General features: G+C 59.2%; 57 protein-coding genes and 1 pseudogene (2 of these 58 cut by a window edge). 33 read left to right on the top strand and 25 right to left on the bottom strand.

What is annotated here, in order from left to right:
* The 3 genes in view from K3178_RS12810 to K3178_RS12800 are tightly spaced (at most 25 nt apart) and all read right to left on the bottom strand, a layout consistent with a single transcriptional unit that may run on beyond the window.
* On the bottom strand, positions 1–501 hold the 5' portion of the coding sequence (locus K3178_RS12810) for a type IV conjugative transfer system protein TraE (RefSeq protein ID WP_221571803.1). The gene continues 69 nt to the left of window position 1, outside the view; only the first 501 of its 570 coding nucleotides appear in the window; its start codon is at positions 499–501; the stop codon falls past the left edge of the window.
* 12 nt (positions 502–513) lie between these two features.
* Positions 514–801, bottom strand: a complete 288-nt coding sequence (gene traL / locus K3178_RS12805; RefSeq protein ID WP_221571802.1) for a type IV conjugative transfer system protein TraL — start codon at positions 799–801, stop codon at positions 514–516.
* Positions 802–826: 25 nt separating this feature from the next.
* Positions 827–1,153: a hypothetical protein gene (locus K3178_RS12800; protein ID WP_221571801.1), complete on the bottom strand. Its 327-nt coding sequence runs from the start codon at positions 1,151–1,153 to the stop codon at positions 827–829.
* A 413-nt stretch (positions 1,154–1,566) separates the two neighbouring features.
* Here K3178_RS12800 and K3178_RS12795 point away from each other — a divergent pair, with 413 nt between their 5' ends.
* Both K3178_RS12795 and K3178_RS14225 read left to right on the top strand, forming a co-directional pair.
* Positions 1,567–1,995, top strand: coding sequence for a hypothetical protein (locus K3178_RS12795; RefSeq protein WP_247713783.1), 429 nt, complete (start codon positions 1,567–1,569; stop codon positions 1,993–1,995).
* Positions 1,988–2,230, top strand: a complete 243-nt coding sequence (locus K3178_RS14225; RefSeq protein WP_221571799.1) for a helix-turn-helix transcriptional regulator — start codon at positions 1,988–1,990, stop codon at positions 2,228–2,230. Before K3178_RS12795 ends, K3178_RS14225 begins: the two co-directional genes overlap by 8 nt.
* 261 nt (positions 2,231–2,491) lie before the next feature.
* Here the strand turns inward: K3178_RS14225 and K3178_RS12785 are convergent, their stop codons facing one another.
* From K3178_RS12785 to K3178_RS12735, 11 genes are all read right to left on the bottom strand, one after another.
* The gene (locus tag K3178_RS12785) at positions 2,492–2,869 is read right to left on the bottom strand and encodes a copper-binding protein (RefSeq protein ID WP_247713782.1); all 378 of its coding nucleotides are present in this window, start codon (positions 2,867–2,869) and stop codon (positions 2,492–2,494) included.
* Positions 2,851–6,015, bottom strand: coding sequence for an efflux RND transporter permease subunit (locus K3178_RS12780; protein ID WP_221571798.1), 3,165 nt, complete (start codon positions 6,013–6,015; stop codon positions 2,851–2,853). The genes K3178_RS12785 and K3178_RS12780 overlap by 19 nt, the downstream gene beginning before the upstream one ends.
* Positions 6,012–7,505, bottom strand: a complete 1,494-nt coding sequence (locus K3178_RS12775; protein ID WP_034953519.1) for an efflux RND transporter periplasmic adaptor subunit — start codon at positions 7,503–7,505, stop codon at positions 6,012–6,014. Before K3178_RS12775 ends, K3178_RS12780 begins: the two co-directional genes overlap by 4 nt.
* Positions 7,502–8,737: a TolC family protein gene (locus K3178_RS12770; protein ID WP_034953521.1), complete on the bottom strand. Its 1,236-nt coding sequence runs from the start codon at positions 8,735–8,737 to the stop codon at positions 7,502–7,504. Before K3178_RS12770 ends, K3178_RS12775 begins: the two co-directional genes overlap by 4 nt.
* 632 nt (positions 8,738–9,369) lie before the next feature.
* A complete protein-coding gene (locus K3178_RS12765) occupies positions 9,370–9,858 on the bottom strand; it encodes a DUF6692 family protein (protein WP_034953522.1) in 489 nt (162 codons plus the stop codon).
* A complete protein-coding gene (locus K3178_RS12760; RefSeq protein ID WP_370632317.1) occupies positions 9,855–10,319 on the bottom strand; it encodes a DUF305 domain-containing protein in 465 nt (154 codons plus the stop codon). The genes K3178_RS12765 and K3178_RS12760 overlap by 4 nt, the downstream gene beginning before the upstream one ends.
* Positions 10,320–10,378: 59 nt before the next feature.
* Entirely contained in the window at positions 10,379–10,792 is a 414-nt protein-coding gene (locus tag K3178_RS12755; RefSeq protein ID WP_034953527.1) for a potassium channel family protein, read from the bottom strand.
* Complete coding sequence (locus K3178_RS12750; protein ID WP_034953530.1) at positions 10,789–11,538, bottom strand: glutaredoxin family protein; 750 nt, start codon at positions 11,536–11,538, stop codon at positions 10,789–10,791. Before K3178_RS12750 ends, K3178_RS12755 begins: the two co-directional genes overlap by 4 nt.
* Before the next feature lie 138 nt (positions 11,539–11,676).
* Positions 11,677–13,002 (bottom strand): APC family permease, encoded by a 1,326-nt coding sequence (locus tag K3178_RS12745; protein ID WP_034953532.1) that lies wholly within the window; start codon positions 13,000–13,002, stop codon positions 11,677–11,679.
* Between the two features lie 182 nt (positions 13,003–13,184).
* Positions 13,185–15,443 (bottom strand): copper-transporting P-type ATPase, encoded by a 2,259-nt coding sequence (locus K3178_RS12740; protein ID WP_425594620.1) that lies wholly within the window; start codon positions 15,441–15,443, stop codon positions 13,185–13,187.
* A 10-nt stretch (positions 15,444–15,453) separates the two neighbouring features.
* Positions 15,454–15,726 (bottom strand): hypothetical protein, encoded by a 273-nt coding sequence (locus K3178_RS12735; RefSeq protein WP_221571796.1) that lies wholly within the window; start codon positions 15,724–15,726, stop codon positions 15,454–15,456.
* A gap of 46 nt (positions 15,727–15,772) precedes the next feature.
* Between K3178_RS12735 and K3178_RS12730 the strand changes: the two genes are divergently transcribed.
* Positions 15,773–16,117, top strand: coding sequence for a metal-sensitive transcriptional regulator (locus K3178_RS12730; RefSeq protein WP_247713781.1), 345 nt, complete (start codon positions 15,773–15,775; stop codon positions 16,115–16,117).
* 173 nt (positions 16,118–16,290) lie between these two features.
* Here K3178_RS12730 and K3178_RS12725 read toward each other — a convergent pair whose 3' ends face one another.
* From K3178_RS12725 to K3178_RS12715, 3 genes are read right to left on the bottom strand one after another with little or no spacing between them, the layout of a single operon-like run.
* Positions 16,291–16,755 (bottom strand): DUF411 domain-containing protein, encoded by a 465-nt coding sequence (locus K3178_RS12725; RefSeq protein ID WP_034953541.1) that lies wholly within the window; start codon positions 16,753–16,755, stop codon positions 16,291–16,293.
* Positions 16,752–17,441, bottom strand: a complete 690-nt coding sequence (locus K3178_RS12720) for a class I SAM-dependent methyltransferase (protein WP_221571795.1) — start codon at positions 17,439–17,441, stop codon at positions 16,752–16,754. The genes K3178_RS12725 and K3178_RS12720 overlap by 4 nt, the downstream gene beginning before the upstream one ends.
* Positions 17,441–18,016, bottom strand: coding sequence for a DUF2231 domain-containing protein (locus K3178_RS12715; RefSeq protein WP_221571794.1), 576 nt, complete (start codon positions 18,014–18,016; stop codon positions 17,441–17,443). The genes K3178_RS12720 and K3178_RS12715 overlap by 1 nt, the downstream gene beginning before the upstream one ends.
* Before the next feature lie 192 nt (positions 18,017–18,208).
* Between K3178_RS12715 and K3178_RS12710 the strand changes: the two genes are divergently transcribed.
* From K3178_RS12710 to K3178_RS12680, 7 genes are read left to right on the top strand one after another with little or no spacing between them, the layout of a single operon-like run.
* On the top strand, positions 18,209–18,505 hold the full coding sequence (locus tag K3178_RS12710) for a hypothetical protein (RefSeq protein WP_034953544.1): 297 nt from the start codon (positions 18,209–18,211) through the stop codon (positions 18,503–18,505).
* Between the two features lie 2 nt (positions 18,506–18,507).
* Positions 18,508–18,942 (top strand): periplasmic heavy metal sensor, encoded by a 435-nt coding sequence (locus K3178_RS12705; RefSeq protein ID WP_034953545.1) that lies wholly within the window; start codon positions 18,508–18,510, stop codon positions 18,940–18,942.
* 6 nt (positions 18,943–18,948) lie between these two features.
* Complete coding sequence (locus K3178_RS12700; RefSeq protein ID WP_034953546.1) at positions 18,949–19,509, top strand: RNA polymerase sigma factor; 561 nt, start codon at positions 18,949–18,951, stop codon at positions 19,507–19,509.
* A gap of 55 nt (positions 19,510–19,564) precedes the next feature.
* Positions 19,565–21,373 (top strand): copper resistance system multicopper oxidase, encoded by a 1,809-nt coding sequence (locus K3178_RS12695; protein WP_221571793.1) that lies wholly within the window; start codon positions 19,565–19,567, stop codon positions 21,371–21,373.
* Positions 21,370–22,626 carry a copper resistance protein B gene (locus K3178_RS12690; RefSeq protein ID WP_221571792.1) on the top strand — a complete coding sequence of 419 codons (1,257 nt, stop codon included), beginning with the start codon at positions 21,370–21,372 and terminating at the stop codon, positions 22,624–22,626. Before K3178_RS12695 ends, K3178_RS12690 begins: the two co-directional genes overlap by 4 nt.
* Positions 22,627–22,652: 26 nt before the next feature.
* Positions 22,653–23,171, top strand: coding sequence for a YybH family protein (locus tag K3178_RS12685; protein WP_221571791.1), 519 nt, complete (start codon positions 22,653–22,655; stop codon positions 23,169–23,171).
* 30 nt (positions 23,172–23,201) lie between these two features.
* Complete coding sequence (locus tag K3178_RS12680) at positions 23,202–23,915, top strand: PepSY domain-containing protein (RefSeq protein WP_247271579.1); 714 nt, start codon at positions 23,202–23,204, stop codon at positions 23,913–23,915.
* Between the two features lie 30 nt (positions 23,916–23,945).
* On the opposite strand, the gene K3178_RS12675 is transcribed toward K3178_RS12680, so the two are convergent.
* Both K3178_RS12675 and K3178_RS12670 read right to left on the bottom strand, forming a co-directional pair.
* Positions 23,946–24,386, bottom strand: a complete 441-nt coding sequence (locus K3178_RS12675) for a hypothetical protein (RefSeq protein ID WP_034953550.1) — start codon at positions 24,384–24,386, stop codon at positions 23,946–23,948.
* Between the two features lie 157 nt (positions 24,387–24,543).
* Positions 24,544–24,984 (bottom strand): MerR family transcriptional regulator, encoded by a 441-nt coding sequence (locus tag K3178_RS12670; protein WP_034953551.1) that lies wholly within the window; start codon positions 24,982–24,984, stop codon positions 24,544–24,546.
* Between the two features lie 83 nt (positions 24,985–25,067).
* Here K3178_RS12670 and K3178_RS12665 point away from each other — a divergent pair, with 83 nt between their 5' ends.
* Both K3178_RS12665 and K3178_RS12660 read left to right on the top strand, forming a co-directional pair.
* Positions 25,068–25,706: a cation efflux transmembrane domain-containing protein gene (locus tag K3178_RS12665; protein ID WP_034953552.1), complete on the top strand. Its 639-nt coding sequence runs from the start codon at positions 25,068–25,070 to the stop codon at positions 25,704–25,706.
* Positions 25,703–26,077, top strand: coding sequence for a DUF3703 domain-containing protein (locus tag K3178_RS12660; protein WP_234715557.1), 375 nt, complete (start codon positions 25,703–25,705; stop codon positions 26,075–26,077). Before K3178_RS12665 ends, K3178_RS12660 begins: the two co-directional genes overlap by 4 nt.
* Here the strand turns inward: K3178_RS12660 and K3178_RS12655 are convergent.
* Positions 26,051–26,359 (bottom strand): hypothetical protein, encoded by a 309-nt coding sequence (locus K3178_RS12655; RefSeq protein WP_034953554.1) that lies wholly within the window; start codon positions 26,357–26,359, stop codon positions 26,051–26,053. The genes K3178_RS12660 and K3178_RS12655 overlap by 27 nt on opposite strands.
* Before the next feature lie 205 nt (positions 26,360–26,564).
* On the opposite strand from K3178_RS12655, the gene K3178_RS12650 reads away from it, so the two are divergent.
* From K3178_RS12650 to K3178_RS12620, 7 genes and pseudogenes are all read left to right on the top strand, one after another.
* A complete protein-coding gene (locus tag K3178_RS12650; protein WP_034953555.1) occupies positions 26,565–27,803 on the top strand; it encodes a TolC family protein in 1,239 nt (412 codons plus the stop codon).
* An 11-nt stretch (positions 27,804–27,814) separates the two neighbouring features.
* Positions 27,815–28,960, top strand: coding sequence for an efflux RND transporter periplasmic adaptor subunit (locus tag K3178_RS12645; RefSeq protein ID WP_034953556.1), 1,146 nt, complete (start codon positions 27,815–27,817; stop codon positions 28,958–28,960).
* A gap of 43 nt (positions 28,961–29,003) precedes the next feature.
* Positions 29,004–32,246: an efflux RND transporter permease subunit gene (locus tag K3178_RS12640; protein WP_051699723.1), complete on the top strand. Its 3,243-nt coding sequence runs from the start codon at positions 29,004–29,006 to the stop codon at positions 32,244–32,246.
* 35 nt (positions 32,247–32,281) lie between these two features.
* Positions 32,282–32,704 carry a hypothetical protein gene (locus tag K3178_RS14220; RefSeq protein ID WP_247271578.1) on the top strand — a complete coding sequence of 141 codons (423 nt, stop codon included), beginning with the start codon at positions 32,282–32,284 and terminating at the stop codon, positions 32,702–32,704.
* Positions 32,705–32,777: 73 nt separating this feature from the next.
* Positions 32,778–33,419, top strand: a complete 642-nt coding sequence (locus K3178_RS12630) for a cation diffusion facilitator family transporter (protein WP_051699725.1) — start codon at positions 32,778–32,780, stop codon at positions 33,417–33,419.
* 938 nt (positions 33,420–34,357) lie between these two features.
* Positions 34,358–34,840 (top strand): helix-turn-helix domain-containing protein, encoded by a 483-nt coding sequence (locus K3178_RS12625; protein WP_221571790.1) that lies wholly within the window; start codon positions 34,358–34,360, stop codon positions 34,838–34,840.
* A gap of 16 nt (positions 34,841–34,856) precedes the next feature.
* A pseudogene (locus K3178_RS12620) lies at positions 34,857–35,066 on the top strand (helix-turn-helix transcriptional regulator); the annotation flags it as partial.
* 484 nt (positions 35,067–35,550) lie between these two features.
* Here the strand turns inward: K3178_RS12620 and K3178_RS12615 are convergent.
* The gene (locus K3178_RS12615; RefSeq protein WP_221571789.1) at positions 35,551–36,024 is read right to left on the bottom strand and encodes a MarR family winged helix-turn-helix transcriptional regulator; all 474 of its coding nucleotides are present in this window, start codon (positions 36,022–36,024) and stop codon (positions 35,551–35,553) included.
* A gap of 131 nt (positions 36,025–36,155) precedes the next feature.
* Between K3178_RS12615 and K3178_RS12610 the strand changes: the two genes are divergently transcribed.
* The 6 genes from K3178_RS12610 (at position 36,156) to K3178_RS12585 (ending at position 44,049) form a co-directional block, all read left to right on the top strand.
* Positions 36,156–36,986 carry an alpha/beta fold hydrolase gene (locus K3178_RS12610; protein ID WP_247713780.1) on the top strand — a complete coding sequence of 277 codons (831 nt, stop codon included), beginning with the start codon at positions 36,156–36,158 and terminating at the stop codon, positions 36,984–36,986.
* On the top strand, positions 36,983–37,396 hold the full coding sequence (locus K3178_RS12605) for a PaaI family thioesterase (protein ID WP_221571787.1): 414 nt from the start codon (positions 36,983–36,985) through the stop codon (positions 37,394–37,396). Before K3178_RS12610 ends, K3178_RS12605 begins: the two co-directional genes overlap by 4 nt.
* Complete coding sequence (locus K3178_RS12600) at positions 37,390–38,502, top strand: efflux RND transporter periplasmic adaptor subunit (protein WP_221571786.1); 1,113 nt, start codon at positions 37,390–37,392, stop codon at positions 38,500–38,502. The genes K3178_RS12605 and K3178_RS12600 overlap by 7 nt, the downstream gene beginning before the upstream one ends.
* 1 nt (position 38,503) lies before the next feature.
* Positions 38,504–41,629 (top strand): efflux RND transporter permease subunit, encoded by a 3,126-nt coding sequence (locus tag K3178_RS12595; RefSeq protein ID WP_221571785.1) that lies wholly within the window; start codon positions 38,504–38,506, stop codon positions 41,627–41,629.
* A complete protein-coding gene (locus K3178_RS12590) occupies positions 41,619–43,205 on the top strand; it encodes an ABC1 kinase family protein (RefSeq protein ID WP_221571784.1) in 1,587 nt (528 codons plus the stop codon). The genes K3178_RS12595 and K3178_RS12590 overlap by 11 nt, the downstream gene beginning before the upstream one ends.
* Before the next feature lie 73 nt (positions 43,206–43,278).
* On the top strand, positions 43,279–44,049 hold the full coding sequence (locus tag K3178_RS12585; RefSeq protein ID WP_221571783.1) for an NUDIX hydrolase: 771 nt from the start codon (positions 43,279–43,281) through the stop codon (positions 44,047–44,049).
* Positions 44,050–44,142: 93 nt separating this feature from the next.
* Here K3178_RS12585 and K3178_RS12580 read toward each other — a convergent pair whose 3' ends face one another.
* The 4 genes from K3178_RS12580 to K3178_RS12565 all read right to left on the bottom strand — a co-directional run bounded on the left by K3178_RS12580 (position 44,143) and on the right by K3178_RS12565 (position 48,129).
* Positions 44,143–45,213, bottom strand: coding sequence for an acyl-CoA dehydrogenase family protein (locus K3178_RS12580; RefSeq protein ID WP_221571782.1), 1,071 nt, complete (start codon positions 45,211–45,213; stop codon positions 44,143–44,145).
* A 19-nt stretch (positions 45,214–45,232) separates the two neighbouring features.
* On the bottom strand, positions 45,233–46,444 hold the full coding sequence (locus tag K3178_RS12575; RefSeq protein WP_221571781.1) for an acyl-CoA dehydrogenase family protein: 1,212 nt from the start codon (positions 46,442–46,444) through the stop codon (positions 45,233–45,235).
* Positions 46,445–46,511: 67 nt separating this feature from the next.
* A complete protein-coding gene (locus K3178_RS12570) occupies positions 46,512–46,838 on the bottom strand; it encodes a 2Fe-2S iron-sulfur cluster-binding protein (RefSeq protein ID WP_221571780.1) in 327 nt (108 codons plus the stop codon).
* Positions 46,839–46,866: 28 nt separating this feature from the next.
* Complete coding sequence (locus tag K3178_RS12565) at positions 46,867–48,129, bottom strand: cytochrome P450 (protein ID WP_221571779.1); 1,263 nt, start codon at positions 48,127–48,129, stop codon at positions 46,867–46,869.
* Positions 48,130–48,339: 210 nt separating this feature from the next.
* Here K3178_RS12565 and K3178_RS12560 point away from each other — a divergent pair, with 210 nt between their 5' ends.
* From K3178_RS12560 to K3178_RS12525, 8 genes are all read left to right on the top strand, one after another.
* A complete protein-coding gene (locus tag K3178_RS12560; RefSeq protein WP_247713779.1) occupies positions 48,340–49,062 on the top strand; it encodes a FadR/GntR family transcriptional regulator in 723 nt (240 codons plus the stop codon).
* A gap of 53 nt (positions 49,063–49,115) precedes the next feature.
* A complete protein-coding gene (locus K3178_RS12555; protein WP_221571777.1) occupies positions 49,116–50,258 on the top strand; it encodes an NAD(P)H-dependent flavin oxidoreductase in 1,143 nt (380 codons plus the stop codon).
* 121 nt (positions 50,259–50,379) lie between these two features.
* Positions 50,380–51,552, top strand: a complete 1,173-nt coding sequence (locus K3178_RS12550) for a thiolase C-terminal domain-containing protein (protein WP_221571776.1) — start codon at positions 50,380–50,382, stop codon at positions 51,550–51,552.
* The gene (locus K3178_RS12545; protein ID WP_221571775.1) at positions 51,549–52,025 is read left to right on the top strand and encodes a Zn-ribbon domain-containing OB-fold protein; all 477 of its coding nucleotides are present in this window, start codon (positions 51,549–51,551) and stop codon (positions 52,023–52,025) included. The genes K3178_RS12550 and K3178_RS12545 overlap by 4 nt, the downstream gene beginning before the upstream one ends.
* A 6-nt stretch (positions 52,026–52,031) precedes the next feature.
* Positions 52,032–53,282, top strand: a complete 1,251-nt coding sequence (locus K3178_RS12540; protein ID WP_221571774.1) for an acyl-CoA dehydrogenase family protein — start codon at positions 52,032–52,034, stop codon at positions 53,280–53,282.
* Positions 53,282–54,373, top strand: a complete 1,092-nt coding sequence (locus K3178_RS12535) for an acyl-CoA dehydrogenase family protein (protein ID WP_221571773.1) — start codon at positions 53,282–53,284, stop codon at positions 54,371–54,373. The genes K3178_RS12540 and K3178_RS12535 overlap by 1 nt, the downstream gene beginning before the upstream one ends.
* Positions 54,374–54,438: 65 nt before the next feature.
* Positions 54,439–56,049 (top strand): acyl-CoA synthetase, encoded by a 1,611-nt coding sequence (locus K3178_RS12530; RefSeq protein ID WP_221571772.1) that lies wholly within the window; start codon positions 54,439–54,441, stop codon positions 56,047–56,049.
* A protein-coding gene (locus K3178_RS12525; RefSeq protein ID WP_221571771.1) for a flavin-containing monooxygenase crosses the window boundary here: on the top strand, positions 56,046–56,746 show its start. It continues 937 nt past the right edge of the window; the window shows 701 of its 1,638 coding nt (coding positions 1–701); its start codon is at positions 56,046–56,048; the stop codon falls past the right edge of the window. Before K3178_RS12530 ends, K3178_RS12525 begins: the two co-directional genes overlap by 4 nt.

The following is a 56,746-nucleotide window of genomic DNA, read 5'->3' as shown; positions in this document are numbered from 1 at the left end:
GCGGTTCCAGGTGAATTCGAAGCTACGCTCCTGGCTCGCGATGACCTGCGCTCCGACGAAGGTCTTGAGCGTGCCGGTGACAGTGGAGGTCAGCGCCTCGGTATCGACGTGCATCGACGCGATGACGAAAGCCTGACTGATATCCGAGCCGCGTTGCTCGTCGACGATCTTGACCAGTTCGGCCTTGAGGTGTCCGCGCGCGGCCGGATCGGCCACCTTCAGGATCTGCTCCATCCAGTAGTCGAGGGTTTCGGGCGCGCGGTTGAGCAGCATCAGCGCGGTGTCGCGGGTAACAAGCTCGAGATAGTGTGCTTCGATCCCGCCACTGCTGAGCGCGATCCGTTCCGACGTGACCGGCACGAGCACGAGTGTCTCTTCGCGCGTCGCTGCCGCGCCGACCGCAAGTACGGTGGTGAGACCGAGTACACCGGCAAGCGCCGCAAAGCGGTTGCGCTGCTTCAGATGCCGCTGCGCTTCCTCGTAGGCAAATTCGTGTTTCATGGATGTCCTCCCTCAGCCTGCGAGCAGGCGGCAATGGGAGGGCGGCGTGGCTTTCAGCCCGAGGAAACTTCCCGGCAGATACCAGTAGGCAGCGTGCACCAGTTTCGACCCTGCACCTGACGCCTTCGCCTTTCGAAGGGCGAACCAGATAATTCCGGAAAGGAATGTGCCGATGATGATGTGCTGCGCGAGAATGCCCCAGGCAAACGGAACGAGAAGTCCCGCAAACTCGTCGATGGTCCAGAAGCCGATCAGTTCTGGATCGTCGAGCCGCCGTGGAACGAGGTATGTGTTGGCCATGCCGCCCTCCTGTCGAGACCTGCGATCAGATGGTCGCGGTCACGACCGAGGTGACGATCGGTACGCCGGTGCCGACACCGATCCCGACACCAACCGGCACGGCTACCTGTCCGAGCGCGAAACGACCCGACGCAAGTGCGATAAGACCGCCGGCAAGGCTGAGGACGGTGATGATCTTGCCGCCCGATCCTTCGAGGAAGTCGGTGAACTTCTGCAGCGCAGGGTCGAAGGTCGTATCAGCGCCGGCATAGGCTGCGCTGGCGCAGGCAAGAGCGATGGCAGCGGGAAGAAGGTAGTCGCGGGCGCGAACTCCGTTCTTCGCTTGTCGGGGAAGGGCGATTGCTTTGGTCATCGAGGTACTCCGTATCGAACATTGGCAGCGATGTGTTCGCTGTATGTTCTGTCCTCGATCGGAAGGCTGGGTGTAGGAAAACGGAAAGCGGAACGAGCTGGCAATCGACCAAGCAAAAAGCGACATTTTGCTGCCAATCACCGTAAGTTGCGCTTCCGGTCTGCTGTCTCGCGCTCTGCTGACCGCAATCCGCGCAAGAGCGGACGGCAATTGCGCGCCCACGACCGGATTATGCGCGAATCAATGATCGGCAGAGATTCTCATCATCCTACATGTTCTTTGTCTGTTCTTTTTTCTTTCCTACAGTCTTCCTGCTCGCCTAGCGCGAGTCTTTGTTGAGTAACCCTTAGGAAGATCCATTGGTCAGTCCCGACACATCCCGAGGCGAAGAGTCGCACGCAGGCCTTTCCAGCTTGCTGGCGGCCAATGTCTCGAACAGCGGCAAGACTCGCACCGAGATTTCCCGGCAAACATCGATTCACAAGGATGCATTGCGCCGGATCCTGACCGGCGAACGGCCTGCGACACTTGCCGAAGCATCAAGCATTCTGAGCGCCTGCGAGGTTGATCCGAAGTTGGCTCTGGCGCTTTTCATACTGACCGACGCCGACCTGGCGAGCGAGTGGATCGATACCGAGGTCGGCACCTTCCTTGGCGCATTCCTCACTGCACTGCCGGTCGCATTGACCTGCGAGCTCGGCTCAAGGTTGCAGGAGGTGCGTCCACGTTGGGCGAGGGGGACGGCGCAAAGGCTTGCGCGCCTCCTCTCCGAACACATTGACGATCTTGAACGAAGAGACGCGCTCTATATCGACGGCCAATACGAAAGCGCCGATGGCTGAAACGCAAACTCCAGCCTCGGGTGGTCCCGCAAGCACCGTTGACGATCTCACCGGGTCAGCAGAGCGACTTCTGCGGCTTCCCGAGGTCATGGAACGCGTTGGGCTCAGGCGGACAGCAATCTACCAAAGAATGAGGGAGGGGCGTTTTCCGCAATCGAGGTCGCTTGGACCTCGTTGCACAGTGTGGGTGGAGTCAGAAGTCAACGACTGGATTTCCTCCGTAACAAGGACTTGAACTGTCTGGGCCAGGCTTGCTTCTAACCCGAGCGAATGTTGTCAGAGATGGTTACTATTCGCATCCCCAAACACGCAGCAACTTCGGGTTATCGCGAGAGGCATGAAACAAGGCCATACGACGTATTGCCACAACGCACCGAGAGCTGGTCCTTCTGGCAATCGCGATTGCGAGATCCTTGTCCCAAACAGACACCCTTGGCCGAACTGACGATACTTCGGCCAAGGGTGACAATTTCCTCGCGGACGGGGCTTTTCAATTCTATTGCTTGGTCAGCGCGGTGATCGTGTTGCTTTCATCGGTCGCCTCGACCGTAAACTCGACTTTATCGCCAACGACCACATCGCCGCGCACCTCTTCGCTGGCGTCGAAAGCCATCACCATCTGAGGCCAACCCAGTTCGGCGACGGGTTCGTGATCGACGGTGAGCGTGCCTGCCTCGGCATCAATGGCGGTGACGGTGCCGACAGCGCTGGCCGTTCTTGTTCCCGCGCTCTCTTCCATCGCTGACATGTCGTGTCCTTCCATCGACATCTCGTCCGTCCCCATTTCGTCCATGGACTCCATTTCCTGCCCGCTGTCGCAAGCGGCGAGGGCCAAGGGCGCGGCCAGCAAGATGATTAGGTTTGAGGTACGCATTCGATTTCTCCTTTGGATTGTGTTGGCCGCTTGGGCTGTGGGCGCCGCATCAAGAGATATGCGGCGGGGATGACGAACATGGAAAGCAGTGGCGCAGTGATCATGCCGCCCACCATGGGTGCGGCGATGCGGCTCATGACTTCCGAACCTGCGCCGGTTCCAATCAGGATCGGGAAGAGACCGGCCAGAATAACGGCCACAGTCATCGCCTTGGGGCGGACGCGCAGGAGTGCGCCCTCCCTGATGGCTTCGCCCACGCCGTCCGCATCGAGTGCGCCTTTGCGCCGGGCGAGCGCGGACTTGAGGTAGATCAGCATGATGACGCCGAACTCGGCTGATACGCCGGCTAGGGCAATGAAACCCACCGATGTCGCGACAGACTGATTGTAGCCCATCAGGTAGAGGAGCCAGAAGCCGCCTGTGAGCGCGAAGGGCAGCGTACCCATGACGAGAAAAGCTTCGTCGAAGCGGCGGAAGATCAGGTAGAGAAGAACGAAGATGATGCCGAGCGTTGCTGGAATGACGACCTGCAGTCGCTCATTGGCGCGGGTGAGATATTCAAACTGGCCTGCGTAAGAAATGCTCACGCCCGCGGGCAGATCGACGCCCTCTGATACTGCTGCCTGAAGATCGCTTACGACCGAAGTCAGATCGCGCCCGCGCGTGTCGACATAAACCACGCTAATAAGACGTCCTTGCTCATTCTTGAGCATGGGCGGGCCATCGCTGACGCTCACCTGCGCGACGGTTCCGAGCGTGATTTGCTGCCCTGATGGGGTTAGCATAGGAAGCGCGCGCAGTTCTTCGACGCTGTCGCGGATTTCGCGCGGATAGCGCACGTTGATTGGATAACGGGCCAGCCCTTCGACGGTCCGTCCGATATTCGCACCGCCGATCGCGCCTGACACGATCTGCTGCACATCAGTGATGTTCAGACCAAAGCGCGCCGCAGCGACCCGGTCGATGTCCACGTCGACATAGCGGCCTCCGGACAGCCGCTCCGCCAAAGCGGAGCTGACGCCGGGAACCTGTTTAGCGACGTTTTCGACCTGCAACGCCACGCGCTCGATCTCGGCCAGGTCCTCGCCAGACACTTTTACGCCGATCGGGCTCTTGATACCGGTTGCAAGCATGTCGATGCGGTTGCGGATTGGCGGCACCCAGACATTGGCAAGCCCCGGCACCTGCACCGCACGGTCAAGCTCCTCGACGAGCTTTTCTGGCGTCATCCCGGGCCGCCACTCTTCGCGCGGCTTGAAGCGGATCGTGGTCTCAAACATCGTGAGGGGTGCTGTGTCGGTGGCCGTATCCGCACGGCCGGCCTTTCCGAATACCGTATCCACTTCCGGCACGGTTTTGATCAGCCGATCCGTACGCTGAAGCAATGCCGACGCTTCCCCAGGAGACAACCCGGGCAACGCGCTCGGCATGTACAAGAGGTCTCCTTCGTCGAGCGGCGGCAGGAACTCACCACCAAGACGGGTGAATGGGACCAGTGTTGTTAAAAATACGAGGCCTGCCACGACCAGAGTGGTCTTGGGGCGGCTGAGTACCCAATCGAGACCGGGCCGGTAGGCCTTGGTCAGGACACGATTGAGGAGGTTGGTATCCTCCTTGGGTATCTCGCCGCGGATCAGCCAGCCCATCAGTACAGGAACCAGTGTCACCGACAGGATCGCTGCCGCCGCCATCGCATAGGTCTTGGTAAAGGCCAGCGGCGAAAAGAGGCGCCCCTCCTGGGCCTGCAAAGTAAAGACCGGGAGGAACGAAAGCGTGATGATGAGAAGGCTGAAGAAAAGCGCTGGCCCCACCTCTTTCGACGCCTCCGCAATCAGCTTCCAGCGCTCATTGTTGGTCAGTTCCTCATCGGGATGTTCCTCTTCCCAATGCTCGATATGCTTGTGCGCATTCTCGATCATGACGATGGCGGCGTCGACCATCGCGCCAATGGCGATGGCGATCCCGCCCAAGGACATGATGTTGGCATCGACGCCCTGAAAACGCATCACGATGAAGGCGGCCAGAACCCCTAGCGGGAGCGTGACGATGGCGACGAACGCGGATCTGACGTGCCACAGGAACAGCGCGCATACGATCGCGACGATGATGAATTCGGCAATGAGTTTGCCGGTCAGATTATCGATCGAAGCGTCGATCAGCTTCGAACGATCATAGGTCGTGACAATCTCGACCCCTTCGGGAAGGCTTGCCTCGAGCACTTCCAGCCTCTCTTCGACAGCCGCGATGGTTGCGCGTGCATCCTCGCCTTGCCTCAGCACGACAATGCCGCCTGCGACCTCGCCTTCGCCATTGAGCTCGGCGATTCCTCGTCGCATTTCGGGGCCCAGCTGGATCGTGGCGACATCGGATAAGGTGACAGGGATACCGTTCCCAACGGATTTGAGCGGAATCTGCCTGAAGTCTTCCAAAGACGTTAGATAGCCTGAAGCGCGGACCATGAATTCCGCCTCACCCATCTCGACCACCGATCCGCCGGCCTCCTGATTGGACGCCTGGATTGCGCGCACGACATCGCTATGGGTGACGCCGAGCGAAGCCATCCGATAAGGTTCCAGTACGACCTGGTATTGCTTGACCATGCCGCCGACGCTGGCGACCTCGGCGATGCCCGGAATGGTCTGGAGCTCATAGCGCAGGAACCAGTCCTGAAGGCTGCGAAGGTCAGCCAGATCGCTGTTTCCTGTTCGGTCGACCAGAGCATACTCGTATATCCAGCCGACGCCCGTCGCGTCCGGCCCCAGCGAACTGGTTACTCCTTCGGGCAGCTCATTTTGCACCTGGTTGAGATATTCGAGTACGCGCGAACGTGCCCAGTAGAGGTCCGTCCCATCCTCGAATATCACATAGACGAAGCTGTCGCCGAACATCGAATAGCCGCGCACTGTTTCCGCGCCCGGCACCGACAGCATCGTGGTCGCAAGCGGGTACGTGACCTGATCCTCGACGATGCGCGGAGCTTGCCCCGGATAATTCGAGCGCACCACGACCTGCACGTCGGACAGGTCCGGGATTGCATCGACTGGCGTTGCCCGCACCGCCCAGAAGCCGGCCAGCGTGACTGCGATAGCTGCCAGAACGATGAAGAACCGATTGGCAATCGACGCGTCGATAATCCGCGCAATCATCGTTCGACCTTCCGAATGGACTCGATGCGCGGACCGGTGTCGGCTTGCGAGAATGTGAACTCGACATCATCGCCCGGCTCGAGACCCTCGACCAGAGAGGCGTCGGCTAGGGCGAAGGGCATGACCATGCTCGGCCACTCGAGTGCCGGCACCGGCGCGTGATTGAGAGTGATCGAAGCTCCGGCAATCTTCGTGATGCTTCCCGTGGCAGTGTAGGTTTTCATCTTTGCCGGGCCGTCGGATGCCATATCCATGCTTCCGTCGATCGACCTGACATCGATCCCGGCCAAACTCGCTTCGGAATCGATCAGGAACTGCCCGGATGTGACGACCTCTTCGCCTTCGGCAAGGCCTGCCAGGATCTCGGTCCTGCCATTCGCCTCGCGTCCGATTTCGACCTCTGCAGGCAGGAAGGCGCCTTCATCCTGTTTGAGCATCACAAGATTGCGGCGTCCGGTTCGAATGACCGCCTCCGACGGCACCAGCAGCGCACGACGCGTGTCGGGCGAAAGCGACACCTGCGCGAACATGCCCGGCTTCAGTCTGCCGCGGGGGTTCGGTAGTTCAGCCCGTACGGTGATCGTCCGGCTAGCTGCATCGGCGCTGGGCAAAATGGCGGTAATGCGCCCCGCAAATCGTTCATCGGGAAATGCTGCCAGAGTGGCGCTGACAGTCTGACCCTGCCGTACATTTGCTGCCTGTGTCTCGGGCACAGAGGCTTCCAGCCATATCGGGGAGAAGCCGGTAATCTCGGCCAGTGTCTGACCTTCCATCACCGTCATGCCTGGTCGCACGCCGAGCATGGTAACAGCGCCGCCCACAGGCGCCGCAACGGTGATTGTGGTTTGGGCACGGCGTGTTCGCTCGACAGACGCGATCATTGCATTGGTCATGCCGAGCAGGCGCATGCGTTGCCGCATGGCATCTGCGAGCGCTGCATCACCGGTATCCAGCACGGCGAGGTACTCGCGCTGCGCGCCGCCCCAGTCAGGGACCAGAATGTCGACGATGGGAGCGCCTCGACCCACCACGTCGTCCTTGGCAAGGCCGTAGGTTCGTTGGACATAACCGCCTGCTCTTGGCTGGACGATGGCCACGTCTCGGCTGTTGTAGGCCAGGACGCCCGTCACGGTGATTTCCGGCTCGAGAACTCCGAACTCGGCCGCTGCAGTGCGGATGCCGAAATTCTGGACCAGGCCGGGATCAATCCGCACGCCCGCTTCGGCCGCTTCTCCCGCGCACTTTGGAACCAGCATCATGTCCATGAAGGGCGACTTGCCGGGCTCGTCAAAGCGCTGTCCCGGCACCATCGGATCGTACCAGTAGAGCACCTCTTCGCACTCCGTCTCCGAGGAGCCCGACATCCCACCCTCGCTCTCACCTCCTAGGAGCGAGAGCGCGTATCCGACACCGAGGCTGACAAGCGCGACGGCTGTAATGATTGCATAGGTCCGTTTTGAAAGACCCGAGCTCTTGATCGCATCGCTCATGGCTGTTGCTCCCCATAGGTCAAGCGAAGCATTTCGGCCCATTCCACGGTCGCAGCTTCGCGTTCAAAGATTTCAAGATCGAGCAAAGCTAGATCCGCCTTTGCTGCAATCACGTCGATCAGGTCCGCGTTTCCGGCGGCGAAGCTCGCCGTCTCCAGTTCGACTCTCTGCCGGGCCAGAGGCAGCAATTCATCGCGCGCGCGTTCCCATTGGCGCTTCGCGCTGCGCCATGAGGCAAGATCGGACTCGAATTGGACTCGCAGCGCCCGCAATCGATCGTCGCGCTCCGCCTGTGCGGCGGCGGCCTCAGCTTCGGCGGCACGAATGCGCGGCTTTTGACGCCGATCGGTGAAGATGGGCAGGGTGACCGATCCCATGACGGAGAATGCATCACCGAAGGCAGGATCGCGCCGGCCATAATTCACACTGACTCCGAAATCGGGGCGCAAGTCAGCGCGCGCCAGGTCAGCGCTAGCCTCTGCTCGTCCGGTCGCTGCGTCGGCAAGACGGATGACGGGGTTGAAGTCCAGAGCTTGCTCAAGGCTGTCGCTGTCGACATTGGCCGCTGGCGCATTACCTGCGACCGCAGGGCTGTCCGTTCGAATGTAGCTCGAGAGCATGGCGCGTGCGGCATCTCTTTCGGCTTCAATTCTTGTGATCGCATCTTCGATGACCAGAAGCTCGCGGCGAATGGCGAGGCTTTCGGCCGGACGAGCCGATCCCGAAGCGACGGCGCTGTTCGCCACCGGCTGAAGCCTGCGCAGATCGCTGAGAGCCGTATGCGCGAAGGCGAGTTTTTCCTCCGCATAATACAGGTCGATCCAGGCAGTTGACGTGGCGATATCGATCCGCTGCTGCGCAACCCCAAATCGCATTTGCGCGAGCGCTACATCTGACTCCGCTACGTCTCGACGGGCTCTGCGCCGGGCCAGGTTCGGGATTGGTTGCTCAATGCCAACAGCAATCTGCGTTGGAAGCTGGCGATCAAACTCGAACGCTACTGGCCCTGTAATTGGCAAGTTTGCAATCCCGCCACGCAGCACAGGATCGGGCAGTTCATCTGCGGCTTCCGAGGCATCTCGCGTGCCGTCGATACGCAATTGCGCGGCCTGGAGCAGCGGCTGATCTTCGCGCGCTGCTCGCAAGGCTTCTTCATAGCCAATTGGCTGCGCAAGCACCACCTGCGCTGGCATCAGGGCGGCGGCAAGGATACCGCCTATGGACCGTTTCATGGAAAAATCTCACTTGATGTGCGTGCCGAGGTCCGGCGGCAATGACGGTGCATTGCAGCGCTGAGACCGCGCAATCAGAAGGGGCAATTCGCCTTCAGGTTATTCAATCAAGTCAGATTCGTGGAGGGGGGTAATCGGGCGCAGAAGCGCGACTGAGCAGAGGTGAGGTAATGTTCGACAAATACACAGGGCCGTCGGAAAATGGCTTAACAACATGCGAAGGCGCATCGCTCCCCACCCAAACAGCAGAAACCGCATTCATTGCCAGCAAGCAATCAACCGACATGTTCTCACACGGGGCGTCAGTATCATCGCCATGGTGATGAGCGGCCTCACCTTTTTCCGAGTGGTGCATCATCTGAGCGCAATCAGAAGCCAGCATCGGCTCTGTCTGAGGCATCGCAGCTGCTGTCGCTGACCCTTGGAAGATCAAGCCAAAACAGAGGAACAACGTCAGAAAGGTTCGATACAAAGCCATGCTTGGTCTTTACGCTAAATGCTAAGGTCTGGTTTCACAAGCCGCCCTGTCTCTTCTCTGCAAGAAAGGAGGCAGGGACCGCCTGCAGCGATCTCATGAGAGCCTGTCGCTAACGCGACATCAGGCCGCGCGATCATGATCAGCGCTCGCGGTTTCATGCACCTTCCGTCCCGCAAGTAGTATAGCCCCAGAAACCAAACTCATCAGAAGCACGAGGCGCGACGACGATCATTTCCTGCATACGGAGCCCAGCTGTGCCTTCATCATCCAGCAAGCGGGTGGTCACCCGAAGCTCGCCATTCGAATAGTTCCCTTGTTCATCTCTGGAGACCGGGATGAGCCGACCGTTGATCTTGATCGCTCCTTGCCCTTCGCTGTCATACACGAATGAGGGATAGGCGACCTCGGTGAGCCGGAATTGGCAATCGCCTTCTGCATCGAGGGCTGCCAGATCGGCATCAGTCATGGTTTCAGGAAGCATCAGCCCAGGGCTGAGATTGGCAAGCGCGGTGCTTGCATCTTCAATGGGAGCTGCTTGCACGGGCGGATCGAGATGTGCCTCGCGGTCGTTGCCGGGGGCGGTGTTTGTGTTGCACGCAGCGAGGCCAAGGGTCGCCAGGGTTAGGATAGCGGCGCTTCTCATTGCTGGATCTCCTCAGGCAAACGTTCTTCGGTCCGCGGACCGTTTTGTTCGATGTCGTCGATAAGGTATTTCATCTCAGCGATCTCCCGGCGCTGCGCGACGATGATCGCTTTCGCGAGTTCGCGCACACGGGGATCTTTGAGGCTTGCTCGCTCGCTGGTCATGATCGCGATGGAGTGGTGCGGGATCATGGCCGCCATGTATTCCGTGTCGTCGACCGTCGTCTGACTGCGAACAAGCCAGAGAGCGAGTGCCATGGTGAGCGCGCCGACGCCAACGATGATGAAGTTCTTGGTGCGATCCTTGTACATGCCCCACATGAAGAGGAGCATGACGATCATCATCATGCCGCCCATCACGAACGTCATCCAAAAGCGCGTTTCGCTCCAGAACAGATCGTCGGCGTCAAAGGTGTTCGAATACATCAGGAAAAACATGATCGCGGTCGATGTCGCGACCATGGCCATGAAACGCCAGTAATTGCCTCCTCCACCCTCGTGAGAGGAGTGCGATTTATCGGTCATTGTGTTTCTCCTTGTGTCATCATCTTCCAGAACAATTGGGCCGAGCAGCTAATCAAGGCGAAGCCTGTCAGGGCCTCGATTCCAGCGATCACCCTCAGGTGATCGGTGGGATAAATGTCTCCCAATCCGAGCGTGGTCACGTTGATGAGGGAGAAATAGAAGTAGTCCATCCAGGTCATGGCGTCCGGTGTGTCGAAGCTACCCAGCCCCCACGCGGTGCCGAACCAGAACCCAAAACCGAACAAGGCCGCAACCAGGAGGTGCGAGAACAGCACCATGAGCGAAACCGCCATCTTCGCAGAGAGATCGGTTCGCCTATCGACAAGTCTGTGCGCGGCACCAAGCGTCGTTAAGTGTGAGGCAATCGCCAACAAGAAGAGGGCAACCGAGAGAAGCAGGGCGCCAATCATGCAAAGGCCTTGAAGCCCATCCAAAGGCCCATACCAATCATGAACAGGTTCTCGGTCAGCGAGACGAAACCGAGCGGCACGTTGCTCCCGCCACCAACACAGGCACATTTCAATTCACGTTTATCGATATAGACAGCCTTGAAGACACTCACTGCGCCGACCGTCCCGATGAAGAGCGCGAGCGGTGCCGAAAGCCACGTCAAGGCGCCCGCAGTCATCAAAATTCCGGCGGCTGCCTCGCCGAAGGGATAGATAAAGGAATAGGGCACCCACCTTTGGGCGAGCAGGTCGTAGTTCAGGAACATCGTGGAGAAGCTGCGAACATCCTGCAGCTTTTGAAGCGCGAGCAGCGTCATAGAAAGGCTGACGAACCACTCGGCTGCACGGACAGTGAAAGGCGTTTCGAAGAACGACCAGCTTAGGCCAAGCCCCAGCAGCAGTGCGACCGCAAAAATCGCCACTACAGGCTGATAACTTGTCTCGCCTTCTTCGGGCTGCGAGCGGCTTTTCCCGAAGTGTTCGCGCACGTCGTCATAGCCGCCGATCCGATCTCCGTTGATGAAGGTTTGCGGTGTGGTTTCGACCTGATGCTTTTCCTTGAAAGCATCGGTCTCGTCCCTGCTCGTCAAGTGATGGTCTTCGACTTCGAAGCCCTGGCGCTTGAGAAGATCGACCGTCTTGATTCCATAGGGACAGGTGTGATCGTCCATCACCATCCGGTAAACTTTTGCAGTTTTCGTGGTCATTTAGGCCTCGTTTCATTCATTCCGACGTTGTGGATTCTTACCCAAACCGTCCGAAGAAGTTTCAAAATTGATGAAACTTTCCTCATGGTCTCGGCCGCGGTTGAGTGGCCGCCACCTTTCCTCAACAGAGATCTTGGGTTAGGAATCTTGCGCCTGCGACGATCTACGCGCGAGGTAGAACCACTCGGCGATGAACACAGCGCCAATTCCAAGAACGGCATAGAGGACGATCGCCGGATCGCTTTTCAGTTTGACCCATGTGAATGCGCTTAAAACCACCGCGTCTGCTGCGAGCGCGGCCAACAGAATGGATGCGCGCGCGCCGATTTCCTCACGCAGGTTTCGAAACACCCCCCAGTGCACGAGCATGTCCATTACAAGGTAGAAGAAGGCGCCCAAGGCGGCGATGCGAGAGAGGTCGAAGAGCACCGCAAGAGCGCCTGCAACGACCACCGTATAGACAAGCATATGGCTGCGTATGCCGCCACTCATTCCGAAATGGCTATGCGGGATCATCTCCATCTCGGTCAACATGGTCAGCATTCGTGACACGGCGAAAACGCTGGCGATGACACCAGAAGCCGTAGCGGTGATCGCGATTGCGACGGTGAAGTAAAAGCCGAGGTCTCCCAACGCGGGTTCTGCAGCAGCAGCGAGCGAATAGTCACGCGCCTCCACGATCTGGGCGATCGAGAGACTTGAGCCTACAGCAACCGCGACCAGCAAATAGACAACGACGCAAACCGCGATCGAAATCATTATCGTGCGGCCGACATTGCGGTGGGGATCGACAATCTCGCCCCCGCTATTGGTTATCGTGGTGAACCCCTTAAACGCCAGGATCGAGAACGCTACCGAAGCTAACAGAGCCTCGCCGCTAGACGTCGTGGCAGGTTCGCTGAACGCGCCCGAGGCAAAGCCGCTGACCCAGATTGCAGCTATAGCAAACACGGCGATCCCGCCGATCTTGATAGCTGACATGACCAAGGAGAACCCGCTGACGGATCGATTTCCAGCGGCGTTCACAAGGTAGGCGAAGACGATCAGCCCCAGCGCCAGGACTGAAACCAGCAAACCGTTTTGTTCCAACTCGAACGGCCGCAGAGCATAAGTGGCGAAAGTGCGAGCGACGAGGCTTTCGTTGATAACCATCGACAGCGCCATCAGGAGCGAGGCCGATGCGGCAACAACGCCGGGGCCGTACGCCTTTTGGAGGATCATCGCGATGCCGCCGGATGAAGGCCAGCGGTTCGACATCTTGATGTAGCTGTATGCGGCAAGCGACGTGACAAGCGCGCCGGCGATGAATGATAGAGGGAAGAGCGGCCCGGCCAGTTCCGCGATCTGGCCCGTCAGGGCAAAGATACCGGCGCCAATCATCACGCCCGTGCCCATCGCGACACCGCCAAGAAGGCTTATTGAGCCAGTGCCGCTCGTCTGGTCGTCGTGCTCGTGCGTTTGCAAAACAGTCCCCGTGATTCGCCTCAAGGCGGGCGAAGGTTTCAAGACCCGGTACGAATATTTCGATCGCATCCCTCAAGAAATTTTCGAGCAATCAATATCTTCTGGATAAAGACTCGCTTATCAGGGCTGGATATTCACCACATTGGCCACAGGTGTGACTGCGCAATGCTGCCCCATGCTGGTCAGAGCTTTGCGCCGCGCAGGCGAAGCGAATTGACCACCACTGAGATCGAGGATGCGCTCATCGCAAAGGCCGCGAACATCGGGCTGATCAGGATGCCAAAGAAAGGATAGAGCAAACCTGCGGCGATCGGCACGCCTAAAGCATTATAAATCAATGCAAAGAACAGGTTTTGGCGAATGTTCCGCATCGTAACCTGCGCGAGCCTGCGCGCGCGCACAATGCCGTCGAGATTGCCCCTCACCAGGGTAATACCCGCACTCTCGATCGCAACATCGGCTCCGGTGCCCATCGCGATGCCGACATCGGCTTGCGCAAGCGCCGGCGCGTCGTTGACCCCGTCTCCTGCCATCGCAACCTTGGTGCCTTTCATTTGCAAATCGCGGATGAGCTTGGCCTTATCCTCGGGCAATACGCCTGCTCTTACCTCATCGATACCGAGACGGGCCGCGACCGCTTGTGCGGTGCGTTCATTGTCGCCTGTAGCCATGATGATCGTGAGACCGAGTTCATGAAGCGAACGGATCGCATCCGGGGTTGATTCCTTGATCGGATCGGCAACGGCAACGAGCCCTGCGATCTGGCCGCCAACGACCACGAACATCACGGTTTCACCGTCATCGCGCCGGACATTGGCTTGTTCGCTCAGCGATCTGCCATCAAGGCCCATATCGGTGATGAGTGCGAGGTTGCCGAGCGCAACCGATTTGTCGGCCACGCGGCCAATCACGCCCTTGCCGGTAATCGCTTCGAAATCCTCCGCGCTTGCAAGCTCGAGACCGCGCTCTTCGGCTCCGCGGACGATCGCTTCTGCAAGCGGATGCTCGGACCCGCGTTCGAGCGAGGCCGCCAAGCGCAACAGCTCCGTTTGTTCAAACCCTGGCTCGGCGGTGACAGCAACCAGTCTGGGCTTTCCTTCGGTGAGCGTACCGGTCTTGTCGACAATCAGCGTGTCGATGGTTTCGAAGCGCTCGAGCGCTTCGGCGTTCTTGATGAGCACTCCGACCTGAGCGCCTCGGCCGGTTGCAGTCATGATCGACATCGGTGTTGCAAGACCAAGAGCGCACGGGCAGGCAATGATCAGAACGGCAACAGCTGCTACCAGCGCGTAGGCCAAGGCAGGCTGCGGTCCCCAGACAGCCCAAGCGATGAAAGCGAGGATGGCAATCGCAATGACTGCCGGAACGAACAGTCCAGCGACCTTATCGGCGTATTTCTGAATTGGTGCGCGCGAGCGCTGAGCGGCGGCGACCATATCGACGATCTGTGCAAGCATCGTATCGGAGCCGACGCGCTTAGCCTCGATCACGAGACTGCCCGTACCATTGATTGTTGCACCTGTGACGCCGTCCCCTTCGACTTTCTCCACCGGAACGGGCTCGCCGGTAATCATGCTTTCATCGATTGATGAGCGCCCCTTGAGAACCACGCCATCGACCGGGACTTTGTCGCCCGGTCTCACTCTGATCCTGTCGCCGACAACGACCTCTTCGAGCGGGATTTCATCCTCGGTGCCATTGTCCCTGATCACACGGGCTGTCTTAGCAGCGAGATCGAGCAGCGCACGAATGGCTTTGCCGGTGCCTTCACGGGCACGCAGCTCCATCACCTGGCCTAGCAGGACCAGAGTTACGATGACCGCTGCCGCTTCGAAATAGACACCCACGTGGCCTTCGGCATCGCGAAAGCCGTCGGGAAAAATATCGGGGGCAACAATCGCTGCAACACTGAATATCCAAGCCGCGCTGACGCCCATCGCGATGAGCGAGAACATGTTGAGGTTCCAAGTCCTGAACGAGTTCCAACCCCGTTCAAGAAACGGCCATCCGCACCACAGAACAACAGGGGTTCCCAAGACGAATTCGGTCCACAAGGTGGCGCGCTCGCCCAGAATGTCGCGCACTCCTGGCCAGCCCAGAAATGGCCCCATTGTGAGCACCAGCAGTGGGAGTGTGAGCACCGCGCCGATCCAGAACCTTCTGGTAAAGTCGACGAGTTCGGGGTTGGGGCCCTCTTCGACCATAGCGGCCGATTCAAGTTCGAGCCCCATGCCGCAAAGCGGACACGAACCCATTTTGGGTTGGCGAACCTGGGGGTGCATCGGGCAGGTGTAAACCGGGCCTTCATAGTCCGCTGGAACGGCGTCGTATCGTCCGTCGTCAGCTGCCGCGGTGTCACCATGTTGATGCGCGCAATGAGCGTGGTCCATTATCGGCTCCGTTCGTTCATATGATGCTACCGAGCTTGCGGATAGCGAGATGCAATCAGTGCTATCGGTTGCGAGCTCGGAAGAAGCGGTAGAGCGGCACGGCCAGCCCCGCGATGTACCAACCGTAAAGAAAGCTGCCGATCGCCCCGGCGATGAAACCGGTCAGCGTGAGCCATTCAAACCCAGGGAGCCACGGCGCCCAGGCCTCGTGCATGCGGAATTGCGCAGGGGCGAGCAACCCAAAACCAATGCAGATGAGGTAGCTGGCGAGAAGGAAGGCGCTCAGCGTCCATCCCCAAGTCATGATCGAGGCTCTCAAAGGCGTATCAGACATTATAAGCTCCAATTGAAATATACTATAGGGGGGTATAGTATTTGCGATGCAGGATTGCAAGCGTCTAGGATTTGGGGGATTGGTCTCGGCCAACGGAGAAACGACCATGAGCGACAAAAAAAGCAGCAAATTTGCGAACACCATAACCCGCATGCGACGTGTCGAAGGGCAGGCTCGCGGTATTGTCAAAATGATGGAGGAAGACCGCTATTGTGTGGATATTCTCCAGCAGATCATCGCGCTCGAAGCGGCGGCGCGGCAAGCGCGTATCAAGGTCCTCGACATTCACGCCCGACATTGCATCGAAGAAGCGATCGCTTCGGACGATAAGGCCGATCAGTCGGAGAAAGTCGCCGAACTTGTCGCATTGGTCGAAAAGATGGCCAAATAGATATCGGTTACGCCGCCAAGGCATGGGGATTTGGAGGGGAAGGACCCTGGCGGCGTTTCGCATCAGTGATGATCGTGACCCGCTCGCGGCTTGTCCTCCTCCGCCGTCTCTCGTGCTCGTCATTTTTATCGCCGTAAGATATCTCGTCGTGTTTCTCCGATAGGGTTTGAGTTTCAGGGGTAGGATGCGAACACGCTTTGGCCGCTAGGTCCAAAGGCGATCACATCGAATGGCTGAATCCGGTTTTCGAATTCCATGCCGGGCGAGCCGACGGGCATGCCGGGAACGGCCAGCCCGGTGACGCCCTCCGGCCGTTCGCGCAGCAATCGTTCGATCGCATCTGCCGGTACATGGCCCTCGATCATGTAGCCCTCGATTTCCATCGTGTGGCACGACCAGAGCTCTTGCGGCACGCCGCGCTCGGTTTTGATCCGTGCCATTTCGGTCGTATCGACCGAGGTCACCTCGGCATCCGTTTTGTGCTCGACGTGATCAGCCCATTTCAGGCAACAACCGCAATTGGGATCGCGGAACATCGTGTAGGTCGCAGCCTGGGCAGCGTTTGAGCAGGCTGCCAGCAACAACAATGCGGATGCCACAAGCGACCTTTTAGGTAGGACCAAAAACCGGATTTTCATGAGTCGGGGACCTTCTTGGTGTATCCGCGCCAAAGCAAAATCGCCCCGGTTGCGGTGGGAAAAACTCGCAGGCGTTCAGCATCCTCGAAGATTTCTTGCAGATGTTCTTCGATGAGCCCGTCCGCATTGGGCTGGGTATCCTCGATCCCGTCGAGCTGTTGGACGGTCATTCTGAAAAGCCGACGCATCAGCGGCGGTTCCTGACGCATATAGTCGGCGATCAACACCATGCCGCCAGGCGTTAGCAACGCCGAGATTTGTTCGAGGATTGCGCGCTTCTGCTCAGGGGAGACTTGGTGAAGAACGAGGCTGCTTATGATCTTGTTCGGTTGCCAACCCCGACCGAGGTCGAGGGTGTCAAGAAAGCCATTGTGCCACTGGATCATGTGAGAGACGCTGCCGCATTTGCGCTCGGCGATTGCTAAGACGTCAGGGTCTGGTTCGACACCGAGGTATTCAGCAGGCGGGCAGCTCGACATCATCTGACGCAGAAGGGTGCCGGTTCCGCTGCCGACATCGATCACCTTGTCGAAGGGCTTGAGGTCGGCGGCGCGGACCGCGGCGTCGCGCCAGACATGCTCGCGGGTCAACAGCGCGATCGCTGCATCGTATACCGGCGTGAGCCAAACCTTGCCCAGGGCCGGAGTGAAACTGCGATCTCCCCTTGGCAGGCTCGTATCACGCATCACATGACCCCCATATGGTTGGGGCCATGAACCATTTCGCCGCCGTAATAGCCTTGGACGATGAGCGCCCCGGCGATGATGGCCAGCACCAGTCTGAGCCACCAACGGTTTTTGCCCGGTGAACTCAGCCACCAGGCTAACAGACCGGCGGCCGCAATCGCAGTGCCATTCCAACGATGGATGGCCAACGTCTCGGATCGGTCAGAAAGTCGCCAGCCCGCTGCGAACCAGCCAAAAGCGGCGGTGCCAAGTCCGCCAATTGCACCTGCGGCCACCAGAAAACGAACCGTGGTTTGAAGGCCCAGGCTGGGCCTGAGGATCAGGCCGAACTCCGTGAGCGCAGCGACCAGAAAGAGCGCGATCGGGAAATGGGCTGCAATCGGATGCAGTCTGGCCAATAGATCACTGAACGAGGTAAGGCGGTTCTCCTCGATCTTTTGTTGCATCATCTGGTCGGCCGACATGCTGTGTTCGGCGCTCGCACTATGGCTGTGTGCAATTGCTCCACCAGTGCCGTGATTGGTTTTTGCATCAGTGGAGCTGGCTTCCATCATCACCATCTCTTCATCGGACATGTTTGATTTATGACCTTCGTGCGCGCCGAGAGGCGCTGCCAAAAAGGTCGCGATCAGAAGAGCAAGGAAGGTCAGATGTCGCCGGGTTTGCATAACCTTGATACGCAGTCGCTGAGCCTAGCCCTCAAATTTCTTTAAGGGCTTGCGCGAAGTTCAGCGTATAGCTGTGTGTATCGCTACAAAGAGTATAACATGACCAAGCACCCTTCTTTCGATGCCGCGCTGGCATCGCTGGCTCAGCAAACCGGTTCGAGCGACCCCCATCAGCTCATGGATGGGGTGTGGCACCGGGCTGGAGAGTTGGGCGTAATCGCTGAGAGGCGCCGGCGCGCAGCGCTTTTCTCCGGATTGTTCGTCGTCGGTCTGGGCGCAGGGTTCGGAGCGAGTGAGGTCCCGCGCAACCTCGATGCTTCGGCAAAGCTTGCTGTCGCCAGTTTTGATTCCGGCGAAAGGCTGTCTCCGGCAGCCCTTCTGGAAGGCGGGCGCTAGAATTGAAGACGCAGCATATACTCTTCGCCATCCTGCTTGCAGCGCTCGCTGGTTGCCTCGGTGCCTTTGCATCGGATTATTGGCGCGACGGGGAACCAAGCGGCGGATTGCACCAGTTCGTTCATGATGAACTAGAGCTTAGCCCCGAGCAAAACTCACGGCTTGAAGCCTTGGAAAGCCGCTATGCCGTAGAAAAATCAGAACTGGAAGCCTCGCTGCGCGCGGCCAATGCCCGGCTCGCAAGGGCAATGGAGGCCGAACACGAATACGGCCCCGAAGTGAGCGCCGCGATCGATGACGTCCACGAGAAGATGGGCGCACTCCAGAAAGCGACCGTGCGCCATGTCTTCGATATGCGCGAACTGCTCGACCCGGACCAAAAGCTTTTGTTCGACCGTCAGGTCTCCGATGCTCTGACCAACGCTCCGCGCGACTGATCGACCGTGTCTTCGCACGGAAGCGACCACGAGCAGGAGTTGGTCCGGCAGTCTGTCGAGGGAAGCAGAGCCGCGTTCACTGCGCTGGTTGAGCCACATATTGGCCGACTGCTGACCCTCGCGACGCGTATGCTTGGAAGCCAACCACAGGGCGAAGACGCTGTCCAGGACGGCCTGGCATCGGTTTGGGTCGCGAGGCATCGCCTCGACCCTGAAAGACCAGTCGGCCCCTATCTGACTACGGTGGTCCTCAATAAGTGCCGCGACCGGCTCAGAACCAGAAAAGCGAAACGTTACTTTGGACTGGTGTCGGCAGACGATGCAGCTCTCGTCGCGGATGAAAGTCCCGATCCGGAAAACCGCGCGGCGGCCCGTCAGGAACTGAGCTTGCTTAGAGCCGAAATCGAACGGCTCCCGGTCCGGCTGCGCGAAGCCCTTGTGCTGGTGAGTATCGATGGGCGCAGCCAGGCAGAAGCGGCAAGTCTGCTAGGCGTGAGCGAGAAAGCGATCGAGACCCGCGTCTACCGGGCAAGGCAGCGCCTGCGCGAAAAATTCGAGAAGTTCTGAGGGATTAGGTCCTTCCGTTCGTAACGGAAGGAAACCCCTCAGGAGCCTTTTTAGGATGACAATCGTAAATCGCAGAAAATTCCTCGGCACAAGCGCTGGCGGCTTGGGCTTGCTTGGTCTCAGCGTCGCCATGCCCGCTTGGGCGCGCGGCGCGGATATCTCGGCGGGAAATGCCCGCAAAGGGCTGGACGAAGTGTCCGGGCCGAATATCGACCTCACCGTTGCGCGGTCGGCCTTCGCGACGGGTAACAGGCGCGGCGGTGCCATTGCCGTCAACGGCACTATCCCCGGCCCGCTGTTGCGCTTGCAGGAAGGTACGACAGTCCGGCTCAATGTGCACAACCAACTCCAGGAAGATACCTCGATCCACTGGCATGGCCTGCTCGTGCCGTTTCAGCTAGATGGCGTGCCGGGCGTGAGCTTCCCCGGCGTCAAGCCGGGAGAAACCTTCACCGCAGAATTCCCGGTTCGTCAGGCGGGCACCTATTGGTGGCACTCGCATAGCGGCCTGCAGGAACAGGCCGGACACTACGGCGCGATCGTGGTCGATCCGGAAGGGCCCGATCCGGTTCAGGCTGACCGCGAATATATCGTGGTTCTGAGCGAGTTCAGCGCCATGTCCCCGCACACGATTTTCGACAAACTGAAGAAGGGCGAAGGCTACTTCAACTACAATCAGAACACCTGGACCGACGACTACCCGCTTTCGGGTGAGGATCGCCGGATGTGGGCGAAAATGCGCATGATGCCGACCGACATCCTCGACGTGTCGAGCGCGGCTTACACCTACCTTCTCAACGGTCATGGCCCGCTCGACAATCTGGAATACCTTTTCCGGCCTGGCGAACGCGTGCGGCTGCGCTTCATCAATGCCGGCGCCATGACCTTCTTCAACATCCGTATTCCCGGCCTGCCGATGACTGTCGTGCAGGCGGACGGGAAGGATGTCGAACCGGTCGAGGTCGACGAGTTCCAGATTGGCGTTGCCGAGACATATGATGTCGTCGTTACGCCGGGCGAACAACAAGCTTACACACTGGTGGCGGAATCCATGGACCGCTCGGGCATGGGGATCGCCACGCTTGCGAGCGCACCCGGTGCGCGCGCCGCAATTCCGCCCCTGCGCGATCCGCCGCTCTTGACCATGGCAGACATGGGAATGAGCGGTATGGATCACGGCTCGGGCGGCGATGCCGGCATGTCGGGAATGGACCACGGCAATGGCGGCGACATGGCGGGGATGGATCACGGTTCCTCCGGCGATACCGAAATGGTTGGCATGGCCGGCATGTCGGGCATGAAAATGCGCGATACCTCGCGCTTGCCGCCCGATGTGAAGGTGGGGCCGGGTCTCGACATGGTGTCGATGAATCCGGTCGACCGAATGGGCGATCCCGGCATCGGTCTTGCCGATGTTCCCCATCGAACGCTCGACTACCGCAAGCTTCGCGCACTGGTGCCGAACAAGGATCCGCGAACTCCTTCACGGCGGATGGAAATACACCTCACCGGCAACATGGAGCGCTACATGTGGTCGTTCGACGGCAAGAAGTTCTCCGCCGTCTCCGACGAACCGATCCGCTTTGCCTATAACGAGCGCGTGCGCGTGAAGCTAATCAACGATACGATGATGGCGCACCCCATCCACCTCCACGGCCATTTTTTCGAATTGGTCAATGGCGCGCCTGGAGACCGCCAACCGCTCAAACACACGGTTGTCGTGCAGCCGGGCGGCAGCGCGCAGTTCGACCTGACGGCGGACGAGACGGGCGACTGGGCTTTCCACTGTCACCTACTCTACCACATGCATGCCGGTATGTTTCAAATCGTTACCGTTGCCAACCCAGATGGGAGCACAGCATGAAGACTCCTGTCTTTAGCTCGCTCGCCTCGGTTGCGGCCGTTTCAGTTGTTGCGGTGCCCGCCGCGGCGCAGGATCACAATCATTCAGCAATGGCGCAGCAGAAGGGTGCCGGGCCGCAGGCCGCTGCCAAGACAAAGTGCGAGCAAGAAGCCGAGCCCCATCGCGCGATGGGGCATCAGGTAGCCGAAGATGGATGCGGACCCGCTGCCCAGCCTGAAGCTGCCACGGACCACCCTAGCATAGATCATTCTACCATGGATCATGGTTCGATGACCGCTCAGGATGATCAGTCGAGCATGACGATGCCGATGGATGCTGCCGGTCCAAGTTCGTCCTCCGCGGGCCACGCGGAAATGGATCACGGCTCGATGCCGCAGGCGGACGCCGACAGCTCGTCGATGGATCACGGGCAGATGGATCATAGCCAGATGAACCATGGGCAGACGGGCACGCAGGACATGCAGGGCATGGACCACTCGGCGATGCAGATGGGCTCGGACGATGATATCCGGTTGCTGCCGCCTCCTCCCGAGGCAGGTAGCGGCCCCGCGCGTGCGGCAGCTTCTATCTGGGGCGAGGACGCCATGGACGAAGCGCGGCGCGAACTCATCCGCGAGACCGATGGTGGCATCCAATTCTGGTTCCAGGGCGACCGGCTAGAATTCCGCGCCCGCGAAGGGGGCGACGGTTATCTTTGGGATGTTCAGGGCTATTATGGCGGCGATATCGACAAGTTCTGGTTCAAGTCGGAAGGCGAGGGCAGCTTCGGGGAGTCCATCGAGGGTGCCGAGGTCCAGGCGCTCTGGAGCCGCGCCATTGCACCCTTCTTCGATTTTCAAGCCGGTGTCCGCCAGGATCTGACTGGCCCCGAGCGCACCCATGCAGTGATCGGTATCCAAGGGCTCGCGCCTTACCAGTTCGAAGTCGATGCCGCAGTTTTCGTCTCCACCAAAGGCGATGTGATCGCACGGATCGAGGCTGAACTCGACCAGCGCATCACGCAGCGACTGATCCTCCAACCGAGAGCCGAACTCGCGCTTTCTGCGCAGGACATTTCGGAGCTGGGCATCGGTGCCGGTCTCGACCGGATCGAGGCGGGCCTGCGTCTGCGATACGAGTTCGCACGTGAGTTCGCACCCTATGTCGGCGTTTCGCAGGAATGGCGCATCGGCGGCAGCGAGGATTTTGCGCGGGCCGTCGGAGAGGATCCAAGCGTCACCAATTATGTCGTCGGCGTAAGGTTCTGGTTCTGAATGTATAGAGAAGGAATACAAGAAAAATGAACAAGGCTGTCACACGGATCGTATCGACCGCGCTCGCACTTGCGCTGATGCCAACGGCTGCATCGGCGCAGCAGATGGATCATTCATCCCATGCAGGCCACCCGATGCAAGCCATGGACGCTTCTGTCGACGATGTTGCGGGAGCGGAAGATGTGCTGAAGGCCTATCGCACTGCCCTGGAAGCACGCGATGCCGACGCGATGTCCGCGCTCTTCGCGGAATCGTCCGCAATTTTCGAAAACGGCAAGGCAGAGGGTAGCTTCGCAAACTATATGGTGCATCATCTCGGCCCCGAGCTTCATGCGATCAAGAGCTTCACCTTTTCCGATCCGACGCTGACCGTGACGCGTATGGGGCATATGGCTTATGGCTATGAAACTTACGGGTATCGGATCGAGCTGGAGGATGGGCGCGTATTCGATCGTGATGGTGTTGCGACATCGGTACTCTCGCACGATGCTTCGGGCTGGAAAATTGTGCAGTACCATTCGTCATCGCGAGCACCGCGGAACTGAAAGTAAAAGCTGGGAGGGTAGCGAAGCTTGGTGACGCGTTCGGTAAAGCTGCGCCTGCATGTGCTGGGCAGCAAGATTCACAAGTGGCTGGCGATTTTGGTCGGTCTTCAGGTTCTATTGTGGATGGGAACCGGTGCCTTGATGTCGTTTCTCGATATCAAGGAGGTTCGCTCCGAGCACGTCGTTTCGCGTGAACCACAAGCGCTGTCTGCCGACGCCCCGCTCCCTGCCTGGGTCGCAAACAAGGGCAACCTTGCTGCTGTGACGATGCGTTCGCTCGATGGCGAAGCGGTAACAGAGATCCAACTGATCGACGGAAGCGTTAGCCTGCACGATCCGGCGACCGGGCGAAAACTCTCGCCAATCTCGGCTGAGACAGCGAAATCGGTTGCCCTGCGCGCCTGGACTGGACCTCGAACGACGATCGAGTCCGCGCGACTTGTTGACGAGCCAGTGGGGACAGAATTTCGCGGACCTTTTCCGGCTTGGCAGGTCACATACGGGGACGAGGCTTCCACACGCATCTATGTCGATGCTTCGAGTGGTACAGTCGGGGCGGCACGCAGCGATACCTGGCGCCTGTTCGATTTCATCTGGGGCTTGCACATCATGGATTGGACCCAGCGTGACCGCATCAACAGCTGGTGGCTGCTCCTGTTTGGTATAGGCGGCACGGTCATGGCCCTGTCGGGCTTTGTTCTCCTTGCAAACCGAATGCCAAGGCTGCGGGTTAGAAAGAGGTAGCCGACAAACCTGCGGCGCTCGAATGGTGGCTCAGACGGTCCTGGCTGTGGTAAAACGCACCAGAACCAGGGTCACTCCGGGAACAATCACCCACATGGCTATCGGTACGAGCGCCAAGCCTAAAACAGGGTCGATCGGCATCAATCGGCTATATCGCCACGCGAAGACACTATCGGGCGGTAACGATGTGGCGATCAGTTCTACCAACACCGCAACGGCGAGACCGAAGCCGAAATAGGTAAAATATGCAGATTTGCGCGAGCTGGCCCACCAATCAGCTCCGCCAATGAAAACGGCTAGGCGATGAGCTGCCAACAGGATGACCCCATCGCCCAGGCTGGCAATCCCACAACGGATCGTCTGTTGGTAGGAAGTCAAACTACCTGATTCAAAGAACGGCATCTGGTAGCTTTCCCAGACAAACGAAATCAGGGAGCCGAGAATCAGGAAAAGCCAAGTCGTTCGTCCCATCGCCCATTAGCGTGTCCCGAGGGCCGTTAACCGTCAACTACAAGTTGATCGGATTGGCTACTTCGGTGCTGCCCGAGCCTGTCTTTCTTTAGATAATAGACGAACAATGGTTTGGGAGATCGCGTTTTATGCCGAACGTGTCGGATCTGCCGAGCGCTCAGAGCCCCTCGACCTTCTCGTGCCGCTCGGTGTCACATTGGCTGTGATCGCCGAGAGCTTCGATAACCTTGCAATCCGCTGCGGCCCCACCGCCGCAAGCTTTGGCGATACGCTCCAGCTCTTTTTCGAGAGATGTGAGTTGCGCGATGCGCTGTCGGACAAGCGCAAGCTGCGTTTCAGCGATCTCGTTCGCCGTAGAACAATCCATCGCTGGGGTGGTTTGAAGCTGTAGCATCTCGCGAATGGCATCCAGAGAAAAGCCCAAATGGCGAGAATGCTTAATGAAGCTGATGCGCTTTACATCATCTTCGCGGTACATTCTCTGCCCGCCGGCGCTGCGCTCGGGTTTCGTCATTAGTCCCACGCGCTCGTAGTAGCGTACCGTCGTGATCTTCACGCCGGATCGCTTCGAAAGCTCCCCAATTGATATAGATTTCATAGACTTACCATTTCTCGCTTGAAGCTACAGTCACTGTAGCTTGTATCAAGCTGCCTGTCATTACGACTCGGGAAGAAAGAACAATGTCAGGCTGCTGCGAAGAGAAAGTGTTCGATGGGCTGTCACCGGCCTACAAGCGGGCCTTGATCATAGTGATCGCGATCAATGCGACCATGTTCGTTATCGAGATGTGGGCCGGTATGGCCTCCGGCTCGCAAGCTCTGAAAGCCGATGCCCTCGACTTCGCTGGGGACGCCGCGACTTATGGCCTTAGCCTGGCTGTGATCGGCGCATCCATTCGAACCAGAGCTATGGCCTCCTTGATCAAAAGCGGCTCGCTCGCGCTTATCGCCATCACAGTTCTTGGAATGACAGCGTTGCGGTTTGCAGAAGGCGTGCCGCCCGAAGCGCAGACCATGAGCTTGGTCGCACTGCTCGCGCTCGGCGCGAATGTTGCAAGCGTCATCATCCTGCTCAAATGGCGCGACGGCGACAGCAATGTCCGCTCGGTCTGGCTGTGTTCGCGTAATGACGCGATTGGCAATGTCGCCGTGATCGTCGCGGGCCTTCTTGTCGCCGCGACCGCGAGTGCTTTGCCGGATTTGCTCGTGGCAATCATGCTGGCAGGCTTGTTCCTCCGGTCGTCCATCGCCATCGCGCGGCAGGCGATGTCTGAGCTTAGGTCTGAGCGCCTTCATCTAGAAAGAGGGGAAAGCCGATGACCATCATGGCAAAGGAACAGATCCTCTCGTTGATCGAAATCGAAAGAGCCGCTTTCGAAAAGGCAAAACAGGTAGGCAATTGTGACGCGGCGTGGAGGGCACTTGAGCGCGAGCACATCCTCGGTCAGGCATTTTTCTGGCAGCATATCCGATCGCATATTGCGATGCTCAGGTTTGCTCTCACACAAGGGGAGATCGGCGAAGCTCTCGGACAGTTCGTGCGACTGGTTCTGGCGCCGCTCGGCAATATTACGGGCAGGCTGCCTTGGGGTAACACGGGACGGTCCAACGTTAATGCCTTCACGCCGATGCCGTACCCGGATGACCTTGCAGAAATATTCTCGCTACCTGACCAGGTCCATAGGCGATAACGACATGAGCAAACTCCCAAACAACCTTGCCAGAATAGTTTCTTGCACCATGCGCGCCGAAACCCTAGTAGCGGCGCCGTAATGCGACGTCTTATCTTGCCTTTTCTTGCGTTTGTCGCGCTCCTTTTCAGCAATCTGCTGATGGTGCCCGATGTGCATGCCGAACAGGGAGAGACGTTTGCGCACGCCGCCGACCATGTCTACGCGCATGGCGCAGAGCACTTCGATGCCGACGTCCCTGATGATGATCAGACCCGGCAGGACCACGCGGGTGGCCACCATCACAATTGCAGTTTCAATTTGAGCGAAGTTGGCAACCTCGTATCAAACGCTTTCTGGCATCGAGAAACGTTGAAGCGACCGCTGCGTGTAGCATCCCTGGCGTCGCGCATGCCGTCCGTACCCAAACAGCCCCCGAAGGCCTGACCGAGACCTTTTTTGTGGCGAGCGCAATCTCGCTCGCCAGGTTTCAGTCAGGAGATACGAAATGCGGTGCATTGCACTGGCCGCGGCACTTATGGCCGCGTCCATCGGCTCGCAAACATGGGCACAAAACACGATTACGCTCGACGAAGCGCTTGAACGCGCTGGCGTTGGTACAGGCGCGGAAGACGCAGCCTCTGTCAATCCGAGGGTCTACGGGCCTTTAGCGGAGGAAGAAGCAGCGCGCGCAGCCATCACGCAGGCGCGGCTGCGACCCAATCCGGAGCTGAGCTTCGAGGCGGAGAATGTCGCGGGAACCGGAGCGTTTTCCGGTCTCCAGTCCAGCGAGTATACGCTGGGCTTCGCACAGCAGATCGAGCTTGGCGGGAAGCGCCGCGCGCGCATCGGAAGCGCGGAAGCATCGGCGAGGATTGCTGGGGTTCGCCGGGATATGTCGACCGCTGAACTCGCGCTGGCCGTGAGAGAGCGCTACATTGCGGCAGTCGCCGCTGGACAACGCGTCGAACTCGCGCGTGAAATCGTCGAGCGCAATCGCGAACTTGCGCGTATCGCAACCGTGCTGGTCGAGGTCGGGCGAGAGCCTCCTTTACGGGCCATGCGAGCCCAGGCATCGCTTGCCGAAGCGGAAGCGCAATTGCAGGCTGCCGAAGCTGACGAGATTGCTTCGAGCCAGGCCCTCACTGCGCTGTGGGTGCCCACAGAAGAACCCTGGCGTGTCGCGTCTTCTTTCCCTGACATTAGCCCACCCGTCGCTCCGAATGATGCATCTGATCCGCTGCCGTTGCGGTTGGCAGGTGCTCGCACCGAACTCGCGCAGGCTGAGATCGCTCGCGAACGATCGCTTCGTGTGCCGGACCCGAGTGTCATGGCAGGAGTGCGGCGCTTCGAAGGCAGCAACGACCAGGCCTTTATTGTCGGCGTTACGATCCCGCTTCCTTTCGGCAACCGCAATCAAGGCAATATCGCTGCCGCCGAAGCGCAGGCGCGTGCTGCGCAGGCACAGGAAGCGATTGTCGAAGCCGATTATCGACTGGAATTCGAGCGCACCCTGACGCTTTATCGTTCTGCCGAGACAAGGGTTGAAACCTTGTCACGCGCGAGCCTTCCGCAAGCCGAGGAAGCGCTTCGACTGGTCGAGATTGGATACCGCAATGGGCGGTTTCCACTGATCGAAGTTCTGGCCGCCGCCGAGGCGCGGGATGCCATCCGTGAAAACTTGATACAGGCAGAAGAGACGCGAGGCGTACTTGCCGCCCGCCTCATCTGGCTCACTGCAGAGTGAGGTCCATTCCCATGAAACGTAACATTCTCATAGCCGTCGCGGTCGTTCTTCTCGCGACTGCCGCCATTTGGGCCTTCTGGCCTAATGATTCCGAGGACCATTCCGAAGACGAGCACAGCGAGGTTGCCGATGCCCCAGAAGGGATCGTGCCGATCAGCGACCAGCAGATCGAAGCCTCGTCGATCGATATCGAGACGGTCGAGGCAGGCTCCGCCACCGAGTTGGTGTTCCCGGCGACCGTTGCCGCCGCTCCGAACGCGAGCGCGCGGATCGACGCGCGTGCATCCGGAGTTGTTCGCAGCGTCAACAAGACGCTTGGCGACTATGTCCGTAAGGGCGAGACGATCGCGAGTATCGAGAGTGCCGATGCCGCCGCTCTTGCATCGCAAGTCGCGGCAGCACGAGCGCGCGTGGGTGAATTGTCAGCGCTCTATGACCGTGAGCGCCGGCTGTTCGAAGCGAATGTGACGGCGCGGCAGGATCTCGAAGCTGCGCAGGCCAACCTCCAGGTCGCGCGAGCAGAATTGTCGCGGGCGCAGGCGGCTGCCGCCGCCGCAGGCGTTGGTGGCAACGGACGCTCGCTTGCCGTGACCAGTCCGATTTCCGGCCAGGTCACAAGCGCCCAAATCGTGCTCGGAGCCTATGTCTCTGCTGGCGATGAGCTGTTTCAGGTCGTCAATGCCAGTGGGTTGCAGGTGCAAGTGGCGCTACCCGCCAATGATGCGGCAAGGATCAGTCCTGGCGATGAGGCCACGCTCGAATTGGGGCAGGGCCGCGAGATCGGAGGGCGCGTGCGTTCGGTAACACCCGCACTCGATCCGGAGAGCCGCAGCGCTACCGCTATCATTGCGCTGCGGGGAGGGGTGCCGGAACTGCGTCCGGGCGCGTTCTTGCAAGCCCGGATCCGACCGTCGGATGAGGCCGATGTTGCCGCGATTTCCGTTCCGGAAGAGGCTGTGCAGATGGTCGAAGGCCGCCAGGTCGTCTTCGTTCGCATGGCAAGCGGATTCCAGGCAATGCCGGTGACGACCGGGGCAAGGTCAGCGGGGCGTATCCAGATAAGGTCGGGCCTGCGAGAGGGTCAGAGGATCGCCACTCGGAACGCATTCCTCTTGAAGGCCGAACTCGGAAAGGAGGAAGCCGAGCATGGCCATTGATAGTCCTTCTCCGCTCGCGCCCGACCAGCAGCACCGATCAGGAATGATCGGTTCTATCCTCGATCTGTCGGTTCGCTACCGTTGGGCAGTTGTGGTTATCGCTCTCGGCGTCGCGATCTGGGGTGCATTCAACCTCGCGCGTCTGCCGATCGATGCGGTGCCCGACATCACCAATGTGCAAGTGCAGATCAACACCGAGGCTCCGGCACTCTCTCCCTCGCAAATCGAAACGCAGGTTACCTTCCCGGTCGAAACCGGCATGGCGGGTATCGAAGGGCTGGAGATGACCCGCTCGATCTCTCGCAACGGGTTCAGCCAGGTAACCGCGATTTTCGAGGAGGGCACCGACCTCTATTTCGCGCGGACGCAGGTGGAAGAAAGGCTTGCTACACTTGCCGCCTCGCTGCCTGAGGGTGCCGAACCTTCGATGGGGCCAATCTCCACCGGGCTCGGTGAAGTCCTGATGTACACCGTCGAGTTCGATGGGGCCTACGGCAACGATACGCCGAGCGGCGGACCGATGGGATGGCAACCCGATGGAAGCTTCGTCACCGATGACGGTGAGGTGCTGGATACCGAGGTGGCGAGAGCGGCATACCTGCGTACTGTTCAGGACTGGATTGTAGCTCCGCTCATGCGATCGGCCGATGGAGTTGCGGGCGTCGATACGATTGGTGGCTACGTAAAACAGTATCTTGTGCAGCCCGATCCAGATCGCCTCGCGGGCTACGACGTTTCAATCGAGCAGGTCATCACGGCGCTTGAAGCCGCGAACCAAGCCGAAGGTGCGAACTTCGTCGAGCGCGCAGGGGAGGCCTTGCTCGCCCGGGTCGATGCACGGCTGGGTACCGTTGAAGATATCAAACAGGCCGTTGTCGCGACACGCGAGGGCATTCCCATTCGCGTGGCCGATATTGCCACGGTTGAAGTGGGCGGTGATCTGCGAACAGGCGCAGGTTCGCTCAACGGTGAAGAGGCAGTCATCGGCACAGTGTTGATGCGCGCGGGCGAAAATAGCCGCACGGTCGCCGCCGGTGCCGCCGAGCGACTGGAAGAAGTGCGCGGGTCGCTGCCCTTAGGAGTGACGGTGGAAATCGTCTACAATCGCTCCACTCTGGTGGACGCGACGATCAGGACTGTGCGCAACAACCTGACCGAGGGTGCGCTGCTGGTCATCGTGATCCTGTTTCTGCTGCTCGGCAATATTCGTGCCGCGATCATAGCCGCACTGGTGATCCCGCTTTCTATGCTGATGGCAGCCATTGGCATGAACCGGCTGGGCGTATCGGGCAATCTGATGAGCCTTGGCGCGCTCGATTTCGGGCTGATCGTCGATGGCGCCGTCATCATCGTTGAGAACAGTATCGCCCGTCTTGCCGCCAGGCAGGAGCATGAGGGCCGTCTGCTAACCCTGTCGGAGCGGCTCGTCGAGACACGCCTTGCCGCACAGGAAATGATCAAACCGACGGTCTATGGGCAAGCGATCATCCTGCTTGTCTTCGCCCCCTTGCTCACCTTCAGCGGGGTCGAAGGCAAGACCTTTTCGCCCATGGCCATCACCGTGATGCTCGCGCTGGCATCGGCCTTCATCCTCTCGCTCACCTTTGTGCCGGCAATGATTGCACTTTTGCTGAATAAAAAGGTGAGCGAGACGGAAATGAAGCCGATCCGCTTGGCCAAAGAGCGCTATGGGCCCCTGCTACGCAAGGCGCTCGCTCGCCCGTGGCCGGTAATCGGGACGGGTGTAGGAGTATTTGCACTCGCGGCGCTGGTCTTCACCTTTCTGGGGAGTGAGTTCACGCCGCAGCTCGATGAGAGGGATTTGGCGGTTCAATCGCTGCGTATACCTTCAACCCCGCTCGAGCGTTCACTCGATATGCAAAAGCAGGTCGAAGGCCGTCTCAAGCAGTTTCCGCAGGTCGAACTGGTCTTCTCCCGGACCGGGACGGCCGAAGTCGCGACCGATCCGATGCCGCCGAATATCTCGGACGCCTATGTCATCCTCAAGCCGAGAAACGAGTGGCCAGACCCCTCGCTTTCCAAGGATGATCTCGTTAGCGAGATGGAAGAAGCGCTCGGCGACCTCGTCGGCAATCTCTACGAATTCAGCCAACCGATCGAACTGCGCTTCAACGAACTGATCGCCGGTGTGCGCGGTGATGTCGCCGTGAAACTTTATGGTGACGATCTCACCGCCATGACGTCTTCGGCCAACGAAGTTGCGGCGATCCTTAATGGTATAGAGGGCGCAGCCGACGTGAAGGTTCAGCAGGTCTCGGGTTTCCCAACGCTCGACATCGCGTTCGACCGAGCGACAATCGGCCGATACGGACTGACGGTAGAAGATGTGGCGCAGTCGGTGGCTGTGGCGCTTGGTGGCCGTGAAGCCGGACTGGTGTTCGAGGGTGACCGCCGGTTCGATATCGTGGTTCGGTTGTCCGATGCCGATCGCAACGATTTCGATCAGCTCGGAACCTTGCCGATCGCACTCCCGAATGGAGACAGCGTTCCATTGCGCGCGGTTGCAGACTTCGAGGTGGTTGACGGTCTCGCGGAAGTTCGGCGAGAGCAGGGCCGCAGATTGGTAATCGTTTCCGCCAATGTGCGCGAACGCGACCTCGGTTCCTTCGTCAACGAGGCCCAGGCGGAAGTGGCGGCAAACGTCGATCTGCCGTCGGCCTCGTTCATCGAATGGGGCGGGCAATACCAGAACCTGCAGCAGGCACAGCAACGCCTCTTCATCGTGGTTCCGCTCGCTTTCGCGGTGATCCTTTTGCTCCTCTATGCGGCAGTGGGGAGTTGGACGTCAGCCTTGGCGGTGTTCAGCGCGATCCCGCTGGCTTTGGCCGGCGGTGTGTTTTTCCTCGCGCTTCGCGGCATGCCGTTCTCGATTTCCTCAGCCGTGGGCTTCATCGCTTTGTCCGGCGTGGCCACGCTCAATGGCCTCGTGATGATCACTGCCATCAAACAACGTTTGGAGCGGGGGCTGGAGCTGAGCGATGCGATCGTCGATGGTGCCCTGGCGCGTCTTCGCCCGGTCCTGATGACAGCGCTCGTCGCGTCGCTTGGTTTCGTCCCCATGGCACTGGCCACCGGGACTGGAGCCGAAGTGCAGCGACCGCTCGCTACCGTGGTGATCGGCGGCTTGATTACCGCAACCGCGCTGACGCTGTTCGTTCTACCCGCCATTGTCAGCCTGATCTTTAGGAAGACATTGCAGCAAGCAGCCGCTCCGGATGATGGCGAGACCATCGAAGCGCCGTCTCGTCCGCTGCAAGAAACGTGACGCAAGGCGAGAAGTTGGATTGAAGGTGAAAAAAGATGAGAAAATTCAAGATAGCAGTAGCGCTCGCCGGCCCTGGCATGATGGTCGGTCCGGCCCTGGCACAAAACGATGTCACACCAGCGCCTCTCGCCGGAGTCTGGAGCCTAGGGGAAACGGCGTCGTGCGAATCCGGTCCGGCATGGGTATTCTTTGCAGATGGCTATTACGCAGAAGTGCAGCTTCCGGACGGAGCGCCTGCTGCCCTGCGTATCTGGCGGGATGAGGGCGATGCAATCGCCTATACCCACGCGCATATGCCATTCGCAGGGCACGAACGGCCGATGAGGGTTCGTCATCTCACCATCGAAGAGCGCAGTTCCGAGCGGTTGGTCACGCGCAATTATCGCGGTGTGGCGCGTATTTTCCATCGCTGCCCGGCCACGTCGCTCAAAGCGCCCAAAGGGCAGAGCGGGCATTGATTGAAAATTGCTCACCGCTACCGGCTTGCACGTGTGAGACTGAGGTTGGGGAGTACGATTTAGGAGGTTCGGAATGAGCGGCGAAGGCGAGCTGCATCTTGAAACCGCAGACAAGCGAAGAACGCTATGGGTCGTTCTCTGGCTCAATGTCGCGCTGGCCGTAGGCTTCTTTATTTTCGGCTATTTCGCCGACTCGAACGCCCTCATCGCCAATGGACTGGACAACTCCTCTGACGCCCTCGTCTACGTCCTGAGCCTCCTCGCGCTTACACGAACACGCACATGGAAAAGAAACGCCGCGCGCTTGTCAGGCATTCTTCTTCTCGTGCTCGCAGGAGGCGTGATCGCCGATGCTATCCGACGTTTTGTGGAGGGATCGGAACCGGGCGGCATCATGATGATGGCCATGGCCGCGGTTGCTGCGGTGGTGAACCTAGTTTGCCTTCGCCTGCTTCAGAAGCTGCAGCAAAAGGACGTCAACTTACGCGCTGCAACAACCTTCAGCTTTAACGACTTCGTCGCCAACGGTGGCATTATTCTGGCAGGGATCATTGTCATGCTGACAGGCTCGAACTGGCCCGATCTTGTTGTCGGTGTCGCCGTTGCGGGGATCGCTCTTTACGGCGGCATCGATATCCTGCGAGACGCGCATATGGATAAGCACGATGAAGAGGGGACGGAACATCACAGGGGTGATGCGTTCCGCGAGCCATGAGGCGCTAGCGAAGTCGGTGACCCGACAATCGAGATAAATTCCACTGCACGAAGTGCGCTTCGCGACTATCGCGGCCAGTACTTCAGTGTTCAGTGTGGTTCAGCGAGGTCACTCAAAGCACCATGGGACCAAGACAGGCATGCTCGGCGCTGGCTGAAATTGTTTAGCTCGCGGTCTGGCTTACGCGCGTGGGAAACATCGGTTCTTCTGCCGAGTTTTGACATGGTGGACGGTCCATCAAGGGGCAGGAGCCCTGCCGTAATGAAGGTGAGATGCCGGCCAATTTATACTAGGGAATCGGTTCGTCGCGGAGGATGAACTGGTTACCGCAACCACCGGTGGTTGGGGGTATCGCTGGGGGTATTTTCGGGACGGAGAAATAAAGGGTCTTTGTTTATCAGGGGCTTATGCACTCCTTCTCGTTCCCTCCTCCGCTACCAGGCGCACTGTATTACTACAGTGAGGCGGGCCCGAAATTCGGGTCATGTTTAGGTGAGCATTTTCCGTTTGTCCTGGGCCAATGATGGTGGTCCTCCAGCTCTCAGTAGTGACGGGGCAAGTTCCATTTTTCCTGAGTCATCGAGGTACTCCGTATCGAACAATGGCAGCGATGCGTTCGTTGTAGGTTCTTTCCTCGATTGAAAGGCTAGGTGTAGGAAAAGGAAAAGCGGAACGAGCTGGCAATCGACCAAACAACAAGCGACATTTTGCTGCCAATCACCGCAAGTTGCGCCTCCGGTATCCTGCCTCGCGCTTCGCTGACCGCGGTCCGCGCAAGAGCGGACGGAAATTGCGCGCCCACGACCGGATTATGCGCGAATCAAGGATCGGCAGAGATTCTCATCATCCTATTTGTTCTATGTCTGTTCTTCTACTTTCCTACAGTCTTCCTGCTCGGCTAGCGCGAGTCTTTGTTGAGTAACCCTTAGGAAAGTCCATTGGTCAGACCCGACACATCCCGAGGCGAAGAGTCGCACGAAGGCCTTTCCAGCCTGCTGGCGGCGAATGTCTCGAACAGCGGCAAGACTGGCATCGAGATTTCCCGGCAAACGTCGATTCACAAGGATGCATTGCGCCGGATCCTGACCGGCGAACGGGCTGCGACACTTGCCGAAGCATCACGCATTCTGAATGCTTGCGGAGTTGATCCAAAGCTCGCTCTTGCGCTTTTCATACTGACCGATGCGGACGAGGCGAGCCAGTGGATCGATACCGAGGTCGGCGACTTCCTCGGCGCATTCTTCACCGCGCTACCTGTCGCAATGACCTGTGAGCTTGGGTCCAGGCTGCAAGAAGTTCGTCCGCGCTGGGCAAAGGGAACGGCGAGACGGCTCGCACGTCTGTTATCCGATCATATCGACGATCTTGAACGACGCGACGCGCTCTATATCGAGGACGCAAGCGGGATCGCCGATGGTTGAAGCACGAGGGCCAACGATGGACCTGCCGGAGAACCCGTCGGCAGGCATACCCGAGCCTCCCGAGCGGCTTCTGCGGCTTCCCGAGGTCATGGAACGCGTTGGGCTCAGGCGAACCGCAATCTATCAAAGGATGAGGGAAGGCCGGTTCCCTGCATCGAGGTCGCTTGGACCTCGTTGCACAGTTTGGGTGGAGTCAGAAATAGATAATTGGGTTCAATCGGTAATTTCCGGGTCATTACCTGCCCACCAGAAGTGGACCATTCTGGAAGTTAGGATTTGGGCTCTGGACGGCTTGAAACGAGCTGATGAATGGCACGCAAGAGAGACATGCCAGAACAGATTATCAGGATCCTGCGCGAGGCTTAGGTTCGGCTCTCGCAATGACAGAAGGTGGGACGGGATGAAGGTTAGCCTGGCCCGGCAATTGAAGGACCTAGAGAAGGAGAACCAGAGACTGCGGAAGGCGGTCTCTGATTACACGCTCGATGCACTGATCCTAAAGGAGGTTGTCGAGGGAACAAGCATCATCCGAGCAATCCAGAGATTGCTCGACCACTCCAAGACTGAGGGCACCGTACGGTAATGGAGCGTCGACATAGAGGACGATCTCTCACTCGTTGTGAGGACCGTAATCTTGCTGGCATGGGGCGCTAGCTATACAAGAACTGGCGTCCGCTACTGGGTGGAAAGCAGACTTCGCTTTGATCTTATCATTCGACTGCCAAATTGGCCTGCATAGCGTTAATCACCTCTTGCAGGGTGCGAATGTCACGGGCCGGAATGCCCTTGAGTAACTGGTCATAGACCGCATCAGCCTCCTTCCGTAATTGAGGCAGAAGATCGATCGCAGGTGGGAGCAAATGAATTTTCCAAACGCGTCGATCATCTTTGGCGCTGCGCCTTTCGACGAGGCCAAGGTCTTCGAGCTTATCGATCGCTTGACCCACGCCCGCGCGTTCAAGTTCCAGCTTTCTGGCGAGTCCGGTCTGCGTGAGACCAGGGGTCCGATAAAGATGGGCAAGCGCTCGCCACTGTGTGCGGGTGAGACCGAACTGCTCTACCGAAGCGTCAAACGTTTTTCGCAGACGTCTCGTCACCTCTTCCATCAAGAATACGACACGGTCCGTATCGTTCAGGAAGCTCGCTGCTGCTGCGTCGGCATCTTGTTCGATCTGAATTGACATACCTTCCCGTACCATACCTCAGGTTCAATAAAAGCTATTTACTGTAAAGCGCATTACAATATAGGGCCTCTCATATGACTGGCGAACCGTTATCGATAGAAGGGGCCGGAGGGCTAAGGCTTGCTGCAGAGATGCTCGGCGATGAAAAAACCATGCCAGTCCTCCTCGCTCACGGCGGGGGCCAGACCCGGCGAGCATGGAAACGTGTCACTCACGACCTGGCCGAAGCTGGCTTTCGCGTCATCGCGATTGACATGCGCGGCCATGGTGAAAGCGCATGGTCTGCCGACGGTGCCTACGAACTAGCAGATTTCGCCTCAGACCTCGTTGCGATTGCAGCCTGTTTGGATAGCAAGCCAGCAGTGGTCGGTGCCTCGCTGGGCGGGCTTGCTGGGATGATCGCTGAAGGCGAGCTTGCTCCCGGAAGTTTCGCTTCCTTGACCTTGGTCGATATTGCCCCTCGCATGGAGCAGAGCGGCGTCATGCGCGTGGTCGGCTTCATGGACCAGCACGTCGAGACTGGCTTTGCGTCACCCCAGCAAGCGGCCGATGTAATTGCACGCTATCTACCACACCGGCGCAAGCGGAGCGCAGGAGGAAATCTGAGTCATTACCTGCGCAAATCGGACGATGGACGCTTCTACTGGCATTGGGACCCACGCTTCATCCGCAATATCATGGGATCGAACCGGCTCGATCCTGAGCGGCACGAACAGCAGTTCGAGAAGCTGAGCCAGGCCGCTGCCAAGCTAAGGCTTCCGCTGCACCTCATTCGCGGGGGGTCGAGCGATCTCGTTTCTGAAGAGGCGGTTGACCATCTGCGTGGACTGGTGCCGCATGCCGAATACACCGATATTGCGGACGCGACACATATGGTCGTCGGAGATTCGAACGATGTATTTTCCGCAACAATCCTAAAGTTCCTCAAGCGCCACCACCAGAGCACGGAGGCTGGATCGTGAACGACGCGACATCAATGATCGATCGAGATCGACTGGAGCACATGCTGGCGATCGCACCGTTTCATCAGTGGCTCGGCCTCACAGTCAAATCCTTTGGACCCGGGCAGCTCGAGCTTGAAATGCCGTGGCGTGATGAGATCGTCTCCAATCCGGTGATCGGTTCCGCTCATGGCGGCGTGCTCGCTTCTTTGATCGATCTTAGTGGCCTTTATGTGCTGCTTGCTATGGGGCACAAGGCCAAGGCGACCGTAGATCTGAGGGTGGACTATCACCGCCCTGCGACGCAGGGTCCCCTTCTCGCCAGCGCAACGGTGGTCAAGATCGGGCGGCAGATCTCGGTTGCGGACACCCAAATTACGCGACCCGACGACAAGTTGGTCGCCAGCGGCAGGGGTGCCTATGCATGCTGAGAAGGTTCTCTCTTTTCTTTCTAGTCGTTCTACCGATCGCCCTGCAGGCGTGCTCAACCGAAAAACCTGACGCTGACGCAGCCCAGGCGAACCAAGAAGGTCCGCGAACGGTCCAAACGATCAGCGTCAGCTCTGAGCCGGTCGCCGAGCCGGTGAAAGCTTTCGGCACGATCGCTGCGAAACAAAGCAGTGCCATCGGAGCCCTGGTAGAAGGCCCGGTGGAACGGATATTCGTGAAAGTCGGAGACCGTGTCTCACGAGGAGACCCGCTTTTCCGCGTGCGGCAAGCCGACTATCGGCGTCGCGTAGTTGAGGCCCAGGCGGCCGTCGACCTTGCCAATGCGCAGACCATCGAGGCGGATCGACGCTACGAACGCGTTATGGCTCTGGCGCCCAAAGGTTTCGTTTCGAAGGCGCAGGTCGATGCCGTCGAGACCGAGCTGGCGGTTGCGCGGGCTCAAAGGTCGCAAGCGCAAGCTGCGCTAGGCACCGCCAAGCAGGCATTGGAGGATACGATTACGCGCGCGCCTTACGATGGCGTCATTACCGCCCGTTTGGTGGACGAAGGGGTCTACCTCAATAACCGATTCTCGATGGGTGGGCAGTCTGCTGCGCTTGAGCTTCAGGAACTCGGCATCGTTGCGGCGATCGTGAACGCGCCACAGGAGCACGTCGACGCATTTCGTCGCAACATGCCTGCACGCGTCTTTATCGAGGGCTTTGATGAGCCCTTCGATAGCACCGTCTATATAATCAACGATCGTGTCGATCCGCAGACACGAATGGTCGAGTTGCGTCTGCCTATTGCCAATCCGAACTACAGAATTAGCTCCGGCCTGGGAGTGCGAGCCGAAATTTCGGTGCCACCCGCTCCTGCCATTGTTTTGCCAAGAAGGGCGGTTGTGGGAGATAGCGCCACTGCCAACGTGTTCGTGATTGAAAACGGTAAAGTCCGGCGTCGCGAAGTCGCGTTCAGGAGCATCGATCTTGACCGCGTTCTCATCCGTTCTGGACTGAGTGATGGCGAGCAGGTTGTTCTGGATCCGCCCGCCACTCTGCGTGATGGCGAAACAGTGAACGTGCAATTACAGACACGGCGCGACTAGCATGTGGCTTGCTGACGTATCGATCCGCAGGCCGGTCTTCGCTACGATGCTTATCGCATCGTTGGTTGTGCTGGGCATCGTCTCGTTCAACCGACTTGGAGTGGATCTCTTTCCCGAAGTTGAATTTCCATATGTTTCGGTTACCACCGCTCTGCCCGGTGCTTCCCCTGGCACAGTCGAGACCGAGGTCACCGACATCATTGAGGAGCAGCTCAATACGATCGCTGGGCTTCGCCAGATGCGTTCGGTCAGTGCTGAGGGCGTCAGCATCGTCAATCTCGAGTTCGAGCTTGAAGAGGATGCCGATCTCAAGGCGCAAGAGGTGCGAGACAAGATGTCCCGATTGGGTGCAGACCTGCCTGTCGATGCCGAACCCCCGGTGATCGAAAAGGTGGACCCGGATGCTACGCCGATCCTTTCGGTCCTGCTCTCTGGCGACATGCCGATTAGCGAACTGACCTCATTTGCCGACGAGGTGGTGAAAGAGCGGCTACAGCGCGTACCGGGCGTCGGCTCGGTTGAGCTGGTAGGAGGGCGCGAGCGAGAAATGCGCATCTGGCTGGAACCATCGGCAATGCGCGCACGCGGTGTGACGGCCGATGACGTCCTGGCCGCCCTGCAGCGCGAGAACGCCGAATTGCCTGGCGGTCAGTTGGTGACAGACGGTCGGACCCGCCAGTTCGGCATCCGCACAATGGCTGAAGCAGCCACGGCGTCGGAGTTTACAACCATTCCCATCGTCTATCGGCCAAATGGCCAGACAGTGCGCATCGGCGATGTTGGACGGGTCGAAGATTCGGTCGAAGACGAGACGACCTATGCCCAGTTGGACGGCGTTCCCGGCGTAGTACTCGAAGTGCGCAAGCAAAGCGGTGAAAACACGGTCGCGGTCGCTGAGCAAATCCGGGCAGAGATAGAGGCTGTTCAGGCATCAGCGACTGCGGACGTAAACTTCGTCATCGCACGGGATACATCGCGTTTTATCGAACAGGCGATCGGTGACGTCCTATTTGACCTCTTCATCGCCGTGCTGCTCGTCGTCGCTGTGACCTTTCTTTTCCTGCTGAGCTGGCGCGCGACGATTATCGTGCTGCTCGCGATACCCACCTCGATCATCGCGACATTCGCCGCCTTCGCTGCATTCGACTTCACCATCAACATGGTCACCTTGCTTGCCCTGACGGTCGCTATTGGGTTGCTGGTCGATGATGCCATTGTCGTGGTTGAGGCTGTCCAGAACGACGTCGACGAAGGGGCCGACAGGACAGAAGCTGCCCATGCTGCGACCAAGCGCGTTGCGCTCGCCGTATTGGCTGGAACCTTCGCCACGCTGGCGGTATTTGTTCCGATTGCCTTCATGGAAGGGATCGTTGGCCGGTTTTTCTTCCAGTATGGTCTCGCCATCGTCTTCTCGGTGAGCGTATCGATGCTGGTTGCGTTTACCCTCACACCTGCGCTGTCCGCCCGGCTGCTTCGACCGGAGCAACCCGAGGACGGGTGGCTTTCTCGCGTTGAACGATTTCATGTTGGCATGCGCGAACGTTATGTCGGGCTGGTGGCTTGGGCCATACGGCGTCGACATCTTGTTCTTGGAGGGGCGCTGGCCAGCGTCTTCGTGGGCGGGTTCTTTGCGGCGCTCGTTCCCAGCACCTTCATGTCAACGACGGACCGTTCAGAATTCCTGGCCACTGTGGAACTTGAGCTCGGAACGGGCATCGCCGGGGCCAAGGATGCCGCTCAGCGCGTCGATGCAGCCTTGCGGACAAATCCCGAAGTCGAACTTGTCTTCGTAAGCGCAGGAGGCGGGACCAACCCGAAGATCAACGAATTGGACGTCTATGTCGGCCTGACGCCGAAACGATCGCGAGACGATTCTCAGGACGACGTAATGTCATTCGCGCGCGAAGCACTCGCCGAGAGTGGCGCACAGGTCCAGGACGTCTCGATTGCAGAGGTGCCGTGGGTATCAGGGGGTGGAGTCGGACAAACTGCCATCGAGCTGATCGTCACCGGGTCAGATACGAATGCGATTAACGAATACGCTCAATGGCTTGAGGGCGAATTGGCAGCGCGTCCGGATTTTGTCGACGTTCGCACAACCTATCAAGGGGGGCGCCCCGAGCTACAGGTCAAGCTCGATCGTGATCGCGCAGCCGACCTTGGCATTACCGCACAGAGTCTGGCGGCATCGAGCCAAACGCTTATTGGGGGAAGTGATGCGGGCACTTTCGAGTCCGATGGCAGACGATATGATGTCCGCGTGCGGCTTGACGAGGGTTCGAGACAAAGTCTCGCCGACATAGAGACGCTCCCGCTTAGAACAGGGCAAGGGACACTTGTGGACCTTGCGGCGATCGCTGAAGTTGACGTCGCATTCAGCGCCGCCGAGATCGAGCGGATCAATCGTTCAAGACAGGTTTCCGTACTCGCGGATACTGCGCCTGGTGTCGCGCTTAGTGTGGCGGTGGCCGAAGTTGAAGAGCTGATCGCGGCCAATCCACCTCCGACGGAGATTTCTACCCGAATGGAGGGGACCGCACGCCGTCTGGCAGAGTCCGGAGAGGCAATTGCCTTCGCCTTTCTTCTCGCGATCGTCGCGCTCTATATTGTGCTCGCGAGCCAATTCAACAGCTTTGGTCAGCCGATCATCATCATGTTGACTGCGCCCCTGTCTTTCTCTGGTGCCTACTTCCTGATGTGGGCGGCGGGGCAGGAAATGAGCCTGTTTGCCCAGATCGGACTTATCGCCCTGATGGGGATCGTCATGAAAAACGGCATCCTGCTTGTTGACTTGGCCAACCAGTATCGTGAGGCGGGGATGGACGCGGCTAGCGCCATGCGCAAAGCAGCGCCGGAGCGACTGCGACCGGTTTTGATGACTGCGCTCGCGGCTGTCTTCGGAATGATGCCGGTCGCGCTCGCGCAATCCGACGCAGCCGAATGGCGTAACGCAATGGGCTACATCATTATCGGTGGTCTGACGACATCCACGCTCCTCACCTTGTTGGTAATCCCGGCTGCGTATTCAGCAACGTCTGACATTCGCCGCGCGCGCCAGAGTTTTGCTAAAATGATCGCAAGCCTGCGGGGCGGGCTGACAGTTGCAAAGCAAGCCGATGAAGCATGATCGGGAAAACACTGTCGGCGAGCTTACCCGGCTGGCTGAACTCGGCCAGATCTTCGCTCGGCATGGTTTGAAAAATCTCGGAAGCGCGCTTGGCATTAGTCCGGTTTCAAAGGAGGCGCCCGATCCCAGGGACTTGCGTCCTGCATCGGTGGTGGCGCTGTTGCGCGATGTCGGCCCCGTCGGGATAAAGCTTGGCCAGCTCCTCGCGACCAGAAGCGATCTATTTACACAACCCTGGATTTCCGCGTTCGGCACTCTCCATGACCAGGTGGAACCACTGCCGTTCGATAAGATTGAACCGGTAATTGTCTCGGCGTGGGGCAGCGACTGGGAATGTGAATTCGCCGCTTTCGATAGGAACCCGATCGCCTCAGCTTCGATCGCGCAGACATATGTCGCAACCCTGCTGGATGGAAGCGAGACTATCGTGAAAGTCCGCCGACCCAGCATGGCGGCCAGGATCGAGGCGGACATGAGGCTGTTGATACGGCTCGCGGGCATTGCCGAGCGTCGTTCAAGTGACATTGCCCGCTATCGACCCGTCGAGTTCCTACAGTCATTCGGCAAGAATTTAGCGCGGGAAATGGATCTGGCAGCGGAAGCGCGCGCCTGTGAACGGATTGGCGGTTACCTGGAGATGCTGGGAGTGAAAACGCCAGCGATCCACTGGGAGCTCACCGGTATCACGATCAATGTGCAGGAGGCCATGACCGGAATGCCCGCGTCGCGGCGCCCGACATCCGATCCGGCAGAAAATGCCCGGTTCGCGAAGAACTATGCTGATGCCGTGCTCCGAATGATCCTTCTCAACGGAGAGTTTCATGGGGATCCACATCCCGGCAACGTCTTCTGGATGGAAGGGAGCCAGGTAGGTTTCATCGATTTTGGTTCGGTGGGTTTTCTCAGCGGCGCACGGCGTCAGGAAATTGTCCGCCTGATTTTCGCCATCGCGAATGAGCAGACAGACAAAGTGGCTGACCTGCTGCTCGACTGGGCGGGCAATCCGATCGTGAACCGCGCACAATTGGTGGTGGATTTGGATGAACTCATCGGGGAGTTTCGTGGTACAGCCCTTGCCGGGATCGAATTGGCGGCCATCTTCAATCGGGTTTTCAAATTGTTGCGCGATTATCGGCTCGTATTGCCGCCCGATCTCGCCATCTTGCTGCGTGTCTTGCTGACTGCAGAAGGTTTCGTTCGGTCCTTGGCGCCGGACTACAACATCGCAGAGGAAACGAGGCCGATCGTGATGCAATTGTTTGCGGAGCGATTTTCCATCGGAGCCGCGCGGGACCATTTCACGAAGGTCCGCAGTGGTCTGCTCGATGTCACCGCATCCTTACCCGATCTCATCGAGCACGTTGCCTCGATAGCTCGATCGGGTACAATCCGGGTATCTTTAGATCCCGCCAGTCTTAACCACCTGACGCGGGAAGGGGACCGCACCACGTCCGTTAAGGGCCCGTTAGTCGCCGCATTAATTGTTTCTGCCGCAATTTTGGCTGACCAGTCGCTGGTTCTGTCAGGAATCGCTTTGGCGCTCGGGGCGTTCGCTTTATTTCGTAAATGGGAATAAACGGGTTACCCGCTGGAAACCTCACGTCCGCGGGCGCCTGGCACTTGATTCAGAGAATACAGGAAGAGTGGAGTTGACCGAACAGAAGCCTGCCGAAGTGATGCCTGCCGCAACCATTCTTTTGGTGCGCGACGAACCGGAGTTCCAGGTTCTCATGGTGAAGCGACATCATCAGATCGACTTCGCATCCGGAGCTCTGGTATTCCCGGGCGGGAAACCCCATTCCGAAGATTCATCAGAGGAATGGGCAGCCTGCTCTGATGGCTGGGAGCGGGTCGATGCGACCCAGAGGATGTTGAAGATCGCTGCAATCCGTGAAGCATACGAGGAGGCTGGCATTTTGCTGGCGGCCAACCGCGATGGCAGCCCTTTCGAAGGAGCCTGCGATCCGGACAGCCGCAGGGCAGTCGAACAAGGGGAGCGATCGTTTCTTGATGTCGTCCGGGAAGCCAATGTGATCTTGCGGCTTGATGGTCTCAGCGAATTTGCCCGGTGGATTACCCCGGTCTTCATGAAGAAACGCTTTGATACATGGTTCTATGTCGCTCACGCGCCGGCACGCCAGATTGCCGCCTGTGACGGCTACGAGATGGTTGATGCTGAATGGCTTTCACCCCATGGCGCACTGGAGTTGGGGAGATCGGGCGAGCGCACGATTATCTTCCCCACGCGGCTCAATCTCGAACTGCTGTCCCAGGCCAGCAGTGCTGCGGACTGCGTAGATCGCGCGCACGCGCGCAAGATCGTGCCTGTCATGCCGCAGGTTTTGCAGCGTGACGGCAAGAGTATCCTGACCATTTCGGAGGACGCAGGTTACGGCCCGGCAAGCGAGGTAATTGGATGAATATCGCGCCGAGATGATCGATCATCCTGCAAGGGCAGACCGTATGCCATCGATATTATCGTAAGGCATGCACGAAAACTGCCGCTCTGGTCGCTAGTAGTCTGACAGTTTCGCGAAGCGATCCTTGATCCAACCGGACGATCCAAAGCTTGCCTCCAGCACGCGGGCGCGTTTCAGGTAGAAGCCGACGTCGTATTCGTCGGTCATCCCGATGCCGCCGTGCAGCTGGATACCCTGGTTGCTGATGGTGTGCAGCACGCGGTTGGCTTCCGCCTTGGCGATGGTCGCCGCGCGCGCGACGCCGAAGCCGCCATCGACCGCCTGGAGGCCCGCCTCGACCGCGCTGCGCATCTGAGCGAGGTCGGCGAAAAGGTCGGCCATGCGGTGCTGCAGCGCTTGGAAGGTCGCGAGCACCTGGTTAAATTGTACGCGCTGCTTCAGATAGTCGAGCGTGGTGTCGAACACCTGCTGCGCCATGCCGAGCATTTCGGCTGCGGTCAGCACGCGCGCCCTGTCGAGCACGTCGTCGAGCAGGCTGTCGCCGCCGCCTTCGAGCTTATCCGCCGCCGCACCCTCGAAAATCACGTCGGCATGGCTGCGCTGGTCGGTCAGCTTGCGGGTGGTGAGCGAAACGCCGGCGCCCTTCTCGACGAGATAGAGCCCATCCGTCGCTGCTACCACGAACAGGTCGGCGCCATGTGCTTCGTGCACGAAGGCCTTCTTGCCGGTCAGCTTGCTGCCCGAAACGCTCGTTTCGATGGCCGAAGGATCGTGATGAGCGCCTTCGTCGACCGCGAGTGTCGCCACCATCTCGCCGCTGGCGAGCCTGGGCAGCCATTTCGCTTTCTGCTCCTCGCTACCGCCGAGCACGATCGCGCTCGCGGCGATGGTCGTGGCGACCAGCGGGCTGGCGGTCAGCGTCTTGCCGAGTTCCTCGACCACGAGTCCAGCCGACATGAAGCCGAAGTCCGAACCGCCGTGGTCTTCCGGGATGATGACCCCGGCCCAGCCCATCTCCGCCATCGTAGCATAGGCGCTCTTGTCATAGGCGTGGTCTTCGCCGCTGGCACGGACCTTGCGGAATTCGGTCACCGGGCTTTCGTTGGTCGCCCAGTCGCGCGCCATGTCGCGCAGCATTTCCTGTTCTTCGTTGAGAACTGCCATGTCGAAGTCCTCCCCTCTCTTACTGGTGGTCCAGCATGCCGAGGACACGCTTGGAAATGATGTTGTTCTGGATTTCGGTCGAGCCGCCATAAATTGTCGCGGCCTTGCCGAAGAGCCATGCGCGCACCGCTTCGATCTCGCTGTCGGAGAAGCTGTCGCCTTCCCAGCCGAGCCCTTGCAGGCCGCGGATCTCGATCAGCAGTTCGGAGCGTTCCTGGCTCAGCTTGGTGCCGAGCTTCTTGAGTACCGAGCTGATTTCGGACACACCGCCTTGCGCTTTGCTTTCCTCTACAGCGCGCCGTGCGGTCAGCAGGAAGCTGGACCAGCGGATTTCGAAGTCGGCGACCTTGTCGCGCAGGACCTTGTCGGCCAGTTCGCCATTCGCATCGGTCTCGCAATGCTTCCTGGCGAGATCGCCCAGGCTCCCGCCCATCATGCTCGCCAGCCTGCCGCCGCCGGCAATGTTGGTGCGCTCGTGCTGGAGCAGGCGCTTGCCGATGGTCCAGCCCTGGCCTTCCTCGCCAACGAGGTTGGCCTTGGGCACCTTCACATCGGTGAAGAAGGTTTCGCAGAACGGGCTGGTGCCCGAAATCATCGTGATCGGGCGGACTTCCACGCCGGGCGCATCCATGTCGATCAACATGAAGCTGATGCCTTTGTGCTTGTCGCTCTTGTCGGTGCGCACGATGGCGAAGCACTTGTCGGCCCACTGGCCACCGCTGGTCCAGGTCTTCTGGCCATTGACGACATAGTGGTCGCCCTTGTCTTCGGCGAAGGTCTGCAGGTTCGCGAGGTCGGACCCTGCATTGGGTTCCGAATAGCCCTGGCACCAGCGGATCTCGCCGCGGGTGATCGGGGGGATATGCTCGCGCTTCTGCTCTTCGCTGCCGTATTCTAGCAGCGTCGGGCCGAACATCATCACACCCATGCCGCCGATCGGGTTATAGGCACCGGCCTTGGCGAATTCCTGGTCAATGATCTTGGCCTGCGCCTTGGTCAGGCCGCCGCCGCCGTACTCTTTCGGCCAGGTCGGCGTGCCCCAGCCACGCTTGCCCACTGCCTTGCGCCAGGCCTCTTGGGTGGTCGATTCATCGGTCGGCCCATCCACCCCGGCGAGCAGATTGCCCTTGTTCTTCAGTTCTTCAGGGAAATTGTCGCGCAGGAATGCCTGCACCTCTTCCCGGAAAGCCTCGTCGTCGCTGAGTACTTCGGATTGTCGTTGAGTGGCCATCGGCATTTTCCCGAAAGTTGAGGAATGTCAGATTGAAATCAAAAAATCAGAGACGGAGAGTTCCGCGTCAGTACTGTTGTTCGGGTACATGCAAAACCAATCCATCCAGCATTGGCTTCATCGGGATCTGGCAGGCAAGTCGGCTATATTCGGTGGTGCCTTCTGCGAATTGCAAAAGATCGGCCTCCATTCCATCGCTCATCAGCCGGCCCACCTTGTCGATCCATTCGGGATCGACCTGGACATGGCAGGTCGCACAAGCACACACTCCTCCACAATCGCCATCGATACCTGGCACGTCGTTATACAGTGCCGCTTCCCTGGCTGTCTCGCCTTCTTCGATCTGGACCTGCCGTCGCTCTCCGTCGCTCGACACGAACGTAACATTGATCATCTTGTTCTCCGCATTTCGATCTGGCTGGTCAGCGAGCGTGCAGACGCACCGGCATCCGTGTGATCCCGCGCACGAGGTTTGAAAAAAGGCGCTCCGGTTGACCGGTGACTTCGACACGGGAGAAGCGCTTGTGGATTTCCTCCCAGATAATCCGCAGCTGCAGCTCCGCCAGCCGGTTTCCCATGCAGCGGTGAATGCCATAGCCGAACGAAAGGTGATGTCGCGGATTCTTGCGGTCGATGATGAACCGGTCCGCATGCTCGATGGCGCTCTCGTCGCGATTGCCCGAGAGATACCACATCACGACCTTGTCGCCCTTCTTGATTTGTTTGCCGCCGATCTCCCAATCCTCCAGCGCGGTGCGGCGCATGTGGGTGAGGGGGGTCTGCCAACGGATGATCTCCGGAACCATCTTGCCAATGAGTGAAGGATCCTCGTTGAGTTTCGCATACTCGTCCGGGTTTTGGTTCAGGGCGAGCACTCCGCCGCTGATGGAATTGCGGGTCGTGTCGTTTCCGCCAACGATCAGCAGCATCAGATTGCCGAGAAACTCCAGGAACGGCATGTCGCGCGTCGCGGGAGAATGAGCCATCATCGAGATGAGGTCATTCTTCGGTTCTTGGTTTATTCGTTCATCCCACAATGCCTTGAAATACATTGCGCAACCGATGAGTTCTTCGCGTCGCGCCTCGTAGGATTCGACGATTCCGGTTTCAGGCGCCGCAGTTGCGACATCGGACCAGCGTGTGAGCTTGCGCCGTTCCTCCCAGGGAAAGTCGAACAGTGTCGCCAGCGTCATCGTCGTCAGTTCGATCGCAACTTTGTCCACCCAATCGAAATCTTCGCCAACCGGGAGTTCGTCGAGAATCTCTCCTGCGCGTTTGCGGATGACCGGTTCGAGCAGCTGGAGATTGGACGGAGCCACAGCCGGGGTCACCGCCTTGCGCTGCTGATCGTGCTTGGGCGGATCCATCGCTATGAACATTTCCAGTTCCAGCGCGCCCTCGACCGAGTGCATGTCCTGGATCGCAATCCCGCCAAGCTTCGCTTCCGATGAAAAGACTTTATGATTGGTGTCCACCGCCATGATGTCGTCGAACTTGGTGATAGACCAGTAAGGACCGACATAACTCTCGCGGCAGTAATGGACCGGTTCTTCGGCGCGAAGTCTGTCGAAAAACAGCCCGATCGTATCGTTCTGGAAAAGACTTGGCCGGGCCACGTCGATTTCCTCAATCGGAATTGACGCGATCTCGGCCGCGACATCTGGTGCTGCGGTCTGGATGTTCATAAGCGGCGATCCTCATTCACGATTCAGGCTCGATCGGCCCGTGGCGATGCATAAGGCAAGCATTTCAGGCGGTCAATAAACCGTACACTCTTTTTGCATCTTGCCTCCGCTAGAGTCGTCTCATAGTGTAATGGACGAGCGATCGGCAGGCATAATGATTATACTGTTTAGACGAGTAGGTTGAGGTGTGCAGATGAATGGCAGATGCCAATGGTAAAGAAGGCCAAGCGTGCCCTTTCTCTTGCGCAGAGCATTGTGCGGGACATCGAGGCAGGCTCTCATAATCCGGGTGACAGGCTTCCGCGCGAAGATGAAATGCTGGCGCGCTACGAGGTTGCGCGCGCGACCTTGCGAGAAGCCTTGCGGTTCCTGGAGTTGCAAGGAGTCATCCATCTCCAGCTAGGGCGTGGTGGAGGTCCTGTCGTCGCCCGGCCGCAGACCGGCGATTTCGCCAGTAGCCTATCGCTGATCCTGCATTTCATGGAAGCCGATTTGCGCGGCTTGCTTGAGCTGCGCGAAGCAATTGCTCCCGATGTGGCGGCTTATGCGGCGCAGCGTGCAACGACCGCCGATCTCAGTGCGCTGGCCGGGTGCCTGGCGGATCTGAGGCGGCATGAAGCCTCTGACCAGTTCGAGGAACTCAATCGCAGGTTTCACGACCTGTTGGGTTGGGCGAGCGGCAATCCGCTTTTCGGTCTCCTGACGTCTGCGATGCATCTGCTGACGCGCGAGTTTTCCCATTCGCTAGGCTATTCGGCGCAGGAACGGGCGTTGCAGATAAAATTTCTGGGTCGGGTCCTCGAGGCGGTGCGAACTGGGGACAGCACCGCGGCACGCCGGGCGATGGGCCAGTTGGTAGCAGGCTCTGCCGAGTATCTTTCGGAGCGCAGTCCCGAGCTGGTTTCGCAGCGGGTGAGGTGGGGGCAGCTTTAGAATTTCAGATGGTTTCGAGAGTGCCTGGCGGCACAGGTTGGAGAGGAAAAACAATGGCGTTGAACAGCCGAATTTGCGAAATGTTGGGTATCCGTTACCCGATCCTTCTTGCCGGAATGGGCGGGGCGAGTGTGCCGGCACTGGCGGCCGCAGTGTCGAACGCCGGAGGGCTCGGGGTTTTGGGCGCTGCCGCATGTTCTCCCGATCAGTTGCGCGACTGGATTCGCCAGACACGGGAATTGACCGACAAACCATTCGGCGTGGATACGCTCCTTCCCGCCTCGGTCAGACGCGGTACTGCCCCTCAAAGCGGTTCTGCACCCCAAAACCCCATGGATCTGATGGGCGAATATCAGCAGTTTACGCGTGACTTCATGGATCGTGAAGGACTTCCGCAGGTCGATGCCGCCGCAGCCATGCGGGCGGCGGGCGCGCCCGAGATGGGCAAGGGCGGCCCGCAATTGTTTTCGAAGGAATTCTTCGAAGCGCAAATGGAAGTGGTGATTGAGGAAAAGGTGCCAGTCTATGCTGCCGGCCTCGGTAATCCCGAGCCCTGGATGGATCGGCTCCACGCCAATGGGACCAAGGTCATGGCGGTGATCGGCAAGGTCAAGCACGCCGAACAGGTCGTCGGATCGGGCATCGACATAATCGTCGCGCAAGGTCACGACGGCGGCGGTCACAACTCGCCGATCGGAACGATTTCATTGATCCCTCAAGTGGTCGATGCCGTTGGCGACCGTGTTCCGGTTCTTGGGGCTGGCGGCATCTCGGATGGCCGGGGTGTTGCTGCTGCGATGATGCTGGGAGCAGAGGGTGCATGGGTCGGCACGGCATTCCTCGCTACCGAGGAAGCGGGAATCGAGCGCTTCCAGAAAGAGGCGATCACTGAAAGCGGCGATGCCGATACCGTCGTGAGCCGCTCGCTCACCGGCAAGCCGGCGCGCATGATCCGCAATAAATGGGCCGATGCCTGGGTGATGGCCGGCAAGGAACCTCTGCCCATGCCTTATCAGTCGATGATCTCCGGTCCGGTCATGGCCTCCGGGATCAAGGCAGAGCGCAAGGATGTCATCCCCGGCTTTGCCGGCCAGGGCATCGGTTTGATTGATTCGATCCGGCCGGCCGCCGAAGTGATGCGCGACCTGGTCGACGGAGCCGAGAAGGCGTTGGCTTCTGCCGGTACCTACAGGTGAAGCGAAGGAGGCAACGTTATGGCTAACGCCAGAGGACATGAATTGCGCCGCCGGAAACCTATCACAGGGTGCGCGCTCTGTCTGAACAGCTCGAACGCGATTACCAGGCGGTGAGGCAGGCATGAGCTTCAGCGACAAATCGGCTATCACCGGCGTGGGCGAAACCGCCTTCGTGAAAGGCACCGAAAAAACCGCAGTCGATATGATGCTGGAGGCATCGCGCAATGCAATTGCGGATGCGGGACTGAAGCCGTCGGATATCGATGGCATGGTTCCCCCTCCGATCTACACCACATCGGAAGAGATGGCGGCTAACCTCGGCATTGATGTTCTGCGCTATGCCTCGACAGTCCATATGGGCGGTGCGAGCCCGACCACGGCCCTCCAGAACGCCGCGATGGCCATCGCCAGTGGATTGTGCGATCACGTTCTGGTGACGCTCGGCTGGAACGGTTATTCTGCCCTGCGACCCAAGCCCGGCGCACCCCCGACGCGGCCGATGAACATGAACACGCTGACGAACACGATCCAGGGTTATTACATCCCCTATGGCGTGTTCCTGCCGGTGCAGATGTATGCCTGGCTCGCTACGCGGCATTCGAAGATCTACGAAATTGGCCTGGAGGCGATGGCGGCTGTCGCATTGGCTTGCCGTCGCCACGCACAGCTGAATCCGCAGGCCTTCACTTATGGCCGGGAACTGGATGCTGAAACCTACCATTCCGCGCGCTGGATATCCGAACCATTTCGCCTTTACGATTGCTGTCTTGAAACCGACGGAGCCTGCGCGGTCGTGGTCTCGCGGATGGACCGTGCCAGGGACATGCCGCATGTCCCGGTGAGCATTGCTGGCGCGGCGGAAGGACATCCGTATCCTGCCGATGACATCCCTTCGCGTCCCGATCCCTTCAAGATTGGCCTGAGCTATGCCGCGCCACGCGCATTCGAAATGGCTGGGGTCCACCGCGAAGACATGGATTTCCTGCAGATATACGACTGCTTTACCTATATCGTCCTGCTGCAGCTGGAAGCAATGGGCTATTGCGAACCTGGCGGTCAGGCAGACTTCGTCGCCAATGGACAGATCGAGCTGGGCGGGCGCTATCCCGTCAACACCCATGGTGGCCTACTGAGCGAAGCCCATGTTTGGGGCCTAAACCATATCGTGGAGGCAGTGCGCCAGTTGCGCCACGATTGCGGAGAGCGGCAGGTTGAGGGCGCTCAGACCGGCTTGGTCACCGGCTGGGGCGACCTTGGTGATGGCAGTATCGCGATTTTGAGGAGGTTCGCGTGAGCGACGAGAAGGATCTTCCACCCAAAATGCGCGCCTCGGCGCAGGCTGCTCCACCAAAGCCACTGCCTCGCCCGCAGGATCCGGTAGAACAGGATTTCTGGAACCGGTGTCAGGACGGCAACCTCTACTTTCAGCAGTGCGAGGGATGCGGCAGCTTTCGGCATCTGCCGCGCTACATGTGCGCCCGCTGCGGCTCACCCGAATGGTCGTGGGAGCGCAGCAGCGGTAAAGGTACGCTGTTTTCCTGGACGGTCACCCATCAGGCGCTGCATCCCGCATTCGCCGCCGAGATTCCCTTCATCGCCGCAGTAGTGGAACTGGAGGAGGGTGTACGAATGGCCACGCGGCTGATCGATTGCGCGCATGACGAGCTCACACTCGATCTGCCGGTCACGCTCGATTTCGAACCAATCTCTGACGATTTTCGCCTGCCGGTATTTCGGCCTGCCAGAACTGCGTCCGCCCAAGGATAAACCAAGATGGACCTCGACTACGGACCCCGATATGACGCGTTTCGCGAGGAAGTGCGTCAGTTCCTTCAAACCCATGGTCACCGTGCACCCGGTGGACAAGGCCGCGCCGCGCGACCATCCCCCGAAGCCGTTGCATGGCAAAAGCTGCTGATCCAGCATGGATATACTGCGCGCACGATCCCCGAGGAGTATGGCGGATACGGGGCCGAGCCGGACATTCTTGTATCCCGGATCATCGCCGAGGAATTCTCGCGCGCAGGGATACCCGGAGGCCTTGCGAACCAGGGAATCTCCATGCTCGTTCCAACACTGCTGGAACTCGGAACCGAAGCCCAGAAAAGGGAATGGATCAAGCCAACCCTCGAAGGCGAGATAGTCTGGTGTCAGGGGTATTCGGAGCCCGGGGCCGGATCGGACCTCGCCGCTCTCAAGACCAGCGCCCGGGTCGAAAATGGCGATTTCGTGATCAACGGGCAGAAGATTTGGACCAGCACCGCCAAGCAGGCGGACATGATCTTTTGCCTGGTGCGGACCGAACCGGACGCGCCCAAGCATGGCGGCATCTCATACCTGATATTCTCGATGGACACACCCGGGATCGAAGTGCGTCCGCTCAGGACCATGACCGGTCATGCCGAATTCAACGAGACGTTCTTCACCGATGTTCGCGTTCCCATGGACCAGATCGTCGGGCAGCGCGGGCAGGGGTGGTACGTGGCCAATGCAACGCTGGGCCACGAACGCGGTATGCTGGGCGATCCCGATGCGCTGGAAAGCCGGCTCCAGGCGCTGGTCAGGCTGATGCAGGCAGAACAGGTCGGCCAGGGGTGCGCAATGGACAATGCGGTCCTGCGTGACCGGCTGGTTGCATTGCAAGCCGAAGTCGCGGCAATGAAGTTCAATGGCATGCGCATCCTGTCGAACAGCCTCAAAGGCGATCCCGGAGGCATGGCGAAGCTGATCGTAAAGCTGCAGAGCTGCGAACTGGCCCATCAGATATCCGCGCTCGCGATCGATGCGATGGGCGAGATGGGCATCCTCTATCATGGCAGCGAGCGCGAACGTGAAGGCGGCGCGTGGCAGTGGAACTACATGTTCCAGCTGGGACTGATCATTGGTGGAGGCACGGCCCAGATCCAGAAGAACATTATCGCCGAACGCGGACTGGAAATGCCGCGAGAGCCCAAGCTGGCAAAGCCGGCTGCGGTTGAACAGGCCACCAAGGTTGCTAGCGGACAGGAAAAGGGAGCAGTCTGATGGATTTCGGACTTTCGCAAGACCAGCAGATGCTCCGCGACGCGATCAGTCGCACCCTTGCTGATACCTGTCCGCTCGATCATGTACGCGAATGCACGGAGGACAGGGCTTCCTTCAGCGACAAGGTGTGCTCGGCGCTGGGCGAACTTGGCATTTGGGGAATGATGGTTCCCGAGCAATATGGTGGCCTTGGCATGACAATGCTCGATGCCGCCGTCGTGGCCGAGCAACTCGGCTACGCCGTCGCGCCGGTGCCCTTTATCGGTTCCCATGTTCTGGCGCCGCTGGCGCTGGCACAGGGCGGTAGCGAAGAATTGAAAGCGCACTGGCTGCCGAGGATCGCGAAGGGTGAAGCGCAGGTCGCGGTCGCGATCGCGCAAACGGTCGAGATCCGGGACCAGTCAAGCGTGGACTTCGACGGCGAGAAGCTCGACGGAACGGCGTTGTTCGCGCTCGATTTCCTTGGAGCAGACGCGTTTCTTGTCGTGGATACCGCCGGTCGCATGCACTTCGTAGCTGGCGATGCTGCGGGTCTAGAGATGGCTCCTCTCACCACGATAGATCGCACCAGGAGCGTGGGGGAATTGCGATTTTCCGGCGTAGCGGGCGAAGCTCTCGCGGACGATGATGGCTCCACATCCAGCCGCCTACGCGATGCCGGCCGGGTGATATTGGCCGCCGATAGCCTTGGTGCAGGCCAGGCTATGATCGAAAAGGCGGTCGACTATGCCGGGCAGCGCGAACAGTTCGGGCGCGTGATTGGCAGCTTTCAGGCGGTCAAGCACATGTGCGCGGAAATGGCTGCTCGCCACGAACCATGCCGTTCGCTCGTATGGTATGCCGCCCATGCGTTCGATACGGCGCCCGACGAGGCTCCGCTCATGGCTTGCCATGCGAAATCGCACACGGGTGAAGTCCATCGCTTTGTCGCCCGAACCTCCACCGAAGTGCATGGGGGGATGGGTTTTACCGATCTTCTCGGCCTGCATTTCTGGTTCAAGCGGATTGGTTTCGACCGGCAGATACTGGGCGGGCCCGAAAAAGTCAGAGCCGAAGCGGCGGCCTTGCAGGGGTGGACGCAGGCCGCGTGAGATAATGAAACCGGCGCACGTTGACCGAGAAAAGCGTGGCCACGGAGGAGAGAGGACCTTTAGACGTGATCGACTGGAACCTTGGCGATATCCTCGATGCAATCGAGCCCGTGGTGCCGGGAGATGCTCCGGCGCTGATTCACGGTGATCGGATCATTACCTGGCCCGAAATGTCGAAGCGTTCGAATAATCTGGCGCGCAATCTGCGCGCGCAAGGTGCCGGCGACGGTGCGAAGATAGCCTTCTACATGCGCAACCGTCCCGAATACGGGGAATTGATGGCAGCGTGTTTCAAGGGTCGGCTGACGCACGTGAACATAAATTATCGTTACCGTCCCGAAGAGGTTTTCTACATCTTCGACGATTCCGATAGCGAGGTAATCGTTTACAGTTCCGAGTTCCGCGACTGCATTCTTGAACTGAAGGAGCGATTGACCAAGGTTCATACCTTCGTGGAAATAGGCGATGCTTCGCAGATTGCTCCCTTCGCGCTTCCTTACGAAAAACTCGTAGAAGGTGACGGCGCGCCTCTCGATATCCAGCGGTCTCCCGATGACCTGCTGTTCATCTACACAGGCGGCACCACCGGCATGCCCAAGGGCGTGATGTGGCGACACGACGACATGCGCAAGGCTCAGCTCGATGCGCAAAAGCTGCTTGGTCCAGTTCCCCAGACCATGGAAGAAATGGTGGCCCTGGTGAAGCAGGGCGAGCTTTCTCGCATCACTTTGCCAGCGTGCCCGCTGATGCATGGAACCGGGTTCATTACCGCTATCGGCACGCTCATGTCGGGTGGGGCCATCGTCACGCTGTCCGATCCGTCCTTCGATGCGGAAGAATTGTGGGATGTGGTGGACCGGCACAGGGTGCAAAGCATCGCCATTGTCGGTGACGCTTTCGCCAAGCCCATGCTGCAGGCGCTGGACGCACAGCCGAAGCGCTGGGACACGAGCAGCCTGATTTCGATCATTTCGTCCGGCGTTATGTGGAGCAAGCAGGTAAAAGAGGGCCTGTGCAAGCATATCCCCCAGGTCATCCTCATGGATAGTTTCGGAGCTTCGGAAGGGTTGGGCTTCGGCTTGTCCGTGACGACCGCACAGGGCGGCACCAATACAGCGAAATTCGGGATCGGGGAATTTTGCGACGTGTTCGATGAAAACGACCGGAAGGTCGAGGCGGGGAGCGGCGTACCGGGCTATATTGCCCGCAAGGGCGCAATTCCTACGGGGTATTACAAAGACCCGGTAAAGTCAGCCAAGACTTTCAGGACGATCGACGGCGTGCGTTACTCCATCCCGGGCGACTGGTGCCGGGTGGAATCCGATGGCAGCCTGACCTTGCTTGGCCGCGGCAGCGTTTGCATCAATACTGCAGGCGAGAAGGTCTATCCGGAAGAAGTGGAAGAGGTGCTCAAGACCCATTCCGCCATCGCCGATGCGTTGGTCGTCGGAGTTCCAGACGAAAAGTGGGGCGAAGCCGTGACCGCAGTGGTGCATCTGAACAAGGATGCTGAATTCGACGAGCAGGCGATCAAGGATCACGTGCGCGCACAACTGGCAGGGTACAAAACCCCCAAGGCGATTTGTCCCACGCAGGCCGCCCTGCGCGCGTCTAATGGCAAGGCGGATTACGCGACTGCCAAGCAAATCGCAAAATCAGGTGCCGTGGTATCGTGAACGAGTGCTGCTCTTCTGATTACGATGCTGTCATCGTCGGGGCCGGATTCAGCGGTATATATCTGCTTCACAAGCTGCGCCAGGCGGGGTTCGATGTGCTGCTGATAGAGGCAGCGAAGCTGCCGGGAGGGATCTGGTACTGGAACCGCTATCCGGGAGCACGGGTCGATTCCCAGGTCCCGCTTTACGAATTTTCTATACCGGAATTATGGCAAAGCTGGGAGTGGAGTGAAAGATTTCCCGGCTGGGAGGAACTGCGCGCCTATTTTCGCCACGTGTGCGATACGCTTGACCTCTGGCGGGCAATGCGAATGGAAACGCGGGTCGAAAGCGCGCAGTTCGATGAAGATACCGCCCGATGGCGTTTGGATCTGGGCGATGGCGGAAAGGTCAGTGCGCGTTTCCTTCTACCGGCCCTGGGGTTTGCTTCGAAACCCTATATTCCCGATATCCCGGGGTTGGGCGATTTCGAGGGCGACTGGTGCCATACCGCCCGCTGGCCGCAGGAAGGCGTTGACCTTTCTGGCCGCCGGATCGCCCTGATCGGCACTGGAGCGAGCGGCGTTCAGGTGGCCCAGGAAGCTGCAAAGTGTGCGAGGCAGCTTACGCTTTTCCAGCGCACGCCTATTCTGGCTCTACCCATGCGGCAGGAAAAACTGGACGCCGATCGTCAGCTTCGCGAGAAATCTGATTATCC

It is taken from the genome of Qipengyuania sphaerica, from assembly GCF_019711595.1.
Lineage (GTDB): Bacteria > Pseudomonadota > Alphaproteobacteria > Sphingomonadales > Sphingomonadaceae > Qipengyuania > Qipengyuania sphaerica.
The sequence above is the reverse complement of the archived record's forward strand: the minus strand, read 5'-3'. Positions and strand labels throughout refer to the sequence as shown.

Coding starts and splice junctions, on each gene's coding strand:
- traL (WP_221571802.1), bottom strand. CDS start 801: ATGGCCAACACATACCTCGTTCCACGGCGGCTCGACGATCCAGAACTG.
- K3178_RS12800 (WP_221571801.1), bottom strand. CDS start 1,153: ATGACCAAAGCAATCGCCCTTCCCCGACAAGCGAAGAACGGAGTTCGC.
- K3178_RS14225 (WP_221571799.1), top strand. CDS start 1,988: ATGGCTGAAACGCAAACTCCAGCCTCGGGTGGTCCCGCAAGCACCGTT.
- K3178_RS12785 (WP_247713782.1), bottom strand. CDS start 2,869: ATGCGTACCTCAAACCTAATCATCTTGCTGGCCGCGCCCTTGGCCCTC.
- K3178_RS12780 (WP_221571798.1), bottom strand. CDS start 6,015: ATGATTGCGCGGATTATCGACGCGTCGATTGCCAATCGGTTCTTCATC.
- K3178_RS12775 (WP_034953519.1), bottom strand. CDS start 7,505: ATGAGCGATGCGATCAAGAGCTCGGGTCTTTCAAAACGGACCTATGCA.
- K3178_RS12770 (WP_034953521.1), bottom strand. CDS start 8,737: ATGAAACGGTCCATAGGCGGTATCCTTGCCGCCGCCCTGATGCCAGCG.
- K3178_RS12765 (WP_034953522.1), bottom strand. CDS start 9,858: ATGAGAAGCGCCGCTATCCTAACCCTGGCGACCCTTGGCCTCGCTGCG.
- K3178_RS12760 (WP_370632317.1), bottom strand. CDS start 10,319: ATGGTCGCGACATCGACCGCGATCATGTTTTTCCTGATGTATTCGAAC.
- K3178_RS12755 (WP_034953527.1), bottom strand. CDS start 10,792: ATGATTGGCGCCCTGCTTCTCTCGGTTGCCCTCTTCTTGTTGGCGATT.
- K3178_RS12750 (WP_034953530.1), bottom strand. CDS start 11,538: ATGACCACGAAAACTGCAAAAGTTTACCGGATGGTGATGGACGATCAC.
- K3178_RS12735 (WP_221571796.1), bottom strand. CDS start 15,726: ATGTCTGATACGCCTTTGAGAGCCTCGATCATGACTTGGGGATGGACG.
- K3178_RS12730 (WP_247713781.1), top strand. CDS start 15,773: ATGCAGGATTGCAAGCGTCTAGGATTTGGGGGATTGGTCTCGGCCAAC.
- K3178_RS12725 (WP_034953541.1), bottom strand. CDS start 16,755: ATGAAAATCCGGTTTTTGGTCCTACCTAAAAGGTCGCTTGTGGCATCC.
- K3178_RS12720 (WP_221571795.1), bottom strand. CDS start 17,441: ATGCGTGATACGAGCCTGCCAAGGGGAGATCGCAGTTTCACTCCGGCC.
- K3178_RS12715 (WP_221571794.1), bottom strand. CDS start 18,016: ATGTCCGATGAAGAGATGGTGATGATGGAAGCCAGCTCCACTGATGCA.
- K3178_RS12710 (WP_034953544.1), top strand. CDS start 18,209: ATGACCAAGCACCCTTCTTTCGATGCCGCGCTGGCATCGCTGGCTCAG.
- K3178_RS12695 (WP_221571793.1), top strand. CDS start 19,565: ATGACAATCGTAAATCGCAGAAAATTCCTCGGCACAAGCGCTGGCGGC.
- K3178_RS12690 (WP_221571792.1), top strand. CDS start 21,370: ATGAAGACTCCTGTCTTTAGCTCGCTCGCCTCGGTTGCGGCCGTTTCA.
- K3178_RS12685 (WP_221571791.1), top strand. CDS start 22,653: ATGAACAAGGCTGTCACACGGATCGTATCGACCGCGCTCGCACTTGCG.
- K3178_RS12675 (WP_034953550.1), bottom strand. CDS start 24,386: ATGGGACGAACGACTTGGCTTTTCCTGATTCTCGGCTCCCTGATTTCG.
- K3178_RS12670 (WP_034953551.1), bottom strand. CDS start 24,984: ATGAAATCTATATCAATTGGGGAGCTTTCGAAGCGATCCGGCGTGAAG.
- K3178_RS12665 (WP_034953552.1), top strand. CDS start 25,068: ATGTCAGGCTGCTGCGAAGAGAAAGTGTTCGATGGGCTGTCACCGGCC.
- K3178_RS12660 (WP_234715557.1), top strand. CDS start 25,703: ATGACCATCATGGCAAAGGAACAGATCCTCTCGTTGATCGAAATCGAA.
- K3178_RS12655 (WP_034953554.1), bottom strand. CDS start 26,359: ATGGTGGCCACCCGCGTGGTCCTGCCGGGTCTGATCATCATCAGGGAC.
- K3178_RS12650 (WP_034953555.1), top strand. CDS start 26,565: ATGCGGTGCATTGCACTGGCCGCGGCACTTATGGCCGCGTCCATCGGC.
- K3178_RS12645 (WP_034953556.1), top strand. CDS start 27,815: ATGAAACGTAACATTCTCATAGCCGTCGCGGTCGTTCTTCTCGCGACT.
- K3178_RS12640 (WP_051699723.1), top strand. CDS start 29,004: ATGATCGGTTCTATCCTCGATCTGTCGGTTCGCTACCGTTGGGCAGTT.
- K3178_RS14220 (WP_247271578.1), top strand. CDS start 32,282: ATGAGAAAATTCAAGATAGCAGTAGCGCTCGCCGGCCCTGGCATGATG.
- K3178_RS12630 (WP_051699725.1), top strand. CDS start 32,778: ATGAGCGGCGAAGGCGAGCTGCATCTTGAAACCGCAGACAAGCGAAGA.
- K3178_RS12615 (WP_221571789.1), bottom strand. CDS start 36,024: ATGTCAATTCAGATCGAACAAGATGCCGACGCAGCAGCAGCGAGCTTC.
- K3178_RS12610 (WP_247713780.1), top strand. CDS start 36,156: ATGCTCGGCGATGAAAAAACCATGCCAGTCCTCCTCGCTCACGGCGGG.
- K3178_RS12600 (WP_221571786.1), top strand. CDS start 37,390: ATGCTGAGAAGGTTCTCTCTTTTCTTTCTAGTCGTTCTACCGATCGCC.
- K3178_RS12595 (WP_221571785.1), top strand. CDS start 38,504: ATGTGGCTTGCTGACGTATCGATCCGCAGGCCGGTCTTCGCTACGATG.
- K3178_RS12590 (WP_221571784.1), top strand. CDS start 41,619: ATGAAGCATGATCGGGAAAACACTGTCGGCGAGCTTACCCGGCTGGCT.
- K3178_RS12580 (WP_221571782.1), bottom strand. CDS start 45,213: ATGGCAGTTCTCAACGAAGAACAGGAAATGCTGCGCGACATGGCGCGC.
- K3178_RS12575 (WP_221571781.1), bottom strand. CDS start 46,444: ATGGCCACTCAACGACAATCCGAAGTACTCAGCGACGACGAGGCTTTC.
- K3178_RS12570 (WP_221571780.1), bottom strand. CDS start 46,838: ATGATCAATGTTACGTTCGTGTCGAGCGACGGAGAGCGACGGCAGGTC.
- K3178_RS12565 (WP_221571779.1), bottom strand. CDS start 48,129: ATGAACATCCAGACCGCAGCACCAGATGTCGCGGCCGAGATCGCGTCA.
- K3178_RS12560 (WP_247713779.1), top strand. CDS start 48,340: ATGGTAAAGAAGGCCAAGCGTGCCCTTTCTCTTGCGCAGAGCATTGTG.
- K3178_RS12555 (WP_221571777.1), top strand. CDS start 49,116: ATGGCGTTGAACAGCCGAATTTGCGAAATGTTGGGTATCCGTTACCCG.
- K3178_RS12550 (WP_221571776.1), top strand. CDS start 50,380: ATGAGCTTCAGCGACAAATCGGCTATCACCGGCGTGGGCGAAACCGCC.
- K3178_RS12540 (WP_221571774.1), top strand. CDS start 52,032: ATGGACCTCGACTACGGACCCCGATATGACGCGTTTCGCGAGGAAGTG.
- K3178_RS12535 (WP_221571773.1), top strand. CDS start 53,282: ATGGATTTCGGACTTTCGCAAGACCAGCAGATGCTCCGCGACGCGATC.